At 57.8% G+C, this 56,233-nt stretch carries 56 protein-coding genes and 2 tRNA genes (1 of these 58 cut by a window edge); 33 read left to right on the top strand and 25 right to left on the bottom strand.

Annotated elements, in window-relative coordinates:
- Positions 1–148 carry the 3' end of an excalibur calcium-binding domain-containing protein gene (locus ACR0NO_RS10290; protein ID WP_480723878.1) on the top strand. The gene continues 275 nt to the left of window position 1, outside the view, so the window shows 148 of its 423 coding nt (coding positions 276–423); its start codon lies off the left edge, out of view; the stop codon is at positions 146–148.
- A gap of 143 nt (positions 149–291) precedes the next feature.
- Positions 292–582 carry a hypothetical protein gene (locus ACR0NO_RS10285; protein WP_480723877.1) on the top strand — a complete coding sequence of 97 codons (291 nt, stop codon included), beginning with the start codon at positions 292–294 and terminating at the stop codon, positions 580–582.
- Positions 583–626: 44 nt separating this feature from the next.
- On the opposite strand, the gene ACR0NO_RS10280 is transcribed toward ACR0NO_RS10285, so the two are convergent.
- The 4 genes from ACR0NO_RS10280 to uvrB form a co-directional block, all read right to left on the bottom strand.
- On the bottom strand, positions 627–1,055 hold the full coding sequence (locus ACR0NO_RS10280) for a hypothetical protein (RefSeq protein ID WP_480543209.1): 429 nt from the start codon (positions 1,053–1,055) through the stop codon (positions 627–629).
- Positions 1,056–1,102: 47 nt separating this feature from the next.
- The gene (locus ACR0NO_RS10275; RefSeq protein WP_480723876.1) at positions 1,103–1,810 is read right to left on the bottom strand and encodes an ORF6N domain-containing protein; all 708 of its coding nucleotides are present in this window, start codon (positions 1,808–1,810) and stop codon (positions 1,103–1,105) included.
- A 141-nt stretch (positions 1,811–1,951) separates the two neighbouring features.
- A complete protein-coding gene (locus tag ACR0NO_RS10270; RefSeq protein ID WP_480723875.1) occupies positions 1,952–2,575 on the bottom strand; it encodes a hypothetical protein in 624 nt (207 codons plus the stop codon).
- Complete coding sequence (uvrB, locus tag ACR0NO_RS10265) at positions 2,572–4,758, bottom strand: excinuclease ABC subunit UvrB (RefSeq protein WP_480723874.1); 2,187 nt, start codon at positions 4,756–4,758, stop codon at positions 2,572–2,574. Before uvrB ends, ACR0NO_RS10270 begins: the two co-directional genes overlap by 4 nt.
- A 154-nt stretch (positions 4,759–4,912) precedes the next feature.
- Here uvrB and ACR0NO_RS10260 point away from each other — a divergent pair, with 154 nt between their 5' ends.
- From ACR0NO_RS10260 to ACR0NO_RS10250, 3 genes are all read left to right on the top strand, one after another.
- On the top strand, positions 4,913–5,224 hold the full coding sequence (locus tag ACR0NO_RS10260; protein ID WP_170378795.1) for an ETC complex I subunit: 312 nt from the start codon (positions 4,913–4,915) through the stop codon (positions 5,222–5,224).
- Positions 5,225–5,701 carry a GNAT family N-acetyltransferase gene (locus ACR0NO_RS10255; protein WP_170468724.1) on the top strand — a complete coding sequence of 159 codons (477 nt, stop codon included), beginning with the start codon at positions 5,225–5,227 and terminating at the stop codon, positions 5,699–5,701.
- Positions 5,702–5,722: 21 nt separating this feature from the next.
- Positions 5,723–5,799: transfer RNA gene (locus tag ACR0NO_RS10250), tRNA-Arg, on the top strand.
- Between the two features lie 181 nt (positions 5,800–5,980).
- On the opposite strand, the gene ACR0NO_RS10245 is transcribed toward ACR0NO_RS10250, so the two are convergent.
- On the bottom strand, positions 5,981–7,045 hold the full coding sequence (locus ACR0NO_RS10245; RefSeq protein ID WP_480723873.1) for a Hint domain-containing protein: 1,065 nt from the start codon (positions 7,043–7,045) through the stop codon (positions 5,981–5,983).
- Positions 7,046–7,301: 256 nt separating this feature from the next.
- On the opposite strand from ACR0NO_RS10245, the gene iolG reads away from it, so the two are divergent.
- The 9 genes from iolG (at position 7,302) to ACR0NO_RS10200 (ending at position 17,065) form a co-directional block, all read left to right on the top strand.
- Positions 7,302–8,315: an inositol 2-dehydrogenase gene (gene iolG, locus ACR0NO_RS10240; RefSeq protein WP_480723871.1), complete on the top strand. Its 1,014-nt coding sequence runs from the start codon at positions 7,302–7,304 to the stop codon at positions 8,313–8,315.
- Between the two features lie 122 nt (positions 8,316–8,437).
- A complete protein-coding gene (locus ACR0NO_RS10235) occupies positions 8,438–9,379 on the top strand; it encodes a sugar ABC transporter substrate-binding protein (RefSeq protein ID WP_170378787.1) in 942 nt (313 codons plus the stop codon).
- Between the two features lie 84 nt (positions 9,380–9,463).
- Positions 9,464–10,588, top strand: a complete 1,125-nt coding sequence (locus ACR0NO_RS10230; RefSeq protein ID WP_170767239.1) for an ABC transporter permease — start codon at positions 9,464–9,466, stop codon at positions 10,586–10,588.
- A gap of 1 nt (position 10,589) precedes the next feature.
- A complete protein-coding gene (locus ACR0NO_RS10225) occupies positions 10,590–11,408 on the top strand; it encodes an ATP-binding cassette domain-containing protein (protein ID WP_170639990.1) in 819 nt (272 codons plus the stop codon).
- Between the two features lie 89 nt (positions 11,409–11,497).
- Positions 11,498–13,330, top strand: a complete 1,833-nt coding sequence (gene iolD / locus ACR0NO_RS10220; protein ID WP_480723870.1) for a 3D-(3,5/4)-trihydroxycyclohexane-1,2-dione acylhydrolase (decyclizing) — start codon at positions 11,498–11,500, stop codon at positions 13,328–13,330.
- Entirely contained in the window at positions 13,327–14,226 is a 900-nt protein-coding gene (iolE, locus tag ACR0NO_RS10215) for a myo-inosose-2 dehydratase (RefSeq protein ID WP_170678898.1), read from the top strand. The genes iolD and iolE overlap by 4 nt, the downstream gene beginning before the upstream one ends.
- 48 nt (positions 14,227–14,274) lie before the next feature.
- Positions 14,275–15,456 carry a phytanoyl-CoA dioxygenase family protein gene (locus tag ACR0NO_RS10210; protein WP_480723869.1) on the top strand — a complete coding sequence of 394 codons (1,182 nt, stop codon included), beginning with the start codon at positions 14,275–14,277 and terminating at the stop codon, positions 15,454–15,456.
- 47 nt (positions 15,457–15,503) lie between these two features.
- Positions 15,504–16,310, top strand: coding sequence for a 5-deoxy-glucuronate isomerase (iolB, locus tag ACR0NO_RS10205; protein WP_480723868.1), 807 nt, complete (start codon positions 15,504–15,506; stop codon positions 16,308–16,310).
- Entirely contained in the window at positions 16,307–17,065 is a 759-nt protein-coding gene (locus tag ACR0NO_RS10200) for an SDR family NAD(P)-dependent oxidoreductase (RefSeq protein ID WP_480723867.1), read from the top strand. The genes iolB and ACR0NO_RS10200 overlap by 4 nt, the downstream gene beginning before the upstream one ends.
- Positions 17,066–17,385: 320 nt before the next feature.
- Here ACR0NO_RS10200 and ACR0NO_RS10195 read toward each other — a convergent pair whose 3' ends face one another.
- The 4 genes from ACR0NO_RS10195 to iolC form a co-directional block, all read right to left on the bottom strand.
- The gene (locus tag ACR0NO_RS10195; protein WP_480723866.1) at positions 17,386–17,661 is read right to left on the bottom strand and encodes a hypothetical protein; all 276 of its coding nucleotides are present in this window, start codon (positions 17,659–17,661) and stop codon (positions 17,386–17,388) included.
- A 431-nt stretch (positions 17,662–18,092) separates the two neighbouring features.
- Positions 18,093–18,926 carry a class II fructose-bisphosphate aldolase gene (locus tag ACR0NO_RS10190; RefSeq protein ID WP_480723865.1) on the bottom strand — a complete coding sequence of 278 codons (834 nt, stop codon included), beginning with the start codon at positions 18,924–18,926 and terminating at the stop codon, positions 18,093–18,095.
- Positions 18,923–19,759: a 5-deoxy-glucuronate isomerase gene (locus tag ACR0NO_RS10185; protein ID WP_170701454.1), complete on the bottom strand. Its 837-nt coding sequence runs from the start codon at positions 19,757–19,759 to the stop codon at positions 18,923–18,925. Before ACR0NO_RS10185 ends, ACR0NO_RS10190 begins: the two co-directional genes overlap by 4 nt.
- A 9-nt stretch (positions 19,760–19,768) precedes the next feature.
- Complete coding sequence (iolC, locus tag ACR0NO_RS10180) at positions 19,769–20,749, bottom strand: 5-dehydro-2-deoxygluconokinase (RefSeq protein ID WP_170678908.1); 981 nt, start codon at positions 20,747–20,749, stop codon at positions 19,769–19,771.
- 113 nt (positions 20,750–20,862) lie between these two features.
- Here iolC and ACR0NO_RS10175 point away from each other — a divergent pair, with 113 nt between their 5' ends.
- Complete coding sequence (locus ACR0NO_RS10175; protein WP_480723864.1) at positions 20,863–21,966, top strand: Gfo/Idh/MocA family protein; 1,104 nt, start codon at positions 20,863–20,865, stop codon at positions 21,964–21,966.
- Between the two features lie 38 nt (positions 21,967–22,004).
- Positions 22,005–23,138, top strand: a complete 1,134-nt coding sequence (locus tag ACR0NO_RS10170; RefSeq protein WP_170666894.1) for a Gfo/Idh/MocA family protein — start codon at positions 22,005–22,007, stop codon at positions 23,136–23,138.
- Here the strand turns inward: ACR0NO_RS10170 and ACR0NO_RS10165 are convergent, their stop codons facing one another.
- The 3 genes from ACR0NO_RS10165 to ACR0NO_RS10155 all read right to left on the bottom strand — a co-directional run bounded on the left by ACR0NO_RS10165 (position 23,139) and on the right by ACR0NO_RS10155 (position 26,674).
- Positions 23,139–24,137: a LacI family DNA-binding transcriptional regulator gene (locus ACR0NO_RS10165; RefSeq protein ID WP_170640001.1), complete on the bottom strand. Its 999-nt coding sequence runs from the start codon at positions 24,135–24,137 to the stop codon at positions 23,139–23,141.
- Between the two features lie 716 nt (positions 24,138–24,853).
- Positions 24,854–25,951: a Gfo/Idh/MocA family protein gene (locus ACR0NO_RS10160; protein WP_480723863.1), complete on the bottom strand. Its 1,098-nt coding sequence runs from the start codon at positions 25,949–25,951 to the stop codon at positions 24,854–24,856.
- Positions 25,952–25,963: 12 nt separating this feature from the next.
- Positions 25,964–26,674, bottom strand: a complete 711-nt coding sequence (locus ACR0NO_RS10155) for a GntR family transcriptional regulator (protein ID WP_480723862.1) — start codon at positions 26,672–26,674, stop codon at positions 25,964–25,966.
- Between the two features lie 105 nt (positions 26,675–26,779).
- Between ACR0NO_RS10155 and ACR0NO_RS10150 the strand changes: the two genes are divergently transcribed.
- Genes ACR0NO_RS10150 through ACR0NO_RS10125 form a run of 6 tightly spaced genes read left to right on the top strand, consistent with a single transcriptional unit; the run spans position 26,780 to position 32,356 of the window.
- Positions 26,780–27,934, top strand: a complete 1,155-nt coding sequence (locus tag ACR0NO_RS10150) for an LLM class flavin-dependent oxidoreductase (RefSeq protein ID WP_480723861.1) — start codon at positions 26,780–26,782, stop codon at positions 27,932–27,934.
- Positions 27,934–28,824 (top strand): aldo/keto reductase, encoded by an 891-nt coding sequence (locus ACR0NO_RS10145; RefSeq protein WP_480723860.1) that lies wholly within the window; start codon positions 27,934–27,936, stop codon positions 28,822–28,824. The genes ACR0NO_RS10150 and ACR0NO_RS10145 overlap by 1 nt, the downstream gene beginning before the upstream one ends.
- Positions 28,824–29,339 (top strand): flavin reductase family protein, encoded by a 516-nt coding sequence (locus ACR0NO_RS10140; protein WP_170691360.1) that lies wholly within the window; start codon positions 28,824–28,826, stop codon positions 29,337–29,339. Before ACR0NO_RS10145 ends, ACR0NO_RS10140 begins: the two co-directional genes overlap by 1 nt.
- Before the next feature lie 53 nt (positions 29,340–29,392).
- Positions 29,393–29,980 (top strand): TRAP transporter small permease, encoded by a 588-nt coding sequence (locus tag ACR0NO_RS10135; protein ID WP_480723859.1) that lies wholly within the window; start codon positions 29,393–29,395, stop codon positions 29,978–29,980.
- Positions 29,981–31,270, top strand: coding sequence for a TRAP transporter large permease (locus ACR0NO_RS10130; RefSeq protein WP_170378746.1), 1,290 nt, complete (start codon positions 29,981–29,983; stop codon positions 31,268–31,270). It begins immediately after the preceding gene.
- A 24-nt stretch (positions 31,271–31,294) separates the two neighbouring features.
- A complete protein-coding gene (locus ACR0NO_RS10125; protein ID WP_170468684.1) occupies positions 31,295–32,356 on the top strand; it encodes a TRAP transporter substrate-binding protein in 1,062 nt (353 codons plus the stop codon).
- 30 nt (positions 32,357–32,386) lie between these two features.
- On the opposite strand, the gene ACR0NO_RS10120 is transcribed toward ACR0NO_RS10125, so the two are convergent.
- On the bottom strand, positions 32,387–32,857 hold the full coding sequence (locus ACR0NO_RS10120; protein ID WP_170478075.1) for a tetratricopeptide repeat protein: 471 nt from the start codon (positions 32,855–32,857) through the stop codon (positions 32,387–32,389).
- Between the two features lie 45 nt (positions 32,858–32,902).
- Here ACR0NO_RS10120 and ACR0NO_RS10115 point away from each other — a divergent pair, with 45 nt between their 5' ends.
- A complete protein-coding gene (locus tag ACR0NO_RS10115; protein WP_480723858.1) occupies positions 32,903–34,144 on the top strand; it encodes a cytochrome-c peroxidase in 1,242 nt (413 codons plus the stop codon).
- Between the two features lie 338 nt (positions 34,145–34,482).
- Here ACR0NO_RS10115 and ACR0NO_RS10110 read toward each other — a convergent pair whose 3' ends face one another.
- A complete protein-coding gene (locus ACR0NO_RS10110) occupies positions 34,483–35,487 on the bottom strand; it encodes an AraC family transcriptional regulator (protein WP_480723857.1) in 1,005 nt (334 codons plus the stop codon).
- A gap of 126 nt (positions 35,488–35,613) precedes the next feature.
- On the opposite strand from ACR0NO_RS10110, the gene ACR0NO_RS10105 reads away from it, so the two are divergent.
- From ACR0NO_RS10105 to ACR0NO_RS10090, 4 genes are all read left to right on the top strand, one after another.
- Positions 35,614–37,026 carry an amidohydrolase family protein gene (locus ACR0NO_RS10105; RefSeq protein ID WP_480723856.1) on the top strand — a complete coding sequence of 471 codons (1,413 nt, stop codon included), beginning with the start codon at positions 35,614–35,616 and terminating at the stop codon, positions 37,024–37,026.
- Between the two features lie 26 nt (positions 37,027–37,052).
- Positions 37,053–37,817 (top strand): DUF3299 domain-containing protein, encoded by a 765-nt coding sequence (locus ACR0NO_RS10100; RefSeq protein WP_480723855.1) that lies wholly within the window; start codon positions 37,053–37,055, stop codon positions 37,815–37,817.
- Positions 37,814–38,992, top strand: coding sequence for a carbohydrate porin (locus ACR0NO_RS10095; protein WP_480723854.1), 1,179 nt, complete (start codon positions 37,814–37,816; stop codon positions 38,990–38,992). Before ACR0NO_RS10100 ends, ACR0NO_RS10095 begins: the two co-directional genes overlap by 4 nt.
- Before the next feature lie 69 nt (positions 38,993–39,061).
- Complete coding sequence (locus ACR0NO_RS10090) at positions 39,062–40,945, top strand: amidohydrolase family protein (protein ID WP_480723853.1); 1,884 nt, start codon at positions 39,062–39,064, stop codon at positions 40,943–40,945.
- 465 nt (positions 40,946–41,410) lie between these two features.
- Here the strand turns inward: ACR0NO_RS10090 and ACR0NO_RS10085 are convergent.
- A tRNA-Val gene (locus ACR0NO_RS10085) sits at positions 41,411–41,486 on the bottom strand.
- A 214-nt stretch (positions 41,487–41,700) separates the two neighbouring features.
- On the opposite strand from ACR0NO_RS10085, the gene modA reads away from it, so the two are divergent.
- From modA to modC, 3 genes are read left to right on the top strand one after another with little or no spacing between them, the layout of a single operon-like run.
- Positions 41,701–42,480 carry a molybdate ABC transporter substrate-binding protein gene (modA, locus tag ACR0NO_RS10080; protein ID WP_480723852.1) on the top strand — a complete coding sequence of 260 codons (780 nt, stop codon included), beginning with the start codon at positions 41,701–41,703 and terminating at the stop codon, positions 42,478–42,480.
- A 5-nt stretch (positions 42,481–42,485) separates the two neighbouring features.
- Positions 42,486–43,178: a molybdate ABC transporter permease subunit gene (gene modB / locus ACR0NO_RS10075; RefSeq protein ID WP_480723851.1), complete on the top strand. Its 693-nt coding sequence runs from the start codon at positions 42,486–42,488 to the stop codon at positions 43,176–43,178.
- Positions 43,175–44,275, top strand: coding sequence for a molybdenum ABC transporter ATP-binding protein (gene modC, locus ACR0NO_RS10070; RefSeq protein ID WP_480723850.1), 1,101 nt, complete (start codon positions 43,175–43,177; stop codon positions 44,273–44,275). The genes modB and modC overlap by 4 nt, the downstream gene beginning before the upstream one ends.
- Positions 44,276–44,277: 2 nt before the next feature.
- Here the strand turns inward: modC and ACR0NO_RS10065 are convergent, their stop codons facing one another.
- Together ACR0NO_RS10065 and ACR0NO_RS10060 are read right to left on the bottom strand one after the other, a co-directional pair.
- Complete coding sequence (locus ACR0NO_RS10065; protein WP_480723849.1) at positions 44,278–45,171, bottom strand: Hint domain-containing protein; 894 nt, start codon at positions 45,169–45,171, stop codon at positions 44,278–44,280.
- 1 nt (position 45,172) lies between these two features.
- On the bottom strand, positions 45,173–45,685 hold the full coding sequence (locus tag ACR0NO_RS10060) for a toxin-activating lysine-acyltransferase (RefSeq protein ID WP_480723848.1): 513 nt from the start codon (positions 45,683–45,685) through the stop codon (positions 45,173–45,175).
- Between the two features lie 160 nt (positions 45,686–45,845).
- Here ACR0NO_RS10060 and ACR0NO_RS10055 point away from each other — a divergent pair, with 160 nt between their 5' ends.
- On the top strand, positions 45,846–46,256 hold the full coding sequence (locus ACR0NO_RS10055) for a hypothetical protein (RefSeq protein WP_480723847.1): 411 nt from the start codon (positions 45,846–45,848) through the stop codon (positions 46,254–46,256).
- 3 nt (positions 46,257–46,259) lie between these two features.
- On the opposite strand, the gene hemF is transcribed toward ACR0NO_RS10055, so the two are convergent.
- From hemF to clpS, 4 genes are read right to left on the bottom strand one after another with little or no spacing between them, the layout of a single operon-like run.
- Positions 46,260–47,144, bottom strand: a complete 885-nt coding sequence (gene hemF, locus ACR0NO_RS10050) for an oxygen-dependent coproporphyrinogen oxidase (protein ID WP_170642855.1) — start codon at positions 47,142–47,144, stop codon at positions 46,260–46,262.
- 2 nt (positions 47,145–47,146) lie between these two features.
- Positions 47,147–47,947: an SDR family NAD(P)-dependent oxidoreductase gene (locus tag ACR0NO_RS10045; protein ID WP_170378722.1), complete on the bottom strand. Its 801-nt coding sequence runs from the start codon at positions 47,945–47,947 to the stop codon at positions 47,147–47,149.
- Between the two features lie 35 nt (positions 47,948–47,982).
- Positions 47,983–48,948, bottom strand: a complete 966-nt coding sequence (locus ACR0NO_RS10040; RefSeq protein WP_480723846.1) for a class I SAM-dependent methyltransferase — start codon at positions 48,946–48,948, stop codon at positions 47,983–47,985.
- Positions 48,949–48,975: 27 nt separating this feature from the next.
- The gene (gene clpS / locus ACR0NO_RS10035; protein WP_480723845.1) at positions 48,976–49,320 is read right to left on the bottom strand and encodes an ATP-dependent Clp protease adapter ClpS; all 345 of its coding nucleotides are present in this window, start codon (positions 49,318–49,320) and stop codon (positions 48,976–48,978) included.
- Positions 49,321–49,413: 93 nt separating this feature from the next.
- Between clpS and ACR0NO_RS10030 the strand changes: the two genes are divergently transcribed.
- Both ACR0NO_RS10030 and ACR0NO_RS10025 read left to right on the top strand, forming a co-directional pair.
- On the top strand, positions 49,414–50,115 hold the full coding sequence (locus ACR0NO_RS10030) for an HAD family hydrolase (RefSeq protein WP_480723844.1): 702 nt from the start codon (positions 49,414–49,416) through the stop codon (positions 50,113–50,115).
- Between the two features lie 280 nt (positions 50,116–50,395).
- A complete protein-coding gene (locus ACR0NO_RS10025) occupies positions 50,396–51,787 on the top strand; it encodes a D-alanyl-D-alanine carboxypeptidase family protein (protein WP_419740290.1) in 1,392 nt (463 codons plus the stop codon).
- Positions 51,788–51,856: 69 nt separating this feature from the next.
- Here the strand turns inward: ACR0NO_RS10025 and ACR0NO_RS10020 are convergent, their stop codons facing one another.
- From ACR0NO_RS10020 to ACR0NO_RS10005, 4 genes are all read right to left on the bottom strand, one after another.
- Entirely contained in the window at positions 51,857–53,104 is a 1,248-nt protein-coding gene (locus ACR0NO_RS10020) for a hypothetical protein (protein ID WP_480723843.1), read from the bottom strand.
- 158 nt (positions 53,105–53,262) lie between these two features.
- The gene (locus ACR0NO_RS10015) at positions 53,263–54,024 is read right to left on the bottom strand and encodes a LamB/YcsF family protein (protein WP_480723842.1); all 762 of its coding nucleotides are present in this window, start codon (positions 54,022–54,024) and stop codon (positions 53,263–53,265) included.
- Between the two features lie 12 nt (positions 54,025–54,036).
- A complete protein-coding gene (locus ACR0NO_RS10010; RefSeq protein ID WP_480723841.1) occupies positions 54,037–55,035 on the bottom strand; it encodes a 5-oxoprolinase subunit C family protein in 999 nt (332 codons plus the stop codon).
- Positions 55,035–55,781, bottom strand: a complete 747-nt coding sequence (locus ACR0NO_RS10005) for a 5-oxoprolinase subunit B family protein (RefSeq protein ID WP_480723840.1) — start codon at positions 55,779–55,781, stop codon at positions 55,035–55,037. Before ACR0NO_RS10005 ends, ACR0NO_RS10010 begins: the two co-directional genes overlap by 1 nt.
- Positions 55,782–56,233: the final 452 nt, after the last annotated feature.

Raw genomic sequence — 56,233 nt, 5'->3', positions numbered from 1 at the left:
TCCGCGCAACGATCCCGACGGTGATGGAGTGGCCTGTGGACCGGATGTGGCGCAGCGTCAAACGGTCCCATCACCAAGCACTACCACGCCCCGCGAAACAACCGTCAACCAAAGGTCCTTGGGCAACGCCAAGTTCATAAAGCCCTAAAACCCGTGGGTTGAGGGCTATTACTTCCGCTACCGCTTGGCCTGTGACGCTGCGGGAATCTGCCAGTTCATGCTATGGTGCGCGGCGTTGGTACCAGTTTGGTGCCTCCATCGGGCAATTTTGCCCAGCTTGGGAGGACAAAGATGTTTGCACGCGTAACTCAATTTAAAATGAAGCCCGGCACGCGCGAGGCGGCCACGGCGAAGATGAACGAATTGAAATCTGAAATCATGGGCATGCCCGGCATGCACTGTTTTACCAATGTCATGAACGAGGACGGCACCGGATACGTGATCTCGGTGGTCGAAAGCGAGGATATCTCGAACGCAAACGCTCCCAAAGTGGCCGAGCTTTGGGGGCATTTCGCCGCGTTCATGGAAGCGCCGCCAACCCCGGCAGGCTTTGACGTGATTGCCCATTGGGACAAAGGCTGAACGCACGTTTGACCGGACGCCGCTCCGCGCCACGTCAGGCAATGCTACGAGAGCAGCGACGCTGCACAGGTGCGAAACTTGCGCACCTCTGGCGCGGCGCCTTCCAGTGAGAATTCACTCAGGTGGTCTTGCGTGAAGGCATAGGCTGTTTGGTTGAACTCAAGGCCATCCAAGACGTTGCCAAAACCGGTGTCTGAGACGAACAAGGACATCGCATCGTCCGACAGCTTGTGTCGTGGCGTTCCAATCTCAATCGGGTTTGGGCCTTCAAACCGCATGGCAAACCAAGGCGTTTGTGTCCAGCCTTCGGCGCGGCGCGTGATCTCGAGCGTATAGAGCGGCTGCGCCGGATCGTAGGTAAGCCGGATCTCCTCTGCTTCTGTCTCGTGTGTCAACGTGCAGATGTCGCCAATCGTGGCGTTCCACGCATAGGCGGGGCTGCCGAGCAGCAGTGAGAGCAGGACAAAGCGCATAGCGAGGAACCTAGCCGCAGATTGCCCTTTGACAAGTGTGTAACGGGCTAGCCCTTCATTGCATTCAACAAGTCCAGCAGCCGCTTTCGGTCATCATCGTCAGCATAGTCGCCGGTGGCCAAGCGCTGGGCAATGCTCAGGCGCAAGCGTTCCTGCTGGGTGCGGACATCTTCGCTGGCGGTTTCGGCCAGCGTCTTCATGATCGCCGCCACGGCTTGTTTGCGATTGGTGCTGGGGCTGGCGATATAGTCTACAAGGCTTTGCTTCCCGGAATCGAGGATGTTTTCGGCCAGATCGCGCAGTTGCGCACCATTGGGCAGCAGCGGGGCGGGGGCGTCCTTGGGTGGCAGGATTTCGGGCACGCTGCGCGGGGTCTCGGCCAGAGCGTTCACACCGTCGACAAAGGCCTCGGTGATCATCCGGGTGATCCTGATCGCGCGCGGGTCCTTGAATAGAGCCGAGGCGATGGCCACGCCGTAATCCGTATAGACCCAAGGATTGACCCGCCGCCCGCCGCGGCCCTTGGGTGTTGAAATCACATTCTGTGATTGCAAATCGGCGACCTCGGCATCGGACAGCTGAAAGCGGTAGCCTTCAAACAGGTCCTTGTTGCGCGAGACGGCCTGATTGAAGGCGCTGACGGATTTTCCATAGAACTGCGCCAGATCCTCAGCCAGTACAACGCGAGTACCGCGCACCCGGTGAATGGCGCTATGGACCTCATGCGTGCTGGGCAGGGCGTTGGGGTTCGTCATGGCAACCGTTTGGAATCACAAATTGTGATTTCAAACGTGGAGGAGGGATCGCTGGGCTGCAAGGGTGGAGTGTGGGATGCAGAGACAAAAAAGCGACAGAAAAAAGGTGTTAGACCGGCGCCAGCCCATCTACTAAAGGAGTCAACTTTTCAAAATCGGCAACCCTCGAAGCTGCTCTAGCCGCTGCTTCAAGTCAGTATCGAAAAAGCGATTGTGTCGATGAACATGACGCAAAAAAGCTACGTCTTCAATTATATCGCAAACGTGTTTGACCATTTCGGGCAATCCAGCTGTCTCGATGCTCCAACTTTGCGGTGCAAAATGCGAGAAATCCTTTCGAAGCGCATGCAAAAGCCTCAAGGAACTTTCTTGTTCATCATCCGTTTCGAAAACAGCTGCATCAAGGTCATAATAATCAACACCGAATACTCTTTTTATCAATTGGGGCATTGGAGCAATTTGCCCTTCAATCAATGGCGAATAAGCTTCTGTGATGTCGGTTTGTTCAGAACTGTCATAAAGCGCCTTACGTACTTGTTTTTCGGTGTCTCTTTTGTAAGCGCCCAAGCCATCAGTCTGGGTTAAGGCACACACACAGGTTCCTTGAAGCGCACTATGAAGCGCAATAACTATCCATTTCCAATTCCAAGGTTTTGAAGAAACGCTTGGCAAAAGCTGCACGACCAAGTCGACGCTTTGCACAACGTCTTCGTACTCGTCAGTTGAAAAGAAATTGGACCGTTGCTCTGGTGGATTTAGCGTCACTTCTTACGCCTTTTCACATTTCCACCCCGTTGCCCTGGTCTGCCAGCCGTTGACCGTCCACGCGATTTCACAGCATCCTCGGATGCCTTCTCAACCGCCCATTGGCGCGCCATGGGATCGTCAGCGACAGCCAGATCGACCGCTTCGAGACGTTTGATCTCATCGCGGATGTTGGCGGCCTCTTCGAATTCCAGGTTCTCGGCTGCTTTGCGCATCTTCTCGCGCAAACCGTCCAGATGAGCCTCGAGGTTGGCGCCGTGCATCGGTTTGTCGATCGTGGCGGTGACGCGGTTCATGTCGACGTCGCCTTCGTAGAGACCGGCCAGAACGTCCTCGACATTCTTCTTCACCGTCTCGGGCGTGATGCCGTGTTCCTCGTTATAGGCGATCTGCTTGGCGCGGCGGCGGTTGGTCTCGTTCAACGCGCGCTCCATCGAGCCGGTGATCTTGTCGGCATACATGATGACCCGGCCATCGGCGTTTCGCGCGGCGCGGCCGATGGTCTGGACCAGAGAGGTCTCGGAGCGCAGGAACCCCTCTTTGTCCGCGTCCAGAATGGCGACCAGCCCACATTCGGGAATGTCGAGGCCTTCGCGAAGAAGGTTGATGCCAACCAGCACGTCGAACGCCCCAAGCCGCAGGTCGCGCAGGATTTCGATGCGTTCCAGCGTGTCGATATCCGAGTGCATGTAGCGGACTTTGATGCCCTGTTCGTGCAGGTATTCCGTCAGGTCCTCGGCCATGCGTTTGGTCAGGGTCGTGACCAGCGTGCGGAAGCCATTGGCGGAGACCTTGCGCACCTCGTCCAGCAGATCGTCCACCTGCATCGACACAGGGCGGATTTCGACCTCAGGGTCAAGAAGGCCCGTGGGGCGGATCACTTGTTCGGTGAAGACGCCGCCGGTCTGTTCGATCTCCCATTTCGCAGGGGTAGCCGAGACGAAGACGGATTGCGGGCGCATGGCGTCCCATTCCTCGAACTTGAGGGGTCGGTTGTCCATGCACGACGGCAGGCGGAACCCGTGTTCGGCCAGTGTGAATTTGCGCCGATAGTCGCCCCGGTACATGCCGCCGATCTGCGGGACCGAGACATGGGATTCGTCGGCAAAGACAATGGCGTTGTCGGGGATGAATTCAAACAGGGTTGGGGGCGGTTCACCCGGCGCGCGACCCGTGAGGTAGCGCGAGTAGTTCTCGATCCCGTTGCAGACACCAGTAGCCTCGAGCATTTCCAGATCGAAATTGGTACGCTGCTCCAGACGTTGCGCTTCCAGCAGTTTGCCTTCGCCCACCAATTGGTCGAGCCGGATGCGGAGTTCCTTTTTGATGCTGATGATCGCCTGCTGCATCGTCGGTTTCGGCGTCACGTAGTGCGAGTTTGCATAGACGCGCACCTGCTCCATTGTGGCGGCGCGTTCGCCGGTCAGCGGGTCGAATTCGGTGATCTGTTCCAGTTCTTCGCCAAAGAAGGACAGCTTCCAGGCGCGGTCCTCGAGGTGGGCGGGCCAGATCTCCAGCGAGTCACCCCGAACCCGGAAGGACCCGCGCTGAAAGGCCTGATCGTTGCGGCGGTATTGCTGGGCGACCAAGTCAGCCATCACTTGTCGCTGGTCGTATTCGTTGCCGACCTTCAGATCCTGCGTCATCGCCCCGTAGGTCTCGACCGAGCCGATACCGTAGATGCACGACACCGAGGCCACGATGATCACATCGTCCCGTTCCAGTAGCGCCCGCGTGGCCGAATGGCGCATCCTGTCGATCTGTTCGTTGATCTGCGATTCTTTCTCGATATAGGTGTCGCTGCGCGGCACGTAGGCCTCGGGCTGGTAGTAGTCGTAGTAGGACACGAAATACTCGACCGAGTTTTCGGGGAAGAAGCCCTTGAACTCGCCGTATAGCTGCGCGGCCAGTGTCTTGTTGGGCGCAAGGATGATGGCGGGGCGCTGCGTTTCCTCGATCACCTTGGCCATGGTGAAGGTCTTGCCCGTCCCGGTCGCGCCCAGCAGAACCTGATCGCGCTCGCCGTCCATAACGCCGCCCGCCAGCTCTTTGATGGCCGTAGGCTGGTCCCCGGCAGGCGCAAAATCGGTGTGCATCACGAACGCCTTGCCGCCCTCAAGCTTGAGGCGGGCGCGGACGTCTTCTGAGGTCAGCTGGGTCTTGTCGGAATGAGCATAGGCCATAGAGGGGGGATTCCTTTCGCGCCTGATTTTGATCTGTTTTTGTTCCGGTTCAAGGGGGCATTTCCATTGCACGCAATTGCGACAATTGTGGACTTGTCCGAATGGATGGTGTGACGCATAAACAAAGCCAGCAAAGTGAGTACGGAGAGGCGAGATGCGCGCACGGATTTACCAGCCTTCGCGGAATGCGATGACCTCGGGCATGGCCAAGACCCGCAAGTGGGTTTTGGAATATGCGCCTGCGTCTTCGCGTGAAGTTGATCCGCTGATGGGCTGGACCTCATCCGATGACACTCAGACCCAGGTGCGCCTGAAATTCGATACCAAGGAAGAGGCGCTGGATTACGCCAAGGACAATGGTATAGACGTACAGGTCAGCGAGCCGCACAAGCGCAAGCCCAACCTGCGTCCGCGTGGGTATGGCGAGAATTTCGCAACGGACCGTCGCAGCCCCTGGACGCACTAAATGATCGAAATTCGACTGGCCGACCCCATGTCGGATGCCTTGCGTCCCGTGATTGAGGCGCATTTTGCCCATAGCGAACAAGCCGGTCCGGCGGAAAGCAATCATACCATGGGGCCCGAGGCCTTGTCGGGTGACGGCATCCGCTTCTGGGGTCTTTTCGAAGAGGGTCGCGCCTTGGGCTGCGGCGCGTTGAAGACCCTGCCCGATGGTACGGCCGAAGTGAAATCGGTGCACGTTGTCGAAACCGCACGTGGGCGCGGTCTGGCGCGGGTGATGATGGCATACCTTGCCGATCTGGCAGCCAATGAGGGCACAAAGGCACTTGTGCTCGAAACGGGTGCGGCGCATCTGCCAGATTATGCAGCTGCCCGTAAGCTCTATGAGGCGCTGGGTTATTCCTATTGCGGCCCGATCTATGGGTATGAAGACGATCCAAACAGCGCCTTCATGCGCTTGGCCCTTGAACCCCGCCCTTAAAACCAGCAAGAAGGGCGCAGCGGTCCCTTAGCTCAACTGGATAGAGCAGCTGACTTCTAATCAGCAGGTTGAGGGTTCGAGTCCTTCAGGGATCGCCATTTCACCCAAGAAAAACACGCGGCTTGTCCGATCCGTTCTTCGCTTTGGCGGGGAAGGTTCAGAAGGGCTGGCTGAGGGGGTCGCGCCAGCCCTTCTTTAGAGGGTTACTGAGTGGTAGGTAAATCAGTAACCAATGATTAACAAATGCGTACAGCGCGCGAAATTGGGGGATTCCCGTAGTTACTGTGCCGCTACGCGGGATCCTGTGGTGTTCAAACGGGATAGATGGGACCTGAGAACAGCCGCTTCATGTGGTTTCAGAATGGGTGCAGCCGTCGGCCCATAAGCGTCGGATTTTACCCGCAGCTCGGGGAAAAGTGACAGTATTTCAGCGCGCTGCGGGCGATCCAGCGCTCCGATCGAAGTCGGGGTCACAAAAAAACTCTCGCTAAGGACGCCTTCAGATCTGATGATCTGATGCTGATCGAACATAATATGCCAATAGCTGACATGCCCGCCTTCGCGAATCGATACACCCTCCATGCCGCATAGGAACTTGGCTGCCACCAATGCGTGGGGCGCGCCAAACAGAAGCTCGGCTACGCTGGTGTCGATCATCATCCGGTGCTGCTGCGAGACGACAAGTTCGCTTGGGTTGCCCAGCGTGTTGGGGGCAAAGACCACAGGGGCAAAGCGCCCGGTTGCCGGAACGGATGTGCTCCCGATCCACAGAACTGGCTGCAGGCCGTTGTCCCGTGTCCAGACCTTTTGACCAACGTGGATCTGCTGCACGGGAACCGAACCGTCGGTTGTTTCGATCAATGTGCCCTCAGCAAAGCAAGCCACATAGTCCGAATACAGCGAAGACCCCGTATTTGATCCCGCAACCTTGACGTAGGACGCCCCATCTATCAGCCGCTCTGAGGCCGCAAAACCCCAGACATCTGAGGTCACGCCGTTTTGCGAAAAGACAAACAGCCGGATGACAGGTCCGGTTTCTAGACCGTTTTCGTCAAGTTGCCGAATGTCGATGAAGGATTCGGATTCCACAGGAGTACCATTGGCCACGATGCCACCGCCATCGGTGACTGTGTGACCAAAGGCCTGATCATCTTCGAACACATCTGGATTGCCCGAGGTGTCATCTACAGTGACCGTGGTTCCGCCGCCCGCCGTATATTGGAAAACAGTACCGTTCGGCGTGTCTGAGTTGTTGCGGATTGGCGTGCCTACAATCCCCGCGCTGGGGCTAGACGTTACCATCATGTTTTCGCTGTCGACCGAAAAGAAACTACGCAGAACCATCTAGTACCCGTCATGATTGCTGTTGCTTTGAGCGGCCTGAACAGACCATTTGCGGCGCACCCTAGGGTGGTTCTCGACCCCGACCAATTCACGTCATCTTGAGCGTCAGGCTTATTTAGGCTTCGCGTATTCAATTGTTGTTGAGGTGACGACTGCATCGCCCGCAGACCTTGATCGGAGGACCGATGATAAAACTATTGCAACCGGTTGCAAAAAAATCCATTGTTACGCCACAGAACAGGATTCGAGGGTTTGGATGTTGAAGGTTGGATTGCTGGGCACCGGACGGATCGGGCGGGTGCATGCGCGGGCGATATCAGCCCATCCGGGCAGTGTGCTATGCGCGGTCTCGGATGCCATGGCTCAGGCGGCAGAGGATCTGGCCAGTGACCACGGCGCTGAAGTTCGAACCTCGGACCAGATCATAGCGGACCCAGAAATTGACGCTGTGCTGATCGCGACGCCGACAGACACGCATTCAGACCTGATCGAAGCCGCAACAGCGGCAGGCAAAGCAGTTTTGTGTGAAAAACCCGTGGATCTGGACCTTCAGCGGGCCATTTCCTGCCAGCAGTCGGTCGCAGCTCATGGTCAGCCCGTGATGATCGGCTTCAACCGTCGGTTTGATCCCAGCTTTTCGGCATTGAAAACGGCTGTGGATACAGGCGAGATCGGCAAGGCTGAACTGCTGTCCATCACCTCGTTCGATCCGGCCCCGCCACCGGTGAGCTATGTCAAGGTTTCGGGTGGCCTGTTCCGGGACATGATGATCCACGATTTCGACATGGCGAATTTCCTGATGGGAGAGGTCCCTAAGACGATTTCCGCTGTTGGTTCGTCGATCGTCGACCCAGAAATCGGCGCGGCTGGAGACGTGGATACAGCCGTTGTCACAATGACTTACGCGGATGGTCGTATCGCGGCCATCAAGAATTCACGCCGGGCGGCCTATGGCTATGATCAGCGGATCGAGCTGCTGGGTTCCGAAGGTCTTCTGCAGGCGCAGAACATGTTGGAAAACACTGTTGTCAAATCGACCTCCGCCGGCGTCGTCGGGGCCAAACCCACCTATTTCTTTCTGGAACGCTACATGCCCGCATATCAGGCCGAATGGGCCGCTTTTGTGGAGGCAGCGGCCTCGGGCGCGCAGGTTCCTGTCTCGCTGGAAGATGGGGTTGCAGCCCTCGCAATGGCTGAGGCGGCAACGCTGTCGGCGCAGTCCGGTAGGCCGGTTCATCTGGCCGAATTTTTGAAACCGGTTGCAAAATGATTGAATTTCTTCAAACTGAAAAGAGCCCGGAAACAGACCCGGGCAAAACAGATTCGGCCCAACCGAAAAAATGGGGCTGATAGCCTAGGACGAAAACAGACGGTTTTATGGGAGGAAACCAAATGAACAAGTTTGTGAAACGAGTACTGATGGCCAGTGCTGTCGCGGTGGCGGCCGCAAGCGGTGCCGCGGCTGAAGGCGAAAAGTACATCCTGGTCAGCCATGCCCCTGACAGTGACAGCTGGTGGAACACGATCAAGAACGGTATCGCTCTGGCCGGTGAGCAGATGGGTGTCGAGGTGGAATATCGCAACCCGCCTACTGGTGACCTTGCGGATATGGCGCGCATCATCGATCAGGCTGCGGCCTCCGGTCCCAACGGTATCATCACCACGTTGGCTGACCCGGATATTCTCGAAGGCCCAATCAAAGCTGCTGTAGATTCCGGGATCGACGTGATCATTATGAACACTGGGACACCCGACAAGGCACGCGAAGTTGGCGCCCTGATGTATGTCGGGCAGCCCGAATACGACGCCGGCTACGCGGCTGGTCTTCGGGCGAAAGGTGACGGCATTGGCTCTTTCCTTTGTGTGAACCACTACATCGTCCAGCCATCCAGCCAAGAGCGTTGCCAGGGCTTCGCGGACGGCCTGGGTATTGAGCTTGGTGAGCAGATGATCGACGCGGGACAGGATCCGGCGGAGATTAAGAACCGCGTTCTGGCCTACCTGTCGGCTAACCCAGAGACGGACGCTGTTTTGACGCTTGGCCCGACCTCTGCCGATCCAACCATCTTGGCGCTTCAAGAGAACGGCATGGCCGGTGACATTTATTTCGGTACGTTCGATCTAGGTGGCGAGATTGTCAAAGCCATCAAGGACGGTACCATTCAGTGGGGAATCGACCAGCAGCCGTTCCTGCAGGCCTACCTGCCGGTTGTTGTTCTGACCAACTACCACCGTTACGGCGTTCTGCCAGGCAACAACATCAACTCTGGCCCCGGTTTCGTGACCGCGGACGGCCTGGAGAAAATCGAAGAATTCGCGGGCGAATACCGCTGATCTTCTTAACTGAGCGGGCGTGCTCGGACGCCCGCTCAATCCTACTTCCAAATTTTCTGGATCACCCGCGAGGGGAGGACCACAATGTCTGAGTCAGCTCAATCCACAGCAGTTGAAGACGAACGGATCAAAGAGATCTCGCCGCTGCGCCGTGCTCTGATCCGCCCAGAGCTGGGTGGAATTGTCGGCACCGTCGCCGTATTTACGTTTTTTCTGTTGTTTGCATTCGATAGTGGCATGTTCACCAGTCAGGGTGTGCTGAACTGGTCGATCGTTTCGGCGCAGTTCATGATCATTGCCGTGGGGGCGTGCCTGCTCATGATCGCAGGCGAATTTGACTTATCGGTCGGTTCGATGATCGGCTTTGCCGGGATGATGATCGCGATCTTCTCAGTCACACTCAGCTGGCCCGTGTGGATGGCTATCATTGTGACGTTTGCGCTCTGTGTGTCGATTGGGGCCTTGAACGGTTTTATCGTGGTGCGAACTGGCCTGCCCAGCTTTATCGTGACTTTGGCCTTTCTGTTTATCCTGCGCGGCTTCACCATTTATCTGCCGCAAACCATTGAGCGGAAGACGATCATTGGCGGCATCAAAGATGTCGCGGAAGGTGACTGGCTGGCATCGATCTTCGGTGGCAAAGTCGGACAAGGGTTCTTCAGTTGGCTTGGCGAAAACGGCTTGATCGAAACGTTCGAGCGTGGAACGCGCGCGGGTCAGCCTGTTGTTGACGGTATTCCTATGCTGATTGTCTGGGCCATTGGTATCATTATTTTTGGTCACGTGCTGCTTACCAAAACCAAGTTTGGTAACTGGATTTTTGCAGCGGGTGGCGACGCCGAGGCAGCGCGGAATTCAGGCGTGCCAGTGAACAAAGTCAAAATACTGATGTTCATGTTCACCGCCTTCTGCGCCACGGTCTTCGCCACCTGTCAGGTTATGGAGTTCGGCTCGGCTGGCGCGGACCGTGGTTTGCTCAAGGAGTTTGAAGCGATTATTGCGGTTGTAATTGGCGGCGCGCTGCTGACCGGCGGATATGGCTCGGTTCTGGGGGCTGCTTTAGGCGCTTTGATTTTTGGCGTGGTACAGCAGGGGCTGTTCTTTGCTGGCGTCGAAAGCTCACTGTTTAGGGTCTTCTTGGGGATCATCCTGTTGGGTGCCGTAATCCTGAACACCTATATCCGCCGCATCATCACAGGAGAACACTGAGATGACTGACGATACCAAGTTCCATCATGGGGACGCGCAGGATAGCAAGCCGATCATTCGTATGGTCGACATCCAGAAACACTTCGGCTCGGTCATTGCGCTGGCAGGTGTAAGCTTTGATCTGAAACCGGGGGAATGCCACTGTCTTCTCGGCGATAATGGTGCGGGCAAGTCGACCTTCATTAAGACGATGTCAGGCGTTCACAAACCAACTTCGGGCGAGATTTTCTTCGAAGACAAACCGATGCATTTTGAAGACCCACGCGATGCGATTTCAGCGGGGATCGCAACCGTACATCAGCATTTGGCCATGATCCCGCTGATGAGTGTCAGCCGCAATTTCTTCATGGGCAACGAACCAACGCGCAAAGTGGCTGGAATCAGCTTCTTCGATAAGAAGCTGGCTGACGAAATCACTATGGAAGAGATGCGCAAGATGGGCATCAATCTGCGTGGCCCGGATCAGGCTGTGGGCACCTTGTCTGGAGGGGAACGCCAGACGGTTGCGATTGCGCGCGCGGTTCATTTCGGTGCCAAGATCCTGATTTTGGACGAGCCGACCTCGGCCCTTGGGGTGAGGCAAACTTCGAACGTGCTGGCGACCATCGACAAGGTGCGCAGCCAAGGCGTCGGTGTGGTTTTCATCAGCCACAACGTGCGCCACGCGCTGGCCGTCGGCGACCGCTTTACCGTGCTGAACCGGGGCAAAACGCTGGGCACCGCAAAACGCGGCGAGATCACACCAGAAGAACTACAGGACCTGATGGCGGGAGGGCAAGAATTGGCCCAATTGGAAGGGTCACTGGGCGGAACGGTTTAACGCCGTTCCTCCAAAATTGGACCATGCGGTCCGACATCTAACGAAATTGCAGAATTGGCCAAATTGGCCTTGTGTTGAAAGGGATCACAATGGGCAACACCGTCCGACTGACCGCAGCGCAAGCTTTGGTGCGCTATCTGGGCGCGCAGATGAATGAGGCCGGAGAGCCTTTTATAGCAGGTGTCTGGGCCATTTTTGGCCATGGCAATGTGGCCGGGCTGGGTGAGGCGCTGCATGGTGTCAAAGACACGCTGCCAACCTATCGCGGTCACAATGAACAGACGATGGCGCATTGCGCGATTGCCTATGCCAAACAGATGCGGCGCACACGGGCGATGGCGGTGACCTCGTCCATCGGGCCGGGCGCGACCAATATGGTCACCGCCGCTGCGCTGGCCCATGTTAACCGCCTGCCGGTTCTTCTGCTGCCGGGCGACGTCTTCGCCTCACGCGGGCCGGACCCGGTGTTGCAACAGATCGAGAGTTTTGGCGATGGCACCATCAGCGCCAATGACTGTTTCCGCCCGGTCAGCCGCTACTATGACCGTATCTCGCGCCCTGAGCATCTGCTGACTGCTCTGCCGCGTGCTTTCCGCACGATGACCGACCCGGCGGATTGCGGGCCGGTTACTTTGGCCTTCTGTCAGGACGTTCAGGCCGAGGCCTATGATTACCCGGAAACCTTCTTTGAACCGCGCGTTTGGTTCCAACGCCGTATTCGCCCAGACGAAGGCGAACTGGCGCGCGCCGTCGCCGCGATTTCAGCGGCCAAACGTCCGGTCATTGTCGCAGGCGGTGGGGTGCATTATTCGGATGCAACGGATGCGCTGCAGAGCTTTGCTGAGACACACAATATCCCAATCACAGAAACGCAGGCCGGCAAATCCGCTTTGGCCTGGGATCATCCCCTGAACCTTGGTCCGATTGGTGTGACGGGCGGCGAGCCCGCCAATGACATCTGCGGCGAGGCCGATCTGGTGCTGGCCGTTGGCACGCGCCTGCAAGATTTCACCACCGGCTCTTGGGGTCTGTTTTCGAACCCCGCGCGCGAGATGATTTGCCTTAATACCGCCGCCTATGATGCCGAAAAACACGGCGCGATGCCGTTGCAATCCGATGCGCGCGTTGGCCTGCAGGAGCTGGGCGTGGCGTTGAAGGGCTACAATGCTGATCCTGTGGCGGACACTCTCAAAGCGGATTGGTTTGGCAAGGTTGACGCGCTGACCGATGCGCCGGGGGACGGGAACGCTCTGCCCACCGACATGCAGGTGGTGGGCGCGGTTCAGCGCGCCTCGCATGACGACACGGTGGTGATGTGCGCCGCGGGCACAATGCCGGGCGAGCTGCACAAGTTGTGGAAAGCGCCGCGGCCCGGGGCTTATCACATGGAATACGGGTTCAGCTGCATGGGCTATGAGATCGCAGGAGCGATGGGCATCAAAATGGCCCAGCCGGATCGCGACGTGATCTGCTTTACCGGCGACGGCACCTACATGATGGCGAACTCGGAAATGGCGACGGCGGCGATGATGGGCATGTCCTTCACCGTTGTGATCACCGACAACCGAGGCTTTGGCTGCATCAACCGCCTGCAGATGGGCACCGGTGGAGCTGAGTTTAACAACCTGCTCGATCACACTGTCCACGAAACCGCCTCGAACATCGATTTCGCGGCACATGCGGCGGCGATGGGGGCGACCTCGGTCAAGGTCAGCTCGATTGCCGAGCTTGAGGACGCGTTGGCCAAACGCGGCGACATCACAGGGCCTTACGTGGTGGTCATCGACACCGATCCTTACCCCTCCACCGAATATGGCGGCACATGGTGGGAAGTCGCGGTGCCCGAGGTCAGCACCCGCCCCGAAGTGAACGAAAAACGCGCGGCCTATGAGGTTGCCATCAAGGAAAGAAACACGAAATGAGCGTGAAAATCGGGATCTCTCCGATCGCGTGGCAGAATGACGATCTGCCGGACCTGACCGCTGCATACACAATGGAACAAGCGCTGCAGGAGTCGCGTCAGATTGGTTACACCGGCGTCGAACGGGGCCAGCGGATGCCCAGCGATACCGAGGGGCTGCGCGCCTACCTTGAGGGCAACGATATCGCGCTTTGTGGCGGCTGGTGTTCCGGTGCCTCGCTGATCAACGACTTCGCGGCGGAACGAGACGCCGTGCAGGAACAGGTCGCGCAATTCGTGGCGTTGAACAGCCCGTGTATCGTTTACGCCGAATGCTCCAACACCGTTCAGGGCCAGATCGGGACGCCGGTCAATGACCGCCCGAAACTGTCGAAGGATGAGGTGCTCTCCTACGCGGCCAAGCTGACCGAGTTGGCAAAATGGATGGGTGATCAGGGCATGCCGATGGCCTATCACCACCACATGGGCACGATCATCGAAAGCGAGGATGACGTGAACTGGCTGATGGAGGGCTCAGGCCGCGAGCTGAAACTGTGCTTTGACACCGGCCACCTGCTTTTTGGCGGCGGTGACGTGATGGCGACCCTGAACCGCTGGGGCGACCGCGTGCATCACGTGCATTTCAAGGATATCCGCCCCGCCATTGTGCAGGACGTGCGGGAAAACAACCGCAGTTTCCTGGACGCCGTGATCGCAGGCGCGTTCACGGTGCCAAGTGACGGCTACATTGATTTTCAGGCGGTCGCAAATGCGCTGAAAGCGATGGATTATGACGGCTGGATCGTCGTTGAGGCAGAACAGGACCCGGCCAAAGCGCCGCCCTATGAGTACTCCAAAAAAGGCTACGACCACATCGTTGATGTCTGCGGCAAGGCAGGATTGGAGATCACCGCTTAGCACACCGCCCCAAGGGGCAACACCGAAGCCATGAGAAAGGAGAAAGTCATGGTAAATCAAGAACTCGGATATGTCGGCTATTTTGACCGGGAATCCTGTGATCTGGATGAATTCAAGGTGTTGACCTCACAGGCCCTTTCGGCGGACGCGGTGTCGTTTGCTGCGTCTGTGGAAAACAATGTGCCCGTCTATGACATGCAGGCTTTGCGTCCGCTACTAGAGCAAGCAGACAAGCGGCAGGCCTTGCTGTCCGAATGGGCTTGGGTTCTTGCCAAATCTGCAGGCGTCATCGCCCTGAAACAGGCGTATCCGGATACAAGTGTGATCGACCGGGCCACAGATGTGTTCCGCCAGATCATCCAAGACGAACGTCAGGGCGGCGGGGGTGAGGGCGACCACTTTGCGGCCTCTGGGGCCAATGACCGGATCTGGAACGCGTTGCAGAAACAGTGCCTGCGCGATCCCGAGGGCTTTGCGCTCTATTTCGGAAACACCTCGATTGCCGCCGCGTGTGAGGCTTGGCTTGGCCCGAACTATCAGGTCACGGCGCAGATCAACCAGGTGCGCCCCGGCGGGCAGGCACAGCAAGCGCACCGTGACTATCACCTTGGCTTTCAAACGGCAGACAGCGCTGCGCGATACCCCGCGCATGCGCATTTTCTAACGGCAGCTCTGACATTGCAGGGCGCTGTCGCTCATTGCGATATGCCTGTGGAGTCTGGACCGACCAAGCTGCTTCCGTTCTCGCAGCTTTATGCGCCCGGATATCTTGCCTTCCACGACACGGATCACCGCGCGCATTTCGAAGAGAACTACGTGCAGCTGCCGTTGCAAAAGGGGGATGCCGTGTTCTTCAACCCTGCGCTGTTCCATGCGGCAGGCGAAAACTGCAGTGCGGACATTCATCGCATGGCAAACCTGCTTCAGGTGTCCTCGGCCTTTGGTCGGGCGATGGAGGCCGTGGATCGCCGCGCGATGTCCGAGGCGGTGTTTCCATCGCTCATCGCCTTGAAACAACGGGGTGATCTGACTGCTGCACAGCTAGAGGCTGCAATCGCCGCCACCGCCGAAGGCTATCCTTTCCCAACCAATCTCGACACAGACCCTCCGGTCGGGGGGAATGCGCCGGACAGTCAGGCGGATATCCTGCGCCGCGCTGTGGCAGAGGTGTGGTCTGAGGCGCAGCTATTGAATGCGCTTTCGGCGCTGACCACACGGCAATCCGCCTGAAATAAGAACCGGGCGGTCGCATAGACCGCCCAATACCGGAGACCAACATGGCAGATTTGCTCAAGAAACCATTCGGCACCCGTGGCAAGGTCCACGACATCACTCCGGCCAGCGCCGGGTGGCGTTATGTCGGGTTCGGCCTCTACCACCTGCGCGCGGGCGACAAGGCGACCGAGGTCACTGGAGATCGTGAGGTCATTCTGGTCATGGTCGAAGGCAAGGCGCAGATCTCCGGCGCCGGGCAGGATTGGGGCGTTCTGGGCGACCGGATGAATGTGTTCGAGAAATCACCGCCTCATTGCCTCTACCTGCCCAACGGCACCGAATGGGAGGCCGTGGCCGAAACCGATTGCGTCATCGCCGTTTGCTCAGCCCCCGGCAAAGGCGGGCATCAGGCCCGGCGGATTGGGCCGGATGGCATTACTCTGACCCAGCGTGGCAAGGGCGTGAACACACGCCATATCAACAATATCGCGATGGAAAATGAAGACTACGCCGATAGCCTGCTGGTGACAGAGGTGTTCACCCCAAACGGCCATTGGTCCTCATACCCCAGTCACCGCCATGATGAGGATGACTTCCCGCGTATCACCTATCTCGAGGAAACCTATTACCACCGCCTCAACCCGGCCAACGGGTTCGGAATTCAGCGCGTCTATACCGATGACGGCCAGCTGGATGAAACGATGGCGGTCTCAGATGGCGATGTTGTGACCGTTCCGCGCGGGCACCACCCTTGCGGAGCGCCCTACGGGTTTGAGATGTATTATCTGAACGTCATGGCCGGACCCTTGCGGAAATGGCGCTTTGTTGCGGCCCCCGAGGTCGAGTGGATCATGGAGCGTGACGGATGACCCCAGAATCTGCCACCTATCCCAGTCTGAACGGCAAGACCGTTTTCATCACCGGCGGGGCTGGAGGAATCGGAGCGGAAACGGTTCGGGCCTTTGCCGCGCAGGGGGCCAAGGTGGGGTTTCTAGACCTCAACCCGGATGCGGGCCATGAGCTGTTGGCAGAACTCGAAGGTGAGCATGCGTTTGCCCAATGCGATCTGCGCAATATCGATGCGCTGCGCGATGCGCTGGAGCAACTGACCGAGGAACTGGGCGCAGCGCATGTTCTGGTCAACAACGCAGCACAAGATGACCGACATGACTGGCGCGAGGTAACTGCGGATTATTGGGATGAACGTATGGCGACCAATATCCGCCATATGTTCTTTGCCATTCAGGCGGTTGCCCCTGCAATGATCGAACGGGGCGCGGGCTCAATCGTCAATCTGGGGTCGAATTCCTGGTGGGAAGCCGGCGCAGGTTTCCCTGCCTATGCCACCGCCAAATCCGCTGTTCATGGCCTGACCCGAACCATGGCGCGCGAGCTGGGGGATCACCGTATCCGCGTGAACACTGTTGTCCCCGGTTGGATCATGACCCAGCGCCAGAAAGACCTGTGGGTCACGCCCGAGGCGCTGGCAAAACAAGTTGACCGCCAATGCCTGCCTGACCCGATCGACCCGGTCTATGTGGCGCGGATGGTGGTGTTTCTGGCCTCAGACGACGCCGCCATGTGCAGCGCCGGGAATTTCATGGTCGAAGGCGGCTCGATCTAGACTTAGTTTGATCATTCGGCATGGGCCAAGCAATTGTTGTCCCGTCGCCGGATATCTCAATGAAGCACCGGCTTATACTTTTAGACAGATGGTTTCGAAACCTGCCATCCAAAACGATTCCATCGATTGACGAGTTGCGGGACAAATTGAGCTTTCGCTACAGTTACGCCAATGACAGCTTTGCCGGCGAGTAGTTCATTTCAAGAACTGCCCAGCCGCTAGCTGTTCTTCCAACTCTGGGCGTAAGTATACCTTTGCGTGTTGTTCCTCTCCTCGGCATGCACCGATCCATTCCCCAGAGTATTTTGCGAGAGCTTCTTTCAAAAAGCTATCGCGTTCTCTTGCTGCTCGATTGAGATAAAATGCTCGTCAAGAGCAACAGGCTCAAAGCGGTGGGATAGGTTGTGGACGTGGCGTGACATATACGTTTGTGCCAATGTATCGAAATAGATTGGCATACCAAGAGAGCCTATTTCCCAAGTCGTTTCTCCCTTAGGCCCCTGATAAACGCTGGGAGGGAACGGTCTGCCTCCCTTTTGACCGATCTGAATACTCAGACCGTACAATTTTAAAAACAAATACATTACCGCTTCCATTCCGCCGGTTCTGACAAAATTCAACGATACGTTGGAGTTTGAAGTAGCAATCCGTCTGCTTTCGTGTTCACACCAGAACTCCAGACCTCCAGTTGTTCGGTAGTTCTGGGGGGGGGGGTACATACGAGTTTCTTGGGTTGAGGTACGATGCGTCTATTGTTCTGAGCCACAACGCTGTTCCGCTTCTCCACGTACACTGCAAGTCCAGAGGTGCCTTCGAGCCCAAATTGGCCCACTCGTTGCACCTCCAGAACATATAGCGGACATTTATTATTATGCAGCATTCGGTATTAAGGGCTCTTTTTCCTCTTTCGCCGCTCGCTGGCCGAAGGACCGCTTTACCCCAGTTTCACAAACACTGCCTGAGAAAGGCAATTCATCTAGGCGCAGGGTTAAACTAAGTAGCCATTCACATCTCGATCTAACTATTTCTAAGGCGGTGCGCCGAAGGCGCGGATCACGGTGCGGGCGGCGGCTTCGACCGGGTCGTGGGTCTCTTTCAGGATGGTCACGCGGTCGAACCGTTCGGGGTCGCTATTCACAGCGTCGCGTAGGGCGTTGCCGAAGGCCATGCGCAGCTCGGTCCCGATGTTGAATTTGCAGATCGAGGTGCCTTGGGCCAAGCGCGTGCGCTGCTCGACCGGCACTCCCGAGCCTCCGTGGATAACCAGCGGAACCTCGGTCAGCGCGTCGATCCGGGCGATGCGGTCTTCGTCCAGACCGCCTTCCTTGTTCTGCTGCAGGTGGACATTGCCAACCGAGATCGCCATCGCATCCACGCCTGTTTCACGAGCAAATTGCGCGGCCTCCTCGGGGTCAGTTCCGTTTGAGCCTTCGCCACCGGAGTAGCCCACGAACCCGATCTCACCTTCACAGGAAATCCCAGCCGCATGGGCCATTTCGGCAATCGCGGCGGTCTCGTAGATATTCTGCTGCAACGGTTTGCGCGACCCGTCGAACATCAGCGACGTAAAGCCACTGTCCAGCGCGATCTTGCAGTCCTCATACGTGTAACCATGGTCCAGATGCGCAACCACGGGGACCGAGGCCCCCTCGGCCAGATAGCGGAACATTTTACCAAGGATGGGCAGGGGCGTGTGTTCGCGACAGCTGGGACCGGCTTGCAGGATGACCGGCGCGTTTTCGGCCTCGGCGGCGGCCACATAGGCGCGCATGTCCTCCCAGCCGAGGGCAACCAGGCCGCCGACGGCATAGCCCTGTTCATAGGCGGGTTGCAGGACGTCTTTCAGGGTGACGAGGGTCATTTAAACTTCGCGATCATGTCTTTGATGCCCGGAATCGTCTCGACCTGATAGGCATGCGTGGGTTGGAAATACTGCACCAACGAACGCTGCGTCAGCCCGCCGAGGATGGTGAAATAGTACATCTCATATCCCGGCAACACGCAGCAGGGATGATAGCCTTTGTCGATACAAACGGTCGAACCATCGACTATATGATAGGCATCGCCCGGTTCATTGTCTTCGCGCTGCAACATCTGCAGGCCCGAGCCCCAATTGGGTTTGAAACGGAAGTTATAGGTCTCGTCGTGGCGCGTCTCATCCGGCAGGCGGTTGGTGTCGTGTTTGTGGCTGGGAAAGCCTGACCAGCCGCCCTGACCAACGGTGAACAGCTCACTCACCAAAAGGCGGCCGACCTTATCCTGTTGTTTTTGACCTAGGATATGTTTGATCTTGCGATGCGTTTTGGTGTCGTCGCTGCCGTATTGCACAAGGTCGTGTTCGCGCACATCGAACGGGTCCAGAACCTTGTCATACTTGGCCCCGGCGATGAAAACCTCAGCCTCGTCCGACACGCAGACCAGCTGTGTTTTTGCGCCAACCGGGACATATACGCCCTCCGGCTCACCATCCCACACGTCCTCGCCCCGGTTGCCCAGTTTGGCGAATTGCACGCCTTCGACGTCTACATCCACGGAGCCGGTGGCGGGGGCGATGCAGGTCTCATAACCCGGCACTTGGTATTCGAACGCCTCGCCGCGCTTGAGCTTGACGATGTTGAAATAGTTCAGCGGAACCAGCGGGTCGTCGACATCGACGATGGCTTTGTTTTGGTTGTCATGGGGCGCGATGTGCATGGGGGCCTCCTATGTGGTCGGGCCGGGGTGGTCGGCCAGAAACGCATCCAGCTCGGGCGTTGTGGGCATGGCGGGGGCGCATCCGGGTTTCGAAACCACGATGGATGCACAGGCCGAACCGCGCATGACGGCTTCTTCCAACGAATAGCCAGCGGCGACAGAGGCCAGCAAGCCTGCCATAAAGCTGTCACCTGCTCCGTTGGGTTTGACTGCGGTAATCGGGTAGATGCCCGTGTGAATCTCCTGACTGTCCATCATCGTGACGGCACCTTTTTCACCCATCTTGTAGATAACGATGCGGCCTGGCTTTTCGGCCAATTCCTTGGCCTTTGCGAACCCTTTTTCGATACCGCCGGCCATGAAGCCGAATTCCTCGTCATTGCCGACAATCAGGTCACTGGCCTCTCCGGCCCGGGACAGGACATCGGCCGCCACTTCGGGCGATGGCCAGCTATAAGGGCGATAGTCGATATCGAAAATTATTGGCAACCCTGCGGCGCGGGCATTGTCAAAAGCCCGAAACGTGGCGCTGCGTGATGGTTCCGCTGCAAAGACAGTTCCGGCGGATATCACGGCTGAAAATGCCGCATAATCGATCCGGTCCATGTCCTCTTCGGTGACTTGGAAATCGACCGCCCCGTTGCGGTAGATGACGTTCTGAAAATTCTCGATCCGGCTTTCATAGATCGCTAGGGATATGCGGAATTCACCGCCGACAATGCGGATGTAAGAGGTGTCGACACCGTAGTGCCGCAGGCGGTTCAGACAGAATCGACCAACTGCATCGTCCGAGACCGAGGTAACCAATGATGCCTGACTGCCGAGCTTGACCAGACCCGCGCAAATATTGGCCGAGGACCCGCCGAGATCGGCATGGAAAGTGTCGGCATCCTCGCTTTTGACACCGATTGGATCGGCAAACATATCCATTCCGGCACGACCGAAAACCGCAAACCGATTTCCTTTGATGCCCTCGATCAAAGCGCTCACGTGATGTTCCTCCGGCGTAGCGTCGTCGGCAAAGTTTGGACCTTGCGTTGAATCGATTCACACGATACTCATTTTGCAACCGGTTGCAAATAGTATGTTCGGAGCCGCGACAGATGCCTAAAATCGGAATTGGAATCGTTGGTGGCGGCTATATGGGCAAGGCGCATTCTGTTGCCATGTCCGCCGTGGGCGCCGTGTTCAACACTGCTCTGCGTCCGCAGCTAGAGGTAATTTGCGCCTCGTCCCCCGAAAGTGCCGAACGGTACCGCGCGGCCTATGGGTTCCAGCGCGCAACCGACGATTGGCGCGCCTTGGTCGAGGATCAGAAGGTGGAGGCAATTGTCATCGCCTCGCCTCAGGAAACGCACCGCCAGATCGCAGAGGCGGCCTTTGCCTTGGGCAAGCCGGTTTTGTGCGAAAAACCCTTGGGCGCATCGCTGGAGGACAGCCAGGCGATGACGTGTGCGGCCGAGGAAGCTGGCGTCGTCAACATGGTGGGTTTCAACTATATCCGCACCCCTGCCAGCCAATATGCGCGCAAACTGATTGCAGACGGTGAGATCGGCGACATCACCTGGTTCCGTGGTGAACATACCGAGGATTTCTATGCCGACCCCGACGCCCCCGCCACGTGGCGCACGACCGGTATGGCCAACGGCACGATCGGAGATCTGGCCCCGCATATGGTGAACGGCGCGCATGCGCTGATCGGACCGATTGCGCAGGTCATGGCTGATGTCGAAACCGTTCATCGCACACGCCCGGGCGGAGAGGTCACGAATGACGATCACGCCCAGATGATGTGCCGCTTTGAAAACGGTGTGATGGGCAACCTCTATTTCAGCCGGGTCGCGACGGGCCGAAAGATGGGTTATGCCTATGAAATCTCGGGCACCAAGGGCGCAATTCGGTTTGATCAAGAGGATCAGAACGCCCTCTGGCTCTATCGCCGCGAAGGGCCGGAAGGGCAGCGTGGCTTCACCAAGATCCTGACCGGCCCCGCGCATCCGGATTACGAGCCGTTTTGCCAAGGCCCCGGCCACGGCACCGGCTATCAGGACCAGATCATCATCGAGGCCAAGGATTTCCTGCAGGCCATTCACACCGGCAAACCGATCTGGCCGACCTTCCGCGACGGACATGAGGTCAACCGGGTGCTGGCGGCTGCGCTGGCCTCGTCCGGCCAACGGAAGTGGAAAAATATTGGCGATTTCTGATCGCTCTAGCTCGTTAAAATTGAAGAGAGACAAAGACCATGGCAAAGCTGAAATGGGGCATGATTGGTGGCGGCGAAGGTAGCCAGATCGGACCTGCCCATCGGTTGGGCGCGCAGGCGGACGGGATGTTCGAGTTCGCGGCAGGCGCTCTGGATCACCGGCCCGAGGTGGGCCGTGAATACGCCCAGCGGTTGGGCATCAACGTCGACCGCGCCTATGGCAGCTGGCAGGACATGCTGGCAGGCGAAAAGGACCGCCCCGACCGGATTGATCTGGTCACGATTGCCACGCCGAACTCCACCCATTTCGAAATCGCCAAAGCGTTTCTTGAGGCTGGCTTCAACGTCCTGTGCGAAAAGCCCATGACCATGACGGTCGAAGAAGGCGAAGAGATCGTGCGCGTGGCCGAGACCTCGGGCAAGATCTGCGCGGTGAACTACTGCTACTCGGCCTATCCGATGATCCGGCAGGCCCGTGCAATGGTGCGGGCAGGAGATATCGGAAAGGTGCGGTTGGTGGTGACCAATTTCAGCCACGGTCATCACGGCGATGCGACGGATGCCGAAAACCCTCGGGTCCGCTGGCGCTATGACCCGGCGATGGCGGGTGTCTCTGGCCAGTTTGCGGATTGCGGTATCCATGCGCTGCATATGGCCAGTTTTGTCTGCGATGATCAGGTGAAATCGCTGTCCGCCGATATGGCCTCGACCATTTCCAGCCGCGAGCTGGAGGATGACGCGATGATCAATTTCCGTACCGAAGGCGGCACGGTTGGTCGCCTGTGGACGTCGTCCGTGGCGATCGGGCGGCAACACGGGTTCGACATTCAAGTGTTTGGCGAAACCGGCGGTCTGCGCTGGGCGTCCGAGCAGCCCAACCAATTGATCTACACCCCAGTCGGAGGGCGCACCCAGATCATCGAAAAGGGCGAAGGTGGTCTGCATGACGAAGTGCAACGATTGTCGCGCGTGGCCATCGCCCACCCTGAGGGCTTCCCTCTGGCCGTGGCCAATATCTATTGCGATCTGGCCGATGCGATCCGGGGTGAGGCCCGCGACGGTCTGCCCGGCGCCTCAGACGGTGTGCGTTCGATCGCCGCCGTTCATGCCGCCGTTGCGTCAGGCAAAGAGGACGGCGCGTGGAAAGACGCTCGTCCGCCAATGTTCCGTTAATCATGGACGGGGGCGCAGCGTGCCTCTCTCGATCACCCGACATGGGAAAATACGGGCCTCAGGGTATCTCTGAGGCTCTTTCAACATCTCCTCGACCAGATCCACCGAGGCGTTGATGATCTGCTTGATCGGCTGGTGAATGGTGGTCAGGTCGACACTTTCCCAACGGGCCATATCCATATCGTTCAGGCCGATGACGCCGATGTCGCGCCCCGGCGTCAGCCCATGATCCTTTAGGGCCGACAGCGCGCCAATCGACAGGATGTCATCGCCGCAGAAATACCCCTCGGCCGGAGTTTCGCCCAACAGCCGCAGCATCTCGGCCCGGCCCGCATCGAACGAGTAATTCTGCGCGAAAGAATAGGAGACCTCGAGGTTCGCATATTGCGCGGTTTCCTCGATGAACCCGCGATATCGGTCCATGGCCGAGGTCGCATCTTTAGGCCCACCAAGATACCCGACGCGTGTGTACCCACGGGCCACCAGTTCTCGCGCAGCCATACGCCCGCATTCCATGTTGTCGATCCCGACCACATGCACCTCGGGCGAGGTGGCGGATCGGCCAAAGGTGTGCACCACCGGAACCCCGGCATCGTGGAACGCCTTGGCAAAGCTCGGCGGCAAGGTCGATGAGGCGACAATGGCCGCATCGACCGAGTATTGCCGCAACATCCGGACGGAATTGGCAGGCTCGGTCTCATCGGTCAGGTTCACGATCAAAGGACGCAGTCCGCGCTCCTGCAAGGCCCGTGTGAACTGGTCGAAAACCTCCAAAAAGATCGGGTTGTGGAAGTTGTTCGAGATCAGTCCGATCAGCTTGGTCCGCCCGGTTGTCAGAGACGAGGCCAGCGCATTGGGGCTATACCCCAGCTCTTTCGCGGCTTTTTCCACCTTGCTGCGGGTTTTGGCCGAAACAGAGGCCCCTTCGGTAAAGGTGCGCGAAACGGCTGATCGCGACACACCCGCCAGTGCAGCGACATCTTTGAGGGTGACGCTCATGGCAGGTACCTTGCAGGCAATTGGGGGGGGAAGGCGCTGGGTAGTATCATGGTGCCCGTATTATGCACCAAGACCGCATTGCTGCAACCGGTTGCAACAATGCCACAGGAAGGTCGGGCGAGGAGTCGCATCTTTCTAAAGAGGTATCTTGGGTGATGAGAGACACGAACCCCCAACGAATCTATGCGAGCGCATTGCTTAAGTAGGGTAGCGTAGTTGTGCAACCGACTACACAATGGTTCTAGTGACCGAAGATCAGGCTATGTATCCAACCATTCCGTATCCTGGTTCAGAGCGCGACATTTAATCTCGATCCCGATGCTGGGTACGTGGGTATAACCGAAAGGGCCATCGGACGATCGAACAGGTTCGTCGCCGGTATCGCAAGTTGCACGACATCGCCATCATGCTGGGTCATTGGGCTAATTAGAGCTTGGACGCCAACTCAGAAGAAAGGTGTTTCGGTTTGCCCAAGGCAAGCGGACCTGAGCTGCATGCGCAAGAACATCTCACTCGATCATGAAAGGCGGCCGTTCGCAGCAGGGAAGGCAAGGACAAAAAGTCTTGAGGGGCATCCAAGTAGGACTGCGCAAACTTAGGCTTGCACAGTCGCTAGAAATAGCCCTTTGCCAAATCGATTGGTGATGTCTGACATAAACTCGAGCGATATGGGGCCTTTTGGGGGCTACAACACGCGCCCGTGTTTTTGATTCCGTTCAATCGACCGTGTACACCGTTTCGCCGGTTTCTATTGCCCGTTGCGCCGCTTGCCCCATTCTGACCGCCCAGAGGCCGTCGTTCAAACTTACGTCCGGCTTATCTTTTTCGCCACGAAGCACGGCCAAGAAACCTTTGTGCTGATAGTAGGTCGACCCATTGTGATCCCCAGCCGCCAACAGGTTCGGGTCCACTGGAACGTCCATTGATACAGGGCCTTTGGGATTGCGCGGACTCACGATTACGCGCGGAGGCGGAGGGGCGCCCAAGTGATCCTGCCAAAAGCGCACCGGTCCTGGAACCAGAGCCTCGATTTTAGCTTCTGGTCCGACGGCTGATATTTCTTCCTGATAGCGAGAGCCTTCGGCAAACATGCAAAGTTCCAACATCGCGCGCGCACCCGAGGCAAAATCGACAAGAACATAGCCGTGATCCAGAATATCTGGGGTTTGACCGTCGTAGCTCTCGTCCAAATGGTTCACTGCCTGGCCACCACTTGCCGTTATGCGTACCGGGTCGGATTGCAATATCAGACGCATGAGGTCGAAGAAGTGGCAGCATTTTTCGACAAAAGTACCGCCCGTATTGCGGTTGAAGCGGTTCCAATGTCCGACCTTGTCGAGGAACGGAAACCGATGCTCTCGGATTGACAGCATTTTTATACCACCTGTCACCTGTGCCTTCTCGATCAGAGTAGCAACTGGGGGCATGTACCGGTATTCCATCGCAACCCAAATCGGGCAGGGATAGTCGCGCTGCAACTGCTCGAGACGGGCCACGTCTTGCGGGTCGGTAAACAACGGCTTTTCTACCAAAAGCGGTAGCGGACGTGTTTCCGCAATTTCGCAAATCTGGTCCACATGAAGATGGTTTGGGCTAACAATGACGACACAGTCCAGTTCTTCAACCGCCAGAAGCTCTTGTACGGAACCCACCATCGCTGCAGTTGGTGCAATTGCCTTGGCGGCGTTTGCCATCTCTGAATCGGGCTCAAAAATCGCTGCCACATTGGTGCCTTCCAGCAATCCGATGTTGTGTAGGTGCTCTTGCCCCATCATGCCGCATCCGATCAGCCCGTAATTGATGGTCCGGGTCATGTGCGATTCCTTTTACTTCAAACGTTGTACGTAGTTGGCCCGATCTGGGTCGAACCAAGTTTTTGAGAATTCAACGGGTTCGGCGTTTTCCGACCAGCTGAACCGCTCGATGTAGCCTACCGATTGGCCCGCGGGTTTGGTGAAGTCAGGAGGTGTCCAGTCCGGTAGCGGCTGGACCGAGACTCTGTCTTCGGCCCTTGCGATCCAAAAGCCCAATTGGCGCTGATAATAGCGATAGAGTGAGTCGGACAGCAGGCTCTGGTCGATCAGGCCCGCTGATTCGTCTAGCCAAATTTCCTCGACTGCAATGATTGTGTCATTCAGGTAGCGCATGCGCCGGACGCGCGAACCGGCATCAGAAGCCCCGAATTTTGGCAGATTGGCTGGCTTCTTCAGATGGTCAACTGACAGGACATCCGCACGTGGTAGGCCGCCCCCTTCAGGTAGTTCCAGCCTGAACATTGCATAGACGCTGTTTTGTGTACCGGCCTCGCGGATGTAGTTGCCTGAGCCCTGGATACGCTCCAACATCCCCTTTTTTTCTAGCTCCGAGAGCGATTTTCGGAGAGTTCCGACCGAGACATTCAACTCCGCCGCCATCTCACGCTCGGGCGGTAAACGCTCACCATCAATAAGGCGCCCAGCCGCGACGTCGCGGATCAGAAGTTCCGCGATCTGAATATATACCGGCAGGGCATTTGGGTTTCGGTTGGAGGCAGGCACAGAGGACGCTTCACTCGGTCGCAGGAAAAATTGATACACTATTGATCTACATCAAAGCGATTGCTACGCAAGAGGAAAGTCAAAGATGTACGGAGCGTGAATCAAATGAGCATCGTCCCCATCACATCCCCCGATCTGGATGCGGCCGAAGTTTCGTGGTTTGCCGCTTTGTGTTCCGATGATTACCAGTTCCTTGGCGTACCCGATGGCGACCTGCGGTCGAGTTGGGAGCATTGTTCCGGCATTGTGAAAGAGGCCGAAGCGCAGGGCTTCCGCAACATCCTATGCCCGTCCTCCTATCAGGTCGGTCAGGACACGCTGAGCTTTGTCGCGGGCTGCGCCCCAATCACGGACCGGATCAACCTGTTGGCCGCTGTACGCTGTGGCGAGATGCAGCCGATCATGCTGGCCCGCACCATTGCAACGCTGGATCACATGCTGAAGGGGCGGTTGACGGTCAACATCATCTCCTCCGACTTTCCCGGTGAGAAAGCCGACAGCGCGTTCCGCTATCAGCGCTCGCGCGAAGTGGTAGAGATCCTGAAGCAAGCCTGGACACAGGACGAGATCAATCATGCAGGCGAGGTCTATAACTTCTCAGGCCTGACCACTGACCCGGCCAAGCCATACCAGATTGGCGGGCCGCTGCTCTATTTCGGTGGTTATTCCCCCTCTGCGCTGGACTTGTGCGGCGAGCATTGCGACGTCTACCTGATGTGGCCCGAAACCAAGGAGCAACTGGCCGAGCGGATGAAAGCCGTTCATGCGGTCGCCGAGAACTACAACCGAACGCTGGATTACGGTTTGCGTGTCCACATGATCGTTCGCGATACCGAGGCCGAGGCGCAGGAATATGCGGATTACATCGTCTCGAAACTGGATGACGAATATGGCCATGCGATCCGGGAACGGGCGCTGGACTCGACTTCGCTGGGTGTTGCGCATCAGGCCAAGAACCGTGATCTGGCCGATGAATATGGTTATGTCGAACCTGGTCTCTGGACCGGCGTTGGCCGTGCGCGTTCGGGCTGTGGCGCAGCGTTGGTCGGGTCGACCGATCAGGTTATGAGCAAGATTGAAGAATACCAAAAGATGGGCATCCGCGCCTTCATCTTTTCGGGCTATCCGCACATGGATGAAGCCAAACACTTCGGTGCCCGCGTGCTGCCCAACCTGAAAACCTGTTCGCTGCCCGAAGCTTATGGGCGCGTGCCTGCAACTACCCCGGCGACCCCGCTGGGCAACGGAGTTCGTCGCTGATGCAACGTGTGCAACTATCTGACTCGCTGGAAATGAGCCGCCTTGTCTATGGCATGTGGCGCTTGGGCGACGATGCAGACACATCGGCGGCGCATGTCGAAGCCAAGATTCAGGCCTGTCTGGATCAGGGTATCACCACCTTTGATCAGGCCGATATCTATGGTGACTACGGGGCCGAGGCGGTTCTGGGCAATGCCCTGCGCGCCAATCCCGGTCTGCGCCAGCGAATGGAGATCGTTACCAAATGCGACATCGTCGCGCCCTGTGGCCGTTATGCAGACGCCAAGGTGAAATACTATGACACCTCGCGCGCGCATATCATGAAATCGGTGGAGACGTCCCTGTCCGAAATGGCGATTGACCATATCGACCTGCTGCTGATTCACCGCCCTGATCCCATGATGGACCACCATGAGACCGGAGCGGCTCTGGACGAGGCCGTCGCGAGCGGCAAGGTCGGCGCGGTCGGCGTGTCGAACTTCCGGCCTTGGGATTGGTCCCTGCTACAATCGGCGATGAAAACCCAACTGGTCACCAACCAGATCGAGGTGTCTCTGGGTGAGATCAGCCCCTTCACCAATGGTGACCTGGCATTTCACCAGCAGCATGGTCATCCAGTGATGGCGTGGTCGCCGCTGGGGGGTGGGTTGTTGATGGCTGGAAACCCGCCTGTGGGCGTTGTCGCGGATGAAATCGCAGCCGAGTTCGGCGTGGATCGCGCCGCCGTCGCCGTGGCCTTCCTGCTAGCCCATCCGGCCAACATCCTGCCGGTTCTGGGCACCAATAATCTGGATCGGATCAAACGCGCTTCGGACGCGTTGAAAGTCAAACTGGATCGCGAAAGCTGGTACCGCCTTTACGAGGCGGCGCTGGGGCATGAGGTACCATGATGAATGCAATCTCAAAGGACATGACCCACACCTTCGTGCCGCACAAGGACGATACCCGGACTCTGCGCGACGCCTTCGGGCGCTTTGCGACCGGTGTCACCATCGTCACCTGCGCCAGCGCCGATGGCCCGGTCTGCATTACAGCCAACAGCTTTTCGTCGCTTTCATTGGACCCGCCCTTAATCATGTGGGCGGGCGACCGCAACTCGCGCCGCTTTCCCTATTTCCACAAAGCCCGCCATTTCAGCGTGCATGTGCTGTCCTCGGAACAGGCCGAGCTGTGCTTTGGCTGCTCGAAAGACGCCTTTGCGCTGCGCGATATCGAGCATGAGCGGTGCGAAAACGGAACGCCGATCTTGCCGGACTGCCTGGCGCGGTTCGAATGTGAACAACACGCGTATCACGATGCGGGCGATCACGTTATTGTGGTGGGAAAGGTTCTTAAGGCCAGCATGGCGGATGGAGACGCGCTGACCTTTTACGCCGGGAAACTCGGCCAATTCGCGCAGCACTAAGCGCGATTTGACGACCGCGGGACATACCCGCGGCTGAACAAGGGAGGATCCGCATGAGCGGACTGGCATCGGTGCTTGCACCGATTGCATTCGTGAACGAAACCGTGCTGCGTCTGGGCCGCGCGGTTGGTGTCGTTGCGATTGCACTCATGGTGATTGCGATCCTAGTCCAAGTTTTCTTCCGGTATGTACTGGGCAATGCTCTGCCATGGCCGGATGAGGCCGCGCGGTTTTGCATGTTGTGGATGACCGGGCTTATGGCCCCCACCGCGTTCCGGCGAGGCGGCTTTGTGGCCATCGATATGCTGGAGCGCTTTCTACCGCGCGTAGTCGGCCAATCGCTCAACCTGTTCCTGCTGCTGATTTCGCTCGCTGTCCTGCTGGTCGCGGTCAATATCGGCTGGTCCGAGGTCACTGGCTTTGGCGGCAAATTCGCCACCGCCGCGCTTTACCTTCCAACCTCGCTCGGGTTCGACGAATGGTACCGCATCCCGCGCAGTTGGATGATGGCCTCATTGCTGGTGGGGATCATCCTTCTGATTTCGGTGAATATCGAGCTGATCCTACGATCCTTCATCACTCTGCTGGGCGGGGGTCACCTGTTGCCTGAAATTCCTGACGCGGCAGTGGGGGCCGAATAAATGCTGATCTGGTTCCTGCCCACCTTCCTGATTTTCCTGCTGATCGGCCTGCCGGTCTTTTTCGCCCTTCTGGCCGCGCCCGGTATCCTGCTGTGGCTGAACGGACAGACCAACGACATCACGCTGCTCTATCGCAATGTCTATAACGGCATGGACAGCTTCCCGCTCATGGCGATCCCCTTCTTCATGCTCGCCGGAGAGCTGATGAACCGCGGCGGCATCACCATCCGCTTGGTCGAGTTCAGCCAGGCCCTGATGGGCCACCTGCGCGGCGGTCTGGCCCATGTGAACGTGCTGAGTTCGATCCTCTTCGCGGGCCTCTCGGGGTCCGCTGTAGCGGACACTTCGGCGCTTGGGTCGATGCTGATCCCAGCAATGGAGAAACAGGGCTATACCCGCAAATTCGCCGCCGCGATCACGGCGGCCAGCTCCGTGATCGGACCGATTATCCCACCTTCGGGCATCATGATCATCTACGCCTACGTCATGGGTGAAAGCGTCGCCGCCCTGTTCCTTGCGGGCATCGTGCCGGGTGTGATGGTTGGCGTTGGCCTGATGCTGATGATTAAACTCATGGCAGACCGTTATGACTTCCCCGTTGCCAGCCGCAAATACACGTGGCCCGAACGGCGTCAGGCCAGCCTGAAGGCCTTCTTCCCGCTGATGACTCCGGTGATCATTCTGGGCGGTATTCTGGGCGGCATCTTCACACCCACCGAGGCCGCCGCCGTCGCCGTGGGCTACGCCTTCATCATCGGCTTCTTCGTCTTGCGCACATTGACTTGGAAAGAAGTGCCAGAAGTTCTCAGCAATGCAGGCATGACGTCGGCAGTCGTCCTTCTGCTGGTCGGCGCGGCAATGGCGTTCAAGACGGTTGTCAGCCTCAGCCATGCGCCGGAACAACTGGCCTCGCTGATCCTCAGCCTGTCGGAAAACCCACTGATCCTGCTGTTCCTGATCAACCTTCTGCTGTTCATCGTAGGCATGTTTCTGGATGCCGGCCCCGCAATCATCATCCTTGGCCCGATCCTTGGACCCATCTTCACCAGCCTCGGCGTGGACCCGATCCACTTTGCGATCATCATGAGCGTCAACCTGACCGTTGGCCTCGCCACACCGCCAATGGGCTTGGTGCTGTTCGTGGCCGCCGCCGTATCGCGTGAGCGGGTCGAAACCATCGCCAAGGCGATTCTGCCGTTCCTAGCCGTTGAAATCATAGTGATCTTCCTGATCACCTATATCCCCGCACTATCCATGACGATCCCGAGGATAACGGGATTTGCCAACTAACTGAGTTCCATAGGGAGGAAACGCATGCTCAGAGATTTCATCAAAACCGCAGCGGTGGCCACATCGCTCGTGGCCGCGTCCGCTATGGCCGCCACAGCCGCCGACTACACGCTGCGCGCCACTGCCAACTCGAACGAAAATGACGAAGACTATGATGGTCTGATTGTCTTCAAGAACTATGTCGAGGCCGCCTCGAACGGCGCGATCGAAGTCGAGCTGTTCATCGGAACGCAGCTGTGTTCGAACGGTGCGGAATGCCTTCAAGGCGTGGCCGATGGCACGATCGACATTTATATCTCAACCTCGGGCGGGGCCTCGGGTATCTTTCCTTACGTGCAGGTTCTGGACCTGCCTTACCTGATGGCCGATGATCGCATTGCCGAGCATGTTTTGTCCGGCGACTTCACGCGCACCATGCGCAACATGGCGCTGGAGGACTCGGGCGGCGCGATCCGCTTGATGACAATTGGCAACACCGGCGGCTGGCGCAACTTCGCCAACACCCAGCGTCGCATCGCCGAGCCTGCCGATATGGAAGGTCTAAAAATCCGTACCGTGGTCGCCGACCTGCCGCAGGAACTGGTCAAAGCGCTGGGCGCTTCTCCGACACCGATTCCATGGCCGGAACTGTTCACCAGCTTCCAGACCGGCGTGGTTGAGGGCTCCAAGAACGGCATCACCGACATCATGGGCATGAAATTCCCCGATGCCGGTCTGCAATATGTCACGCTGGATGGCCACGCCTATATGGGCGCGCTGTGGTGGATGAACAACGCTAAGTTCCAGGAGATGCCTGAGGACATGCGCCGTGTCGTGGTCGACGGTTTCTATGCGCTGCAACAGGCCACCTTTGCCTCGCCCAAGCGCAAGTCGATCCAGGCGTATGAGGATTTCGTGGCAGGGGGCGGCGATCTCTACGTCCTGACCCCTGACCAGAAAGCCGCTTTCAAAGAGGCTGCAACGCCAGTCTATGACTGGTTCCAGTCCAACGTGGCCCGCGGGGACGAGATCTTTGCGGCGCTGACCGAGGCAGTTGCTGCGGCTGAGGCCGATGTGAACGCCTCACGCGATGCGGATCTGAACTAAGCGAACAGGGCCGGGCGTCGCGTCCGGCCCTCACCGAAACGGGTACATCCACCCTTTGTAGTCGTTGACCAGCACATGCGCCCTTTCGATCTGCTCTGGCGACATTTTCTTGACCACTTCCTCAAGGCTGATCGCTGCATCGGGGTCGCCGCCGATAGCGCTGAGCGTGTACCACATATAGGCACGCACCAGATCGGGCGCGGGCATACCCAGACCCAATTCATAGTACCAGCCAACGCCCGACTGAGCCCCCGGATGCCCCTTCATCGAAGCGCGCAGATACCATTCAAACGCTCTCTCATAATCCTGCTCGACCCCAAGACCCAGCCCGTACATCACGCCGATCAGCTCCTCAGCCTCGGCGTTGCCCGAGCGAGCGGCTGGAAGAAGCTCCTCACGCGCGGCTTCGAACTGTCCGGCTTCCATCATGTCGCGCGCTTGCTCCAGTTCCGCCAGAGCCGGAGACGCAAATATGCAAAGGGCGAAAACAAGCTGACGCATGGGTTGGTTGCTCTCTTCTGGGTTGGGGCCGCTACGGCACAGGATTTGCCGCGACCGCTAACCGATGATGACTTTATCCCATTTGATATGGAACAGGCCGCCGTTGGTCATCAACTGTTTTACGACCCGATCCTGTCGGGCAACCAGAACATCAGCTGCGCCCATTGCCACCACCCGGATTTCGGCACCTCGGATGGGTTGTCACTGGGCATAGGAGAAGGTGGGCGGGGCTTGGGGCCGGACCGCACACCCGGCACCGGGGCAGACAGAATACGCAAACGCATCCCTCGCAACTCTCCGGGCTTGTGGAATCTTGGGGCCAAGGAAATTCACACAGTCTTTCACGACGGCAGGCTGAGCATTTCAGACGTCTACGGCAACGGCTTCAATTCCCCAGCGCAGGAGTGGCTGCCCGAGGGCCTGAATTCCCTACTGGCGGCGCAGGCTCTGTTTCCCTTGACCTCACAATTCGAGATGGCGGGCAATGTGGCCGAAAATGAGGTTACAGGCGCGGTGCATGATCGGATCGACAAAGGCTGGCCTATTCTGGCGAAACGCGTCCGCACCGATCCACGCTATGGCCCGGCCATCGTCGCTGCCTTTGATGAGGTCGAAACGACCGAAGATATCACGATCACGCAAGTCGCCAACGCTCTGGCCGCTTTCATGGCAATCGAGTGGCGAAGCACCGACAGCCCGTTTGACCACTACCTCGCGGGTGACACGAATGCCCTTTCACCGGCGCAGTTGGATGGGATGGAGCTCTTCTACGGCAAAGCCCGCTGCTCCAGCTGCCACGCCGGACCTCTCATGTCAGATCAGAAGTTCCATGCTTTGGGTTTGCCGCCCTTTGGGCCTGGTCGTACCCGGCAGTGGGATCCCTTCGTCCGAGATGTCGGCCGCATGGGCGAAAGCAACCGCCTAGAGGATGCCTATAGGTTCCGCACCCCTATGTTGCGCAACGTTGCCCTGACCGCGCCTTACGGTCACAATGGCGCCTTCCCCGATCTGGAAAGCGTCATTCGCCATCACTTGAATCCGCAGGCAAGCCTAGACAGTTGGAGGCCTGAAATGGCTGCTTTGCCCGAGGTGCCATGGTTGCAAAAAACCGATTTCATAGTGTGGGAGGACGACTATGAAATGGAGCGTCAACGCAATAGAAGCGACATTGTTCCAATCCAACTCACGGAGGTGGAAATTCAAAACCTGATTGCTTTTCTGCATTCGTTGACAGGTACCAGCGTAGATTCATTGAAGTTCGGAGTGCCGAAAGGATTTATTCCTTAGCCATCCCTCACATCGGCAAGGCTCTGTCGGAGAAGTCGTACCCTGCCGTCCTTTTTGGTTTTCTCTTTTGGGAAGATCTTGGGATGAAATGATTTGCAGAGAAGAAGACTCTGTCGAGCGTCGCGATACAAAAAAAGGTATCTAAAACGGTATCAAACCAATTTGATCTGACAAGATAGGTCTAGATATCTGACGCACTGTTCTTGTGAGTGGCGTGTTTCCAGTATGGGGCAATTTCCCCACTGCGATCCTTGAATAGGGCTCCAAGAATCCGTCGCAAATTCTTGTCGACCCACACTTTATGTGAGGGTGCAAGCGGTCCCAAAGTTGCAACGAAATTACGCACCAAGGCGGAATTTGGTCGGTGTCATTCCGGTTTGACCTCGGAAAAAGCGCGTGAAATGGGACTTGTCGGAGTAGCCAAGGAATAGACCGATCTCCGCAATTGTCATCTTGTCATCTCTGAGGTGCTCTTTGGCGACATCGACACGCAGCCGTTTGATTTCGCGGGGGAGTGTTGTGCCTTGTTGTTGAAGCGCTTTCAGAAACCGTTCCGGCTGTATTCCCAGTAGTCCAGCGACCACCTCTGGTCCCAGATCTGTTTCATCCAGCTTGTCGCGTAAGACGGATCGCAAAGCGGCCACCACCGTTACTTCTTCGTTTTGTCGAGCTGAAGCTATAGGTTTGGCAGATCCCTCGGAGGCGTGTTGCAGAAACAACCATTCCACAGGAAAACTGATTTGCATTCCGGGATCAGGTCCCAAGCCAACCTCGATCCCTTTGTAGTTGACCGGTAGACCCGTAATATACCGACTTTCCCATCGCACACGCGAAGAAACCCAGGATTCTCCGACGACAGTCTCCAGAAGCCGTACATAGATTGCGGCTCCAAAACCGGTCACTTGAATGGGTGGGACAGCGGGTTCCTGTTGCCTCTCGATACGATAGGTTGCTTTGTCTGCTTCGATGACAAGGCTGTGCCGCACCGAATTGGATTCCTGCGGGACAAGCCCAACAAAGCGGGTAAAAAACTCGAACAGCGAATTTGTTGATTGCAGGGCCTGAGCGAACGGAGGCCATTCCTGCAGGTCAAAAGTCTCTCCTACATTCAGGCCAAGGTATCTGTCCCCCGACACGTCTGAGAAGGCATTTAGCAGGCCGTAAACCAGCTCAGAATGGACATAGACAGAAGGGTCAGACAACAGTTCGGACTTCAAGCCGACCTGATCCAAGGCGGGTTGCGGATTGATCTCGCGGTCGGTGAGGTACTGCAGAAACGGAGCTGCCAAAGCGAGGCGAATGAACCCTTCGCTATGCTCTTGAGAGGTGTAGTTGAACGGCAATCTCGTCACCCTTTCAGGATCAAATGCTGTGATCAGTGGCCATTTTTGCAGTCACATTCGAACATCCTAATGCGAAACTGGCAACCGAGGCAAAACTTTCCGGGCTACAGTTGGCAAAACACGAATATGAAGGGAGTACTTATGTCTGGTCTGCGAATGTCTCTTTGCTCGGCGGTAGTCGTCGCTGCAGGTCTCTCTGTTTCAGCGCCCGCACAAGCTCAGGATCAGGAAGAACCCCAAACGCTGTTTACCAACGTGCATGTCTTCGACGGTGTAAATGAACAGCGTATCGAAAATGCCAGCGTTCTGGTCGAGGGCAACCTGATCAAGGCCGTCTCAACCGATGCGATTGATGCCCCCAATGCCACGGTCATTGACGGCGAAGGGCGGACACTTACTCCCGGGTTTATCGAACTGCACGCGCACCTCATGTTGATGGGCCCGACCCTGCCCGCAATGGAGGCCAACACGACTTGGGAAGACTTTGCCATACACGGTGCGCGGATGGCCGAGATGTATTTGATGCAGGGCTTCACCACAGTCAGGGATGCAGGTGGCGCCAATGGCGGGCTGCGCCGCGCAATTGACGCAGGCCAAATTGAAGGACCGCGTTACTTTCCGTCCGGTGCATTTATCGGAACGCGCGGCGGTCATGCTGATTTCGCGAATTTCACCGCTCCACCGGGCTCAGAGACCAACATGAGCCGTCTGAACTTGGCGCAGGAGGTGAGCGGTGTCGACGACGTCTATAGGTTTGCGCGCAACAATTTCCGAATGGGTGCGACCCAGTTGAAGTTCATGCAATCCGGCGGTGTCGTTTCGGCCTTTGACCCATGGCAACTACTGGCCGGATCGCCTGAGGAAATCAGGGCCGCTGTGCAAGTAGCCAATGAGTATGGCAGCTATGTCATGGCGCATTCGTATCGTAAGGAAGCGATCCTGAGTGCGCTTGATGCAGGTGTGATGTCGATCGAACACGGCTTCTCGTTTGACTGTGAAATTGCCCAAGTCATGAACGAAAAAGGGGCGTATATCACCACCAACCTGACGGCATTCGATCCCGGCTTGCTTGATATTCCGGCGGTGGCCAGCGTGCCCGCAAGCCTTGCCAAAGCCAAATCTGCCTCGGCCACATTTGCAGGCTATATCGACAACATGAAGGAATGTCCGGTGAAGCGAGGGTTCCAGACCGACTGCGTTGGTTCGGTTGAGGCTTGCAATATCCAGATTGCCTACGAAAAGCACCTGAACAACGAGTTTTTCGGGCCCTACACATCCATGGTCACGCTGACATCGACAGGTGGCGAGGTGGTCGCTTTGTCGGGTGACTTTATGAACCCGTATACCGCAGGGAAACTGGGTGTGATCGAAGAAGGCGCCTATGCGGATATCCTGCTGATCGACGGTAACCCGCTCGAGGATTTCTCGGTGGTTGGTACGGGTGATCAATGGTTCGGCGCCGACCCGAGACCTGAAAGCCCTGATACGATTCGACTGATCATGAAGGATGGCGTTATCTACAAAAACACACTGAATTGACCTGTCTAAGTAGCCGGAGAGAATTTATGCACCATTGGTTCCGCTGGGTCGTATTCGCAGGGTTTTTTTGGTGTGGGCATTCTGCGTTGGCAACGCCTGAAACCGCATTAGATTGGGCCGACCTGCCAGACCCATCTGCGCAGGTCTTTGAAGACCCCTATCGCGATCTCAGCCCTGAACAATTCGACGATGTTCTTTACGTCGTTCGATTGCGCGGCAGGCTGCAGCAGGATGGTGGCAGCGAAGAAGAACGGCAAAAGTGGCAATCGCTTTTGACCGAGACCGAGGATGCCTTGGCTACTGATGGAATTGATATCGACTGGCTGCTCGATCAGCGCGAAGTTGTAATGGAGCGTCGAAGAAAGGCTGGGACAAACGGAAATCCGCAATTCGACGGTCAAAAAATCACACTGGCTGGTTTCGCCATTCCTGCTCCGAATGATCCGGACGGTCGGGCTGTGGCGTATTTGGTGCCGGAACGCGGGATGTGCAGTCACATGCCTCCCCCTCCGCCCAACCAGATGATCCGTGTGCGGTTGAACGGGGACTGGGTGCCCAGCTATTTTCATGAACCCGTTCGGCTGACGGGGATACTGACCATCGATCCGTCTGTTCAGAATATGATGGTTGTGGATGGCCAGATGCCCATGAACGCGACTTTCCAGTTGGAAACAGAAAGTGTCGAAACGCTCGAAACCAAGGCGGATAGGCTGGAATGGAAGCAGCGCGCCGCTGATCGCATCCGCGCGGCGGGCAATCGCAAGACCGGTGGGGCAAGGGCGTCTGAATGATAAGACTTCTGGCTGCTACACTAAGTATTGCTGTCGCTGGCGCCGCCTCGGCGCAAGGACTGTCCGGGCCCTCTTCGGTCGAAGCTGATCTCACCCCCGGAGATGGGCTCACCGACCCGCAATACCGTTCCGATTTTCCACGCAACATCGCACCGGGTTGGTTTGAGTGGAAAGACTGGCTGGCTGAGGGTGGGTTTCGGTTCAATATTGATTACCTGGCGCTAGGCCAAACCACGAATGCTGATCTGGGGACCGGCGAAGCAGCCAGCGGAATTGCGCGTTTCTACGGGAGTTGGCAGGCGACTGAACGGGGTTCCCTAACATTCAAGATCGAAGACCGGCATAGCTATACCGATGTGGCCCCGCAGTTTCTTGGGCTGGATGGCGGAGCGCTTTCGATCACCGGGACAGCCTTCAACGATAGCGGTCTGCTGTTGACCAATCTGTTCTGGACCCAAAGGGCCGAAAACGGTTCGTGGACGCTGCAATTCGGTCAGATTGATGTAACGGACTTTGTGGATATCTATGGGCTGGTCAGCCCCTATAGTGGCTTCCAAAACCTGTCATTCAACACCAACCCGACACTAAACGCGCCCAACCCAGGTCTTGGTATTGCCGGTGGGATCAAGCTGAGTGAAAACTTCTACGCTGTCGCGAGCGTTGCAGATGCAAACGCCGATCCGTCTGATCCAAACTTTGATGTGTTCAGCGATGGCAATCTCTTCAAATCACTCGAACTTGGGTACACGTCCGGCTTTGATCGCATTTATTTCGACAATGTCCATCTGACCCTCTGGCATGCGGATGCGGCCGAAGATGGCAACCGAGCGGAAGACTACGGCGCTGCGTTTTCTGCCGCATGGTTTGTTGACAACAAGTGGATGCCGTTCTTTCGGGCAGGGGCGTCAAAAGGGACAGCCGCGCTGTATGACCGGTCGGTTTCTGCCGGTGTGGGCTACTATGGTCGCAATACCGATCTGGCCGGTCTGGGCCTGAACTGGGCCGAGGCCCGAGGCATAGATGGCGACCAGTTTACGCTCGAAGCGTTCTACCGGTTTTCAATCTCACCCGGACTGCAGATCACACCGTCCCTCCAGTACATTTCGAACCCGCTGCTGAACCCAGGTCAGGATAGCATTACGCTGTTCGGCCTGCGAACCCGGATCGTTTTCTGATGTGGGGCGAAAGCAGACGTCAAAAGCGTCGAAACATGCAATTCTGCTGATCAAAGGGAGGATCTATCCATGCGTACCCTGTTTCTGGCTGGCACGTTGTCCGTGTTTTCCACTTTCTGCGTCGCGCAAACTTACGACGTGGTGATCCTCAACGGTCGGGTAATGGATCCGGAAACCGGGTTCGATCAGATCGCCAACGTGGGAATAAGTAATGGCTGGATCACTGCTATTACCGACGAAGATATTGACGGCAGCGAAGCCATCGACGCGACAGGGCACGTTGTGGTGCCCGGGTTTATCGACCTTGAACAACACGGGCTGGATCCTTGGGGTATCAAGGTCAACCTTCGTGACGGCGTAACGACGCAAATGGATTTTGAGGTCGGAGCCGCGAATATCGATGAATGGTACGCTGCGCGCCAAGGCGTGACGCAGGCAAATTACGGCACAGTCATTGGACAGGAATTCGCACGGATGCGGGTGCATGACGGCCTTGTGCTGGAAGGTGGGGATATAGACTTCCGGAACTTTTTCGCACTGCGGGCACAATCCATGGAAGACGGTGTCGAGGGCTGGTCCTCGGTACCAAGCAACCGCGAACAGATGAACGAAATCACTGCCCAACTGGATGAGGGGCTTCGTCTTGGAGCCCTCGGCGTGGGATCGACCATCGGCTACGCCCGCGAAGGCATCACAACCTATGAGATGTTCGAAGCTCAGCGGGCCGCTGCGCGTTATGGTCGTCTAACTTCGGTGCATCACCGGTTTCATCCCAGTGCTTCGACGCCCACCGAGACACAGACCGGCGTTAACGAAATCCTTGTCAATGCGATGGTGTTGGACGCGCCGCTGCACATACATCACGACAATGACTATGGATGGTGGGAAAATCAGGAAAAGCTCCAGATGGCCCGCGACCAAGGCTACAACGTCTGGTCCAGTTACTATCCTTGGACTGCCGGTTCGGGAAACTACGGCGCTTCGATCATCGCACCCGAAAATTGGGAAGGGTCGATGGGGTACAAATACGAAGACACTATCTTTGACCCCCAGCTTGATCGCTTTGTGACCAAAGATGAATTCTTGAACTTCGCCGAGAATGAACCGGGACGGACGGCCATTGTTTTCAGCCCGCCAAGAGAGCAATGGCTGAACGATTGGATCACCATTGCAGGTTATGGCATCTCGGGAGACGGTATGGCGGGGCTGGATATCGAGGGCAATCTGATGAGTTGGGATGCCCCTTACGAAGACTATGCCGGGCACCCTCGGTCCGCAGGCAGCCATGCGCTTGTCCTGAGACTGGCTCGTGAGGCCAACGTGCCGCTTATGCTCACGCTCACTCAGCTGAGTTACATCCATGCGAAGCGACTAGGTGACACAGGGTTGCGCGCAATGCAGGTGCGGGGTCGTATGCAGGAAGGCATGGTCGCAGATATCACGATTTTTGATCCGGAAACTGTGACCGAAAAGGCGAACTATACACTTGGTCAGCAAGGTTTGCCGTCTGAAGGCATTCCGTATGTGCTTGTCAACGGAACGATAGTTGTCAGGAACAGCGAAGTGCAGCGGGATGTTTATGCAGGGCAGCCAATCCGGTTTCCAATCGAGGAAAGCGGGCGTTTTGTTCCGGCTGGTCGCGAGCAGATCATGGGTATCCTCACACCGGATACTAGCACGGCACGTCCGACACTGCTTGACGATATCACAGACAATGAAGCCAATATTGTACCCGCCGCGCCATCAACCAACCAGTTTGCATCGGTAAAGCCAACCGACCCGTTTGATTGGTTTACGCCTCGCAACGGTCTAGATGACGGTGCCCTTTTCTTTTGCGTCGTGCATGCTCGCTTCGAGGACCCTGCGCAGGCAAAACGCGACTATGCGAAGGCCATGATGTCAAAAATGGGAGGGTCTAGGCCTAATCAGTCGGAACAACGCAGAGCAAACTAATACGCAGAGTCTTGGAGCAGTGAAAAATGAAAGCCTACTTTAGGCTGAGATCGATCATCAGCAACCAGTCAGGTTACGGCAGCTTTTCCCGCAAGGCAGCTGTTCGTAAGATCGGATCGAATGACCACTCTGAGCCTAATGTGTCAAATGCTGAGCCGAAGCCAAAAAAAACCGCTTTGCTTGACTCCAGGGACGAAACTCTTTCGCGCGCAACTCAGTCTCTCGCGGCCAGTTCGCCGCATCAGAACGCTCTAGTAACGATTTGGGTCGAGATCGAACGCCCTTCCGCAAAGTCGTCTGCCAATTGCTGATAGTTCGTTTACGAATATTGCCGTCGCCCAAAGCTCCTGTGTCGTAGACATCTTTTCCGTATAACAGAAGCGGAGGCCCAGCCGACATCGTTTCATGCGCAGTACAACAATAGGTGCTAGTCGCGTAAGAACTTGATACTTTGTGGGGAAAGGATGGTGGGTGATGAGAGACTCGAACTCCCGACATCTTCGGTGTAAACGAAGCGCTCTACCAACTGAGCTAATCACCCGTGACGGTGCATGTAGCCAAGCCTGAGGGTGGGTGCAAGAGGGTTTGCACGAATTTCTTACCTTTCTTCGGGTATCGCGTCAGCGATGGCTGCCTGTTCCGCCAAAGGCATCACTGCACACCCGATTCAAGGCAAAGTCGGAAAGGCGCTTGCGCGGGGCCTGTTGCCTCCGATATCTCCGATAGGGACCGAAACCCCTCAGGCCGGAGAGGACATGGCCCGACACTCCCCTTGCCGTTTTCTTGTGGCAGCGCTGGCGCTTGGCGCGTTTTTGCTGGCTCCGCTTCGGGCCGGGGCAGATGGGATTTTGGTGTTTGCGGCGGCCAGTCTGAAGACTGCTTTGGACGAGGTTTCGACCGCGTATCAGCGCGAAACCGGCAACGATGTCACGATTTCATATGCCGCGTCCTCGGTTCTTGCGCGTCAGTTGCAGCAAGGCGCTCCGGCTGATCTGTTCATTTCCGCGAATGAGGATTGGATGGATGTGTTGCAGAAGGATGACGTAGTCAAGCCCGAAACCCGAGTCGCCCTCTTGGGCAATGGGTTGGTTCTGATCGGAGCCGCACCCCAGACGCATATTGGCGAGGTCTCGGCGGCCTATGATCTGGCCGAACATCTTGAGGGCGGCTTTCTGGCCATGGCATTGGTCGATGCCGTTCCCGCGGGGATCTACGGCAAGGCCGCGTTGCAGAGCCTCGGCCTGTGGGACGCAGTGCAGCGTCAGGTCGCGCAAACCGACAATGTGCGCGCGGCACTGGCTTTGGTCGCGACCGGAGCGGCACCGATGGGCATTGTCTACCGGACGGACGCTCAGGCTGACGCGCGGGTTGGTATTGTCGGCAGCTTCCCAGAAGACAGTCACCCGCCTATCATTTACCCGGTTGCCGAGACGTCTTTTTCCAAACCGGAGGCGCAGAATTTTCTGACCTTTCTCCAGAGCGAATTCGCGTCAGATGTGTTCAAGGGGCAGGGGTTCTCTCTGCCTGAACGGTGAGCCTTATGGATTGGTTGGGCCCTGCCGAGATTGAGGCGTTGAAATTGTCCCTGCGGGTGTCGTTCTGGGCAACGCTGGCGACTTTGCCCTTTGGGATATTCGTGGCTTATGCTTTGGCGCGCTGGCGCTTTCCGGGACGGCAGGTGTTGAATGGTCTCGTGCATTTGCCCCTGATATTACCGCCCGTGGTAACCGGTTACCTGCTGCTGCTGACCTTTGGCGTTCAGGGTCCGGTCGGACGCTTTTTGGCCGAGTTCGGGATCGTTGTTGCTTTCCGGTGGACGGGCGCTGCGATGGCGGCAGGGATCATGGCGTTCCCTTTGATGGTACGGGCCATCCGTCTGTCGATCGAGGCCGTTGACCCTCGACTTGAACAAGCGGGAGCTACGCTGGGCGCCTCACGCCCTTGGGTGTTTGCGACGGTGACATTGCCGATGATCCTGCCGGGGGTCATCGCGGGGGCAATTCTGGCCTTTGCCAAGGCGATGGGCGAATTTGGGGCTACGATTACCTTTGTGTCGAACATTCCAGGCCAGACCCAAACGCTGCCATCCGCCGTCTACGCCTTCCTGCAGGTGCCGGGGGGTGAGGCAGCGGCGACCCGGTTGGTCGTCATCTCGATCATCATCGCGATGGGGGCCTTGCTACTGTCAGAATATGTCGGGCGCCGTGCGGCGGCGCGGGTGGCCGGGTCATGAGCCTGTCTGTTCGTCTGCGCTACAGCCTTGCGGGGCTGGATCTGGACCTCAGCTTTGAGGCTCCGCCGGGCGTGACGGTTCTGTTCGGGCGTTCGGGGTCGGGCAAGACTACGGTGGTGAATGCCGTGGCGGGTCTGTTGCGACCCGAGGCCGGGCGCGTCGCCGTGGATGATTGGGTCCTGTTCGACACGGACACCAAACTTTGGCTGCCGCCGCACAAACGCAGGCTCGGCTATATCTTTCAGGAAGGACGTCTGTTCCCTCATCTGACCGTGCGACAGAACCTGTCTTTCGGGCGCTGGTTTGCACCGCGGGCTGCAAAGCGTGAGGACCCGGACAAAGTGATTGAGATGCTGGGCATTGGTCACTTGCTCGACCGCCGTCCGGCTGGCTTGTCCGGGGGGGAGAAGCAGCGGGTCGCGATCGGACGCGCCTTGCTGGCCAGCCCTCGCTTAATTCTGGCCGACGAACCTCTTGCTGCGTTGGACGAAGGCCGGAAGGCCGAGATCCTGCCTTACTTTGAGCGTCTTCGGGATGAGGTCTCAGTTCCAATTCTCTATGTCACCCATTCCGCGGCCGAGGTTGCGAGGTTGGCGACCTCGGTTGTTGCGCTGCAGGATGGCAAGGTTGCGCGCCATGGTCTGGCCTCTGAGGTTCTGGCCGATCCGTCCGTTACACCTGCGGGTGTGCGCGCGGTTGGCGCGGTGCTGCAGGTGCGTGTTCGGGCGCATCATGAGGACGGTTTGACCGAGTTGGACGCGGGTGGAGAGTCTCTGTTTCTGCCGCGTATCCCGCATCAGATCGGCGCAGAGCTTCGCATTCGTATCCCCGCGCAAGAGGTGATCCTGTCCAACCAACCTCCTGCTGGGCTGTCGGCCCTGAACGTTCTGGCGGGCACGGTCGAGACGATCCGCGCCGGGGACGGGCCGGGTGCGATCATCTCGATGGATACGTCGGCAGGTATCGTGCTGGCACGGATCACCCGACGCTCAGTCGCGGGGCTTGGCCTGCAACCAGGCGCGCGGTGCTATGCTGTGATCAAAACGGTTGCGCTGGCGCCGCAGGATGTGGGCGGACGGATCGGCCCGACAGCTTAGGGTCAGGCCAAGGCGCGGGCCTCATGCTCGCGCAGGATCATGCGAGCAGCGCGTCCGAAGCCAGTGGATTTATCCGGGGTATGGTCTGGGAAGATTGAGGCCAACTCCTGCAGCCCGTCCGAGGACAGGGAATGCAGCGCCTCGTCGCCCAGAAACAGGCTTTCCGCCAATGCGCCTTCGGCGGTCAGAATCTCATGCTGATCCAACAGGATATGTAGGTATTCGACCGGCTGGTCTGAGGTGTCGACGAAGATACCCGGCCACGAACACAGGTGTTTTGCGGCGACCAGAACCTCGGCGGCGCCAAACAGCAGCTCGACTTTCGGTCCTTGAATCAGGACGCGATGTTGCTGCGACACCAGAAGATCGCGCGAGGGTAAGTCGGGCCCAAGGCTGCCGCGCAGGATACGCACGGGCCGCAGATCAGGGTCATGACGCAATCGCTCGGGCGGGATCGGGCTGGCCTCAATCCACCGAATAGGCTGCAGCCCGTGATCTTTGGTCTGGACAAGATCGCCGACGGTCAGGGCCTCGACGACCTCTGGTCCGGTTTCGGTTTCGATCAGCGTTCCGGCGGTGAAGCAGACGCCCTGAATGGAAATGGTGATGGTCGCCTGACCAAAGAAGAACCCGTCAGACCCCTGAATGACGAACGTGTCGGTCGCGATCTGGTTGAAGTCGAGGCTGTCAAAAAAGGTGGGATCGACCGTGTAGGTCCATTCGCCGGTATCCGCGTCTATCGTAGCCGTCCCATTCGCCGGAGGGGTCGCGATTGCCCAATTGTCGACTTCAAACGTTCCCGGAGTGTCGCCAAGAATGACCTGACCAGTGGCGACGTTCGGCGGTGAGCCCGTGACATCCCCTGTCAAATCACCCGTAACCGGAACCGAGACCATGCTAGCCCTCGCCTTGTTCCAGCAGACGTTTGAAATCCTTCTTACGATAGAGCTTCATGTGGACCTCGCCCGCGGCATCCCGGCTCCATTCTACGATCCGGTTCTGACCCATGTCACCAACCAGACGATTCGTTCGGACGCGGGGGTGTGGTATTTCTGCCTTGAGAATGTCGACAATTTCATTGGTCTGCCCGAACGGCGCGACCAGATCGACGATCCAGAACGAGGACCCGCTGGTGAAATCCGCATCCTTCAGGGGCTTTTCCTGAATGGCATATCTGTTTTCAGCCTCACGGCTGAGGCCGGCAAAGGTTACGAACCCTCGGGGAAAGCCGTTCTGGCGGAAGATGTGATACTGCCCCAGCCGCAACGGCGTTTCAAAGGCATAGAGAACCTGCGCCAAACTGCGTCTCTGATGCGTTGGGGTCAGGCCCGCCAAGTAGAACATTGCCCCGAAATCAGCGTATTTCTCGGGCGAGAGGTCAAACCAGTCCTTTGGAAATGTTTGGCTCACGGGGACACCAGACTTGCAATAAATATCATGATGATATGCGCCGCCATGTTAGATGCATATAAGTATTTTGATGTGTTTGCGGTCTGTTGCCGAGCCCCCTCTCGACCCAACCTCCAATTGTGTTACTCTCATGGAACAGAGTTTATTTCAGGATGTTCAGATGATGCGTGTTGCCAAACTCATTGCAGCCTCGGCGTTAATTTTAGCACCCCAGCTTGCGCAGGCTGTCGGTTTTGGTGTCAGGGTAGGGCCACAAAACCGGACCCAGATCACCCCGCTGGAGGGCGGCATCTATGAGGTCAAGGCTATCGGATCATCGGCGCCAGTGAACTACTGGTGCGGGATCGGCGATTTCGCGATACGTACGCTGGGCGTACCCGGCCCAACGCGCATTTATATCTACCGTGCCTATGAGCCGGGCGTGCGCACGGTGCAATTCTCGCTGACGCCACCTCCTGGCGCGGATACCGATCCGGGCCATTCTATCACGGTCAGAAAGGTCGGAGAGAATATGTCGGCGACCTCGGCACAGGCCTATTGCTTTGACAACTTCATGGATTTTGGGTTCTGAGCCTCAGACCCATTTCGCCATGGGCGGCAAGCTCATCAGCACCGCATCCGGATCGTGGCCTGTCTCAAGCCCGAACTTGGTGCCGCGGTCATAGACCAGATTGTATTCGGCATAGAGGCCCCGATGCACCAGCTGGGTGTCTTTGTCCGCATCTGAAAAGCTCTGGACCCGGCGTTTTTCGACCAGCGGCAGGAAAGCGGGCAGGAAGGCTTTGCCGATATCCTGCGTCAGGGCGAAATCCGCCTGCCAGTCATCGGTGCAGTAGTCATCCATGAAGATACCACCAACGCCGCGCGCGCGTTTGCGGTGGGGGATGTAGAAATACTCATCCGCCCAGTCCTTAAGGCGCGGATAGTGGCTTGGTCCGTGCGGGTCCAGATGCGCCTTCTGGGTCGCGTGGAAGTGGGCGGTATCGTCGTCATATTCGATGCAAGGGTTCAGGTCTGACCCGCCGCCGAACCACCAGGCATGTGGTGTCCAGAACATGCGCGTGTTCATGTGAACGGCGGGGGCATGTGGGTTTTGCATGTGGGCGACCAGAGAAATGCCGGAGGCCCAGAACCGAGGGTCCTCGGTCATGCCGGGGATGCCCTTTCGTGCCGCCATGGCCTGTTGTGCGCGTTCGCCCAACGTGCCGTAGACGGTCGAGACATTGACGCCGACCTTTTCGAACACGCGCCCGCCCCGCATCACAGACATCAGCCCGCCGCCCGCGTCCGAGCCGTCCTCGGACTGGCGTTTGGTTTCTTTTACTTCGAAACGACCGGGAGTTGCGTCAGCAAACGGACCGGTGTCGTGGCTGTCCTCCAGCGCTTCAAAAGCAGCAACGATATCGTCGCGCAATTGGCGGAACCAGGCTGAGGCGGTGGTCTTTTCGGTATCAAACATGGTCAATGCGCCGGGGCTGCAACGGGGTCCAGCAAGGTGCGGCCGCCGTCAATTGTCAGGATCTGGCCAGTGATGAAACCTGCTGCGTCCGAGGCCAGAAACTGCGCTGTTTCTGTCAGTTCGGTTGGGGCGGCGATCCGGGCCAGAGGGGTGTGTTTCTCAATGTCGTCGCGGAAATCGCGGTTTTCTTTCAGCGTTGATTGCAGCGATGCGCTCATCACCGACCCCAGTGCGATCGAGTTCACGCGGATACGGTTGGGGGCCAGTGCAACCGCCAGCGAGCGGGTCATTTGATCCAATGCTGCGGTCGAGACGGAATAAGCCATCAGGTCCGGATGGGTGCGCCGCGCTGCAATCGAGGACAGGTTGATGATGGACCCCGCCGGGTTTTCCTCATCCTCGCCGGATTGTTTGATCATTCTCTTGGCCACCAATTGGCTGAGGCGCAGGGCGGGCATCAGGTTCTGGTTCAGCAAGGTACGGACGGAGTCGTCATCAGGGTCCAGCGGATCGGACGGGATCACCTGACGCGCGCCGTTGATCAGAATGTCGACCTGATCGAACGCATCCAGCGTGGCCGAAAGCAGGTTGGCGATGGTCAGCTTTTCGCGCAAATCACCGGCGAAATAGCGGATGTTGCCATCGTCGGCCTGCTCGCCCAATTCCTCGGCCAGCCGTTTTTCATCCATATCTGCAAAGACGACATTGGCCCCGGCATCTGCAAAATGCCTCCCGATGGCCAACCCAATCCCGTTGGCCCCGCCGGTTACAATCGCTGTCTTGCCAGCTATGGAAAAGGACATCCGAATCCTCCTGATTTGGGGCAGGTTAGCCGGGCTTAGGCCCGGGGGCGAGAGGCTTGAAACACCTTGAACCGATTGTCGCCTGCCACTTCCTGAACTTGGGCGAAGGATTCGGCCAGTGTTGCCTCATAGGGCAGGTGGCGGTTAGCAACCATCCACAGGGTGCCGTTGCGGGTCAGGTTCTTCGCGGCGGACTTGATGAAGCCCTGCCCCAACGCCGGATCGGCACTGCGTGAGGTGTGAAAGGGCGGGTTCATGATGACGGTGTCGATAGGCTCGGGCGCGGTCCAGGTCACCGCATCCGCCCAGTGAAACTGAGCACGCATATCGGGGACGTTTGCTTGCGCGCATGTCAGCGCGGCGTGATCCGCCTCAACCAGATGAAGGGCTTTGAGGCGGTCGTTATTTAATAGACCCGCCGACAGATACCCCCAACCTGCGCCCAGATCAGCCACGCGGGGGCCAATCTTGTCCGGCAAGGACTGCGCCAGAAGAGCCGATGCCGGGTCGATCCCGTCAGCGGAAAACACACCCGGAGCCGTCATGTAGCCATCGACGCTTTGCTTCTCGGGTGCTGCCCAATCGGCGAAGGCCTCGGCGTCGGCCTGAAACCAGAAGATCTTGCCATGGGCCTTGGAAATAGGGCCTTCGACGGCAACACGCTTGCGGACGTCTTTCAGAATGCTGTCGACACCGTTGGTTTTTGTCCCATCAACGACGACAGTCCCGCTGGCATAACTGCATGCCTGCTGGACAAGCGACCGGGCCAGCGCCTTGGCGCGCGGCAAGAACACAAGCGCGTCGCTGCAAGCGGCGTCAAGCACCGGTTTGGTGGCAAAGCCCTGACTAGCGAAATGATCGTGGAAAGGTTTGAACGGCTGAATCACCTGCGCCTCGCGCGGCAGGGCTGACAGGTCCTCTTCGGCGGTCGGGCCGATCACGACTAGCGGTTGCGACAGGGCCAAACCGCTGTTCAGGGCAAGATCAAGACGAGGGGACATGAAAAATTCCGGGCGACCCGGCCTGCGTTATTCTTCGCGTTCCATCGTGCATTGCAGCGGATGCTGATGCCGACGCGCGAAATCCATCACCTGACCCACCTTGGTCTCGGCAATCTCATGGCTGAACACACCCACCACTGCGACGCCCTTTTTATGCACGGTCAGCATGATCTCGAACGCCTGCGCGTGGGTCATGCCGAAGAAGCGCTCCAATACATGAACCACAAACTCCATCGGGGTGTAGTCATCGTTCAGCAACAGCACTTTATACAGCGGAGGGCGCTTGGTTTTGGGTCGCGTCTGCAGCAGGACGGACGAGTCGCCGTCGTCGTCATCCGATTTGTCAGACATCATCCAGGGGTTTTCCAGCATCGCGCGCAACTGTCCGATTCAGGCATTGGGTTTATCTGAGGGCTTATATAACGTTGACGCCGTCAGAATAAAGAGGCAGCGGACCCTTTCGGAATGGACAATAAACTGACCACGATCGCCTTCGATGCGGATGACACGCTGTGGCATAACGAGCGGTTTTTCCAGCTCACACAGGCCCATTTCGCCCAATTGCTGGCAGACCACGCCGAACGGGACCACCTGATGGAGCGTCTGCTGGCCGCCGAAAAGCGGAATATCCAGCACTACGGCTATGGAATCAAAGGCTTTGTCCTGTCGATGATCGAAACGGCGATCGAGGTGACCGAAGACCGGGTTCCAGCCTCGGTCATCCGCCAGTTGATCGACGCGGGGCAAGAGATGCTGGCCCATCCCATCGAACTTCTGCCCCATGCGCGTGAGGCGGTCGAGGGCGTGGCCGAGACCCACCGCGTCATTCTGATCACCAAGGGTGACCTGATTGATCAGGAGCGTAAGCTGGCCCAATCGGGGTTGGGGGATTTGTTCGACGGGGTCGAGATCGTCTCAGAAAAGACGGCCGAGACCTATCGGACGATCTTTGAACAGCATGGCGATGGCCCCTCGACCGCGATGATGGTGGGCAACTCAATGCGGTCGGATGTGGTTGCGCCGATTGCCGCCGGGTGCTGGGGCGTTCATGTCCCGCATGGGTTGGTGTGGGAGGTCGAGCATGCCGAAACACCCTCTCACCATCCCCGATTCCGAGAGCTGTCGGATCTAGGCGGACTTTCGGATCTGGTGCGCGCCCTAGGCTGATGTTGCCGTTCGGCCGCAGTTCCGGAAAAAACCGCGCAACCTTTGCCTTGTTCCCGTCATCATCGCTCATCTGGTGGGTCGGTATAGGGGCTGCGCCTATATATAGAAGGTGTTCGTGCACCTCACGACGCCGGGAAAATCCCAGCTTTTGGTTTATTTTGCCGGGGTCCTGTGTTAGCCTTGGTGATAATCAATAAATTTCATCCGACCGGGAAAACCCGGCGGAACGAGGCAGACAGAGGCAAAGATCGTGCAGAGTCGGTGGACAGTCCCGGCCCGGATGGGCGTATTCCTCACAGCGTTTTTGTTGGTGCTTTCTTTCGCGCCGCTCAAAGCTTTGGCCGCACCTTACGCGGCAATGGTGATTGACGCGCGAACGGGGGAGGTCTTGCACTCGCGCAACGCTGATACCCGCCTGCACCCGGCCTCACTGACCAAGATGATGACCCTCTATATCGCGTTCGAGGCAGTTCGGAACGGAGAGATCACGCTGGATACTCAGGTTCGCATCACGCGGGCGGCAGCGGCCGAGCCTCCGTCGAAGCTGGGCCTGCGTTCGGGCCAGACGATTGCGTTCCGTTATTTGATCCGCGCGGCGGCGGTGAAATCGGCCAATGATGCCGCAACCGCTATCGGGATTGCGATCAGCGGGTCCGAGGCGGCCTTTGCCCGCCGCATGACGCGCACCGCCAAGGCAATGGGGATGAGCCGCACAACCTTCAAAAACGCTCATGGCCTGACGGAATCGGGGCATATGTCTACTGCGCGCGACATGACCACGCTGGGGCGGCATCTGCTCTATGATTACCCGCAATATTACAATCTGTTCTCGCGCCAATCGACCAATGCCGGGATCAAGACGGTTCCCAACACGAACCGCCGCCTTTTGGCTGCGTATAAAGGCGCGGACGGGATCAAGACGGGCTATACCCGCGCCGCTGGTTTCAACCTTGTAGCCTCGGCCAAGCGCAAGGACGAGCGTATCATCGCAACGGTCTTTGGCGGCAAATCAGGTGCCTCACGTAATGCCAAAGTGGCTGAGCTGCTGGATCTCGGGTTCCGCCGCGCCCCGTCGCGCGCGCCGATCCGTCGCCCTGCGCGTCCCGCTTACGCGGGCAATGCCGGTTTGGGTGGCACGAAAGTTGCTCGTTTGACCGGCGCACCGAAGATCAGCCTGCGCCCGGCGATGCGTCCGACAGCGTCGACACAGGTGGCCAGTGCTGTTGTTGATGCTGCCGATGAAAACCGCGACCGTATCAAGGACGGGATCGCTGCAGCTATTGCACAGGCGGATATCGCGCCGACCGCACCACCGGTCGAAAGCTCGGATACACGTCCCGCCTTGCGGCCCGACAATCTGGTTCTGGCTTCGACCCAACCGACCGAGCAGCCGGAGCCGGAACAAGAGGTCGTCACGCGGCTGTCCACCTCGGGCGGGCATCTGTGGGGCGTGAATGTTGGCCGCTACACCACGCGCTATGAGGCCGAGAAGGTGCTGCTGAAGACCGCTCTGTCCGAGATGACAGCGCTGGACGGTACGCTGCGCAAGGTCAATCAAAGTTCCAAAGGGTTTGAGGCCACGTTCCAGGGCATGACCCGCGAACAGGCCGATCTGGCCTGCCGCCGTCTTCAGGCGCGCAATGTTACCTGTTTCATGATCGGGCCGTCATAAGACCCGACATATACTCTCCTGATGGGTCTGGGCTGCGAAACCTCGCAGCCCTTTTTTCATGAAACCTGTTCAGTCGAACACATGACCGTGCTCGTATTGTTCATCCTGCCCGGCGGCGGCGGTCAGCGCCGCGACATTGTCCTTGGTGAAGAACCCGTCGTACTGGTGGCACCGTTCGATGTACTCGGTGATCAGCAGCGTGTTCTTTGAGTGCTTTGAAAAGATCTGTTTCAAGTTGGGATCGTCTTTGCATTCCCCCACCACATGGGCCAGGAACGGCACGCCTTTGTCTTTGAGCGTATTGACGACGAAATCTACATTCTTTTCGCCCGCGCCATGGTCGCCATCCTGAATCTCAACCGCCATGTGATGCAGGCGGCGGCCGAAATTGCGCACGAAGTCTTCGGTCGGCATGGGCAGTTTGGCAAATGAGTTCACAAAGGACGGTGTGTTGTTTGCCGTAAACACCTTGGCCGGGGATTTCTTGTCGTCATCCACATTGGCGTTGCGATTCACATTGGTCGACGAGTTCATGTCGAAGATGTTGTACGCCCCCCAGAAATAATAGGGCACCATCGTCAGAAACTCGAGGATCGCATCTTCCCGCTCGCCCGCCAATACCCGAGTGGCGAGGTGGTCGATCCCCAGCATCAGAGGCGCAATTTTCGAATCCGTGCCGAAACTTGCAGCCTCTTCCAATCGAGCTTTCTCGCTATCGCTCAGCAGAACACGGTCACCAAGGCCCAGACTGTCGGGGTCGTTGAAATCCAGGGTGGAATAGCCAACGCGGTTGCAGGTGAAATCCGAGGGCGTGGTAAAGCGAAACCCATCCAGCGTGTAGAACGGGTTTTCCGTATCTCCTGCATATTCAAACCGGATGTTCTGCTCTTCGAGAGTTTTGCTAAGCTCTTTCAGATCGCAGGCGGCAAAGATCTCCCCCACGTACCGCGTTTGCGGGGTTGGGCGGGCCAGCGGGTACATCCGGTTGATGCGCGGGATGAAGTCCTCAAAACTGTCGCTCAGCGGGGCCATCAGGATCAGCGCCGGATAGTCGGGATGCGAATGCAGGACCGCGAACTTGTGTGTCTGTCCCAGATAGCTGGCCGAGTGGCGGTAGGGCGTCATCACATAAAGCTCGACCATCGTATCGAACAGCGCCGTGGATTCGACCTGGATGACGATCGCACGCATCGGCCCGACCTGATCCGCGACGCCCGAGCTGGTCCTGCGCTCGTAGATCATCGGAAGATATTCGTGAAAGAAGTCCGAGTTCTTCTTGTCACCTCGGGGTGTGTAAGACATCAGATCGAAAGACATGTGCGCCTCCTTGCCGGGCATCTGGCGGCGAGCGCGGGGCCAGCCAATAGCGTTGCTAGAAATACGGTATTCAGAACATGCACTTGCGGGCATGCTATGCGCTCAATCGAATTCAGGCAACAGCCATAGGATAGGGACTCAGGATTACGGGCTGATGTCTATCGGGTGAACTTTGTAACCTCGACCCCGCCTGCGATCAGGTTGTCCCGGACCGCCCGGGCGATCTGCACGGCAGTCGGGCCGTCTCCATGCAGGCAGATCGTGTCGATGGACGTCTCCAGCCGTTTGCCGGATTCGGTGATGATGGCCCCTTCGCGCACCATGTTCAGGATGCGCGGGCCAGCAACCTCAGGGTCGTGGATCACCGCGCCGGGCAGGCTGCGATCCACCAAAGTGCCATCGTCATTGTAGGCCCGGTCGGCGAAGATCTCGCCCACCCATTTGCAGCCAAGCTCTCGCACGGCCTCTTCCTGTTTCGTGACCGCCAGCACCATGATGATGATGTCCGGATCGACATCCAGCGCCCCCTGATAGCAGGCGCGCGCCATGTCGAGGTCGACCGAACACATATTGGCCAAAGCGCCGTGCAGTTTCAGATGTCGCACTTTAGTGCCAGTCGCTGAGGCCATACCCAATGCCGCGCCCAGCTGATAGCGCACCAGATTGCGCAGGCTGTCATGGGGCACTTTCATATTGCGCCGGCCAAACCCCTGAAGGTCAGGAAAGCCGGGATGCGCCCCGATGCCTACATTATTCTCGGCCGCCAATGTCATGGTTTTGGCCATCACATCCCAGTCGCCAGCATGAAACCCGCAGGCGATGTTGGCGGATGTTATGATCTTCAGCAGGCTTTCGTCATCGCCCATCTTCCAGGGGCCAAAGCTCTCGCCCATATCGGCGTTCAGATCCACGCGCGGCATCAGATAGTCTCCTTAGTCGGTGGCAGAGATCACTCCGCCGATCAATTGGTAGGACAACAGGTCCGGGATGTCATGAGGGTCGCGGACCAGAGGCTCCACGCGGCCAGGAAGGCGCGCAAGATCCGCGCGAAACGCAGCATCAATCTCTACAGCCTGTTCCAGAGTCACGAATTCAAACCGAACCGTCCCGCCCGCCGGGGTCTGCGCCGCCTTTGGCATGTCGCAGGGCAAGACGGTTGCAATCCGGGGGTAGCCTCCGGTCGTCTGGCATTCGGGCAGCAAAATGAAAGGGTTGCCGGTGCCGGTCATCTGAATGTCGCCGGGCGTGATCACCTCGGACAGGATATTGAGCTGATCTTTGGCCGCAAAGCCCGGTCCGTCACTTTCCAGCTGCATCCCCATACGGTTGGCCCGCGTGCCACGTGTGAACGCTGTCTGCGCAAAGCGATCCAGCGTTTCATCATCGAACAACGCGGTTTGAAAGCTGGCGACGACGCGAATAGTGCCGCCGTTGAACCGGTCCGAAGGGGACAGCTTCATTCTGCCATCGCCAGCAGTCTTCCCTGCGGGCAACACATCGCCCACCGCAACGGCGCGGCCGATCTTGGCCGTCAGATGTGTCGCGCGCGAGCCGACGAACAGCTCGGTCTCAATGCCACCCTCCAAATGCAGGTAGCCGTAGTTGCCCTGCACGGTTGCACCGATCGTCAGCGTTTGCCCTAGCTCAAGAACGTGGGACGCATTCCAGACGATCGGGGAGCCGTCGATGCTCGCCTGCATCGTCGCACCGGTCAGAGCAATCCTTGTGCGTTGCGTCGCTTCGAACGTGCCACCCATGCCTGCCATTTCCAGCGCGGCTAGATCGGGACGTTGTCCCAGCAAGGCTGCGCCCTCATGCAGCGCCAGAATATCTGCCGCTCCGGAACGAGAGAGACCCTGATCCAAATAGCCGACACGCCCCTGATCCTGAACCGTACAAGCCGGACCAATGCGGTGAACCAACAGGGTCATCAGGCGATCTCCTGGCAGGTTGCGCCACCAAGGCCGTCGTCATTATTGGCGCGGATTGCCTCAAGCTCATCACGCGAGACAGAAGTGAACTGAAGCTCATCACCGGGGCGAAGGGTAAATGTTTGGTCCTTATCGGGCTGAAAGCACTGGAACGCCGTTTGGCCAACATGCCTCCATCCGGTCGGGGTCGGCCCGGAAAACAGCACAAACTGCGAGATCGCTAGAACGAGAGCGCCCTCGGGTACTATGGGCGTCAGCTCCTGCAGGCGCGGTATGTTGAATTCGGGTCCCAGCGGCCCGAGATAGGGTTGCCCCGGCGCAAAACCGATGGTCAGCACGCGCACTTGTGTCTGACTAAGTCGCTGGATGGCTTCGGCCGGGTCCAGCCCAGCAACACGCGCGGCATCCTCCAACTGTGGGGCAAGGTCTGTGCCATACAAGGTTGGCACCCGCCACAGTCTTCGACCGTGTGGCAGAGGGGCAGAATACCAGTTTTGTTGGTTCAGGATCTGCTGCAGTTGGCTTGTGATCTCGAGATGTGAAACCACCTGAGGGTCAAAGCGCAGATATGCAGACCCCAGAGAGGCCGATGTCTCTATAAGCCCATGCAGCGCTAAGCTGTCCACCTGCGCCCGAAACGCCAAGGCCGCGCGGTTTGCGGCCTCATCCATCTTGTCTGCAAATGTCACCAAAGCCCCGTCGAGCCCGACGGTGCGTACCAGTGGGTAGGAAAGACCTTTAGTCATACTTGGGCCGAGATAGGATTGTGTCTTGTCATTCGGGAACCAGACCGCATCCCAATGAAATGCGCAAGTACAGGTAAAGAGCGATCCACACCGACGCGCAAAACGGAGTTTTTGAAGCCTGTCACCGGATTCGACTCGCGGGCGCGAGTCGGGCTTTATTGTATCCAAGAGTTAACATGGCCCAAGATGTTGTGGTTTGCCATTGTGGAGTTCCGGTCGGGCTTTGTAATTCCTTTGTTGGCGTGCTTGTATCTGGCTGATTTGGCGCCAGACGACGATAATTAACCTATTGATCTTAAGTCAATAAATAAGAAATCGCAAAAAAATACGCCGATATGTAATTTTCCGCTTGCGGCTTTGTGGGGTAAACCTTAGAACCCCCTTCACCGGCGCTGCTGAGGCGCTGGGGCGCTGCTGAGGCGGCGGGGACGCTCAGGATAGACTGGGGGCAT

The sequence above is a fragment of the Ruegeria sp. CL3 genome (assembly GCF_056536505.1).
The sequence above is the reverse complement of the archived record's forward strand: the minus strand, read 5'-3'. Positions and strand labels throughout refer to the sequence as shown.

Bases quoted from the DNA above. Each gene is read 5' to 3' on its own strand.
- ACR0NO_RS10280 (WP_480543209.1), bottom strand. From the start codon at position 1,055: ATGCGCTTTGTCCTGCTCTCACTGCTGCTCGGCAGCCCCGCCTATGCG.
- ACR0NO_RS10245 (WP_480723873.1), bottom strand. From the start codon at position 7,045: ATGGTTCTGCGTAGTTTCTTTTCGGTCGACAGCGAAAACATGATGGTA.
- ACR0NO_RS10120 (WP_170478075.1), bottom strand. From the start codon at position 32,857: ATGCGTCAGCTTGTTTTCGCCCTTTGCATATTTGCGTCTCCGGCTCTG.
- ACR0NO_RS10170 (WP_170666894.1), top strand. From the start codon at position 22,005: ATGGCAAAGCTGAAATGGGGCATGATTGGTGGCGGCGAAGGTAGCCAG.
- ACR0NO_RS10090 (WP_480723853.1), top strand. From the start codon at position 39,062: ATGCGTACCCTGTTTCTGGCTGGCACGTTGTCCGTGTTTTCCACTTTC.
- ACR0NO_RS10145 (WP_480723860.1), top strand. From the start codon at position 27,934: ATGCAACGTGTGCAACTATCTGACTCGCTGGAAATGAGCCGCCTTGTC.
- modB (WP_480723851.1), top strand. From the start codon at position 42,486: ATGGATTGGTTGGGCCCTGCCGAGATTGAGGCGTTGAAATTGTCCCTG.
- ACR0NO_RS10125 (WP_170468684.1), top strand. From the start codon at position 31,295: ATGCTCAGAGATTTCATCAAAACCGCAGCGGTGGCCACATCGCTCGTG.
- ACR0NO_RS10150 (WP_480723861.1), top strand. From the start codon at position 26,780: ATGAGCATCGTCCCCATCACATCCCCCGATCTGGATGCGGCCGAAGTT.
- ACR0NO_RS10025 (WP_419740290.1), top strand. From the start codon at position 50,396: ATGGGCGTATTCCTCACAGCGTTTTTGTTGGTGCTTTCTTTCGCGCCG.
- uvrB (WP_480723874.1), bottom strand. From the start codon at position 4,758: ATGGCCTATGCTCATTCCGACAAGACCCAGCTGACCTCAGAAGACGTC.
- ACR0NO_RS10095 (WP_480723854.1), top strand. From the start codon at position 37,814: ATGATAAGACTTCTGGCTGCTACACTAAGTATTGCTGTCGCTGGCGCC.
- modA (WP_480723852.1), top strand. From the start codon at position 41,701: ATGGCCCGACACTCCCCTTGCCGTTTTCTTGTGGCAGCGCTGGCGCTT.
- ACR0NO_RS10135 (WP_480723859.1), top strand. From the start codon at position 29,393: ATGAGCGGACTGGCATCGGTGCTTGCACCGATTGCATTCGTGAACGAA.
- ACR0NO_RS10005 (WP_480723840.1), bottom strand. From the start codon at position 55,781: ATGACTAAAGGTCTTTCCTACCCACTGGTACGCACCGTCGGGCTCGAC.
- ACR0NO_RS10200 (WP_480723867.1), top strand. From the start codon at position 16,307: ATGACCCCAGAATCTGCCACCTATCCCAGTCTGAACGGCAAGACCGTT.
- ACR0NO_RS10065 (WP_480723849.1), bottom strand. From the start codon at position 45,171: ATGGTCTCGGTTCCGGTTACGGGTGATTTGACAGGGGATGTCACGGGC.
- ACR0NO_RS10105 (WP_480723856.1), top strand. From the start codon at position 35,614: ATGAAGGGAGTACTTATGTCTGGTCTGCGAATGTCTCTTTGCTCGGCG.
- ACR0NO_RS10185 (WP_170701454.1), bottom strand. From the start codon at position 19,759: ATGCACATCGCGCCCCATGACAACCAAAACAAAGCCATCGTCGATGTC.
- modC (WP_480723850.1), top strand. From the start codon at position 43,175: ATGAGCCTGTCTGTTCGTCTGCGCTACAGCCTTGCGGGGCTGGATCTG.
- ACR0NO_RS10175 (WP_480723864.1), top strand. From the start codon at position 20,863: ATGCCTAAAATCGGAATTGGAATCGTTGGTGGCGGCTATATGGGCAAG.
- ACR0NO_RS10140 (WP_170691360.1), top strand. From the start codon at position 28,824: ATGAATGCAATCTCAAAGGACATGACCCACACCTTCGTGCCGCACAAG.
- ACR0NO_RS10210 (WP_480723869.1), top strand. From the start codon at position 14,275: ATGGTAAATCAAGAACTCGGATATGTCGGCTATTTTGACCGGGAATCC.
- ACR0NO_RS10230 (WP_170767239.1), top strand. From the start codon at position 9,464: ATGTCTGAGTCAGCTCAATCCACAGCAGTTGAAGACGAACGGATCAAA.
- ACR0NO_RS10040 (WP_480723846.1), bottom strand. From the start codon at position 48,948: ATGTCCCCTCGTCTTGATCTTGCCCTGAACAGCGGTTTGGCCCTGTCG.
- ACR0NO_RS10010 (WP_480723841.1), bottom strand. From the start codon at position 55,035: ATGACCCTGTTGGTTCACCGCATTGGTCCGGCTTGTACGGTTCAGGAT.
- iolG (WP_480723871.1), top strand. From the start codon at position 7,302: ATGTTGAAGGTTGGATTGCTGGGCACCGGACGGATCGGGCGGGTGCAT.
- ACR0NO_RS10100 (WP_480723855.1), top strand. From the start codon at position 37,053: ATGCACCATTGGTTCCGCTGGGTCGTATTCGCAGGGTTTTTTTGGTGT.
- iolD (WP_480723870.1), top strand. From the start codon at position 11,498: ATGGGCAACACCGTCCGACTGACCGCAGCGCAAGCTTTGGTGCGCTAT.
- ACR0NO_RS10055 (WP_480723847.1), top strand. From the start codon at position 45,846: ATGATGCGTGTTGCCAAACTCATTGCAGCCTCGGCGTTAATTTTAGCA.
- ACR0NO_RS10260 (WP_170378795.1), top strand. From the start codon at position 4,913: ATGCGCGCACGGATTTACCAGCCTTCGCGGAATGCGATGACCTCGGGC.
- ACR0NO_RS10045 (WP_170378722.1), bottom strand. From the start codon at position 47,947: ATGTCCTTTTCCATAGCTGGCAAGACAGCGATTGTAACCGGCGGGGCC.
- ACR0NO_RS10235 (WP_170378787.1), top strand. From the start codon at position 8,438: ATGAACAAGTTTGTGAAACGAGTACTGATGGCCAGTGCTGTCGCGGTG.
- hemF (WP_170642855.1), bottom strand. From the start codon at position 47,144: ATGTTTGATACCGAAAAGACCACCGCCTCAGCCTGGTTCCGCCAATTG.
- ACR0NO_RS10165 (WP_170640001.1), bottom strand. From the start codon at position 24,137: ATGAGCGTCACCCTCAAAGATGTCGCTGCACTGGCGGGTGTGTCGCGA.
- ACR0NO_RS10020 (WP_480723843.1), bottom strand. From the start codon at position 53,104: ATGTCTTTCGATCTGATGTCTTACACACCCCGAGGTGACAAGAAGAAC.
- ACR0NO_RS10225 (WP_170639990.1), top strand. From the start codon at position 10,590: ATGACTGACGATACCAAGTTCCATCATGGGGACGCGCAGGATAGCAAG.
- ACR0NO_RS10130 (WP_170378746.1), top strand. From the start codon at position 29,981: ATGCTGATCTGGTTCCTGCCCACCTTCCTGATTTTCCTGCTGATCGGC.
- clpS (WP_480723845.1), bottom strand. From the start codon at position 49,320: ATGCTGGAAAACCCCTGGATGATGTCTGACAAATCGGATGACGACGAC.
- ACR0NO_RS10275 (WP_480723876.1), bottom strand. From the start codon at position 1,810: ATGACGAACCCCAACGCCCTGCCCAGCACGCATGAGGTCCATAGCGCC.
- ACR0NO_RS10160 (WP_480723863.1), bottom strand. From the start codon at position 25,951: ATGACCCGGACCATCAATTACGGGCTGATCGGATGCGGCATGATGGGG.
- ACR0NO_RS10255 (WP_170468724.1), top strand. From the start codon at position 5,225: ATGATCGAAATTCGACTGGCCGACCCCATGTCGGATGCCTTGCGTCCC.
- ACR0NO_RS10190 (WP_480723865.1), bottom strand. From the start codon at position 18,926: ATGACCCTCGTCACCCTGAAAGACGTCCTGCAACCCGCCTATGAACAG.
- iolE (WP_170678898.1), top strand. From the start codon at position 13,327: ATGAGCGTGAAAATCGGGATCTCTCCGATCGCGTGGCAGAATGACGAT.
- ACR0NO_RS10015 (WP_480723842.1), bottom strand. From the start codon at position 54,024: ATGCCGCGCGTGGATCTGAACGCCGATATGGGCGAGAGCTTTGGCCCC.
- ACR0NO_RS10195 (WP_480723866.1), bottom strand. From the start codon at position 17,661: ATGGAAGCGGTAATGTATTTGTTTTTAAAATTGTACGGTCTGAGTATT.
- ACR0NO_RS10285 (WP_480723877.1), top strand. From the start codon at position 292: ATGTTTGCACGCGTAACTCAATTTAAAATGAAGCCCGGCACGCGCGAG.
- iolB (WP_480723868.1), top strand. From the start codon at position 15,504: ATGGCAGATTTGCTCAAGAAACCATTCGGCACCCGTGGCAAGGTCCAC.
- ACR0NO_RS10030 (WP_480723844.1), top strand. From the start codon at position 49,414: ATGGACAATAAACTGACCACGATCGCCTTCGATGCGGATGACACGCTG.